The sequence below is a fragment of the Tepidibacter sp. genome (assembly GCF_025210165.1).
Lineage (GTDB): Bacteria > Bacillota > Clostridia > Peptostreptococcales > Peptostreptococcaceae > Tepidibacter_A.
Window position 1 is genome coordinate 57,672 of the sequence record NZ_JAOASI010000029.1, and the last position, 57,671, is coordinate 115,342.

Consider the following 57,671-nt stretch of genomic DNA (forward strand, 5'->3'; position numbering starts at 1 on the left):
CCTTTAACTCCCATAAAAGGAATCCCAAATTTTCCAAATATAAGTACATAATTCAGAAACGTATTACATGCTAATGCTATACTACTTACAATCATAGGCAGTAATACATTTTCTATAGACCTAGATGCAAAACTATAATTAAATGTGATAGCTGTGAATATGTAGCTCATAGATACTATTCTTAAATATTCCCCCCCATGCGCTATAACTGTTGCATTTGTATTAAACAATCCTATAATTTCATTAGGTATAACTAATGCTACAATTGTAAATATTACGGATACAATGCTTCCTGACAACAACCCTAAACCTAATACTCGTCTTATATTGTCACAATCTTTTTTACCCCAAAATTGAGAAATAAAAATGCTACACCCACTAAAGATCCCCATTATAATAAGATTAAAGAAGAAAAAATATTGATTTGCTATACCAACTGCAGCTATTTGTGTTTCACCTACCTTACCTATCATCATAGTATCTATCATATTCAATGATGATGCTATAAAATGTTGTATTGTTATTGGAATTGATATTTTTAATAGATTTTTATAAAATTCAGAATCTTCAAACAACACTACCAATAATTTATTATTCAGTAATTTCACTACATCTCCCCCCTTTCAAAAAACAAATCCATTGCCTAAATTTTACAGACAATTATACTTTATGACAGTTTAATTGTCAATTTATATTCTTATGTAATCACATAATGCTTCTCTTAACAAAAAGAAGATGCATAAGCATCTTCTTATTTGTACATTTCTTTTAATTTAGATTGTATATCTTTGTTTTCTAAATACTCATCAAACTGCATACTTCTATCCATTAATCCACTTGGAGTTATTTCTATTACTCTATTAGCTATAGTTTGTATAAACTGATGGTCATGAGATGTAAATAATATACTTCCAGTAAAATTAATCAATCCTTTATTTACAGACGTTATAGATTCAAGATCAAGATGGTTTGTAGGTTCATCTAAAACTAATACATTTGCATTAGATAACATAAGCTTAGATAGCATACATCTAACTTTTTCTCCTCCAGATAATACATTTGCATTTTTAAGTGCTTCTTCTCCAGAGAAAATCATTCTTCCTAAAAATCCCCTTATAAAACTTTCAGATTTTTCCTCTGAGTATTGTCTTAACCAGTCAACTAATGACAATTCAATACCATCAAAATAGTTATTATGGTTTTTAGGTAAATAGTCTTGAGATGTTGTAACTCCCCATTTGAAAGTTCCTTCATCAGGTTCTACAACACCCATTAATATATCAAATAATGTAGTCTTAGCTATTTCATCACCTAAGAATATTACTTTATCATCTTTTTCTAATCTGAAACTTACATTATCAAGAACCTTAACACCATCTATAGTTTTAGATATTCCTTCTACTGTTAATAATTCTTTTCCAACTTCTCTTTCAGGTGTAAATCCAACAAAAGGATACCTTCTTCTAGATGGTTGAATATCTTCTAAAGTTAGCTTATCTAATTGTTTTTTTCTAGATGTAGCTTGTTTTGCTTTAGATGCATTTGAACTAAATCTTGCAATGAATTCTTTTAATTGCTTAATCTTTTCCTCTGTTTTTTTATTTTGATCCTTAGACATTTGTAATGCTAATTGACTAGATTCATACCAAAAATCGTAATTTCCAACATACATTTGTATTTTCCCAAAATCAACATCTGCCATATGAGTACATACCTTATTTAAAAAATGTCTATCATGTGATACTACTATTACAGCAGTATCTTCTAAATCCATAATAAAGTTTTCTAACCAGTTTATTGACTTAAAATCTAAATGGTTAGTAGGCTCATCCATAAGTAGTATGTCAGGTTTTCCAAATAAAGCCTGCGCTAATAATACTTTGACTTTTTCAGCACCTGATAATTCTTTCATTTGTTTATAGTGTAAGTCTTTAGGTAATCCAAGACCCATTAAAATCATCTCAGCTTCTGTTTCTGCTTCCCATCCATTTAATTCAGCAAATTCTCCTTCAAGTTCAGCTGCTTTTATCCCGTCTTCATCTGTAAAATCAGTTTTTGCATATAACTCTTCTTTTTCTTTAATTATCTGATGTAATCTTTTATGACCCATTATAACTGTATTTATTACAACTTCTTCGTCATATTGGAAATGATCCTGTTTTAATACAGATAATCGTTCTCCAGGAGTTACAGATATATCCCCTTCATTAGCTTCTACTTCTCCAGATAACACCTTTAAAAATGTAGATTTACCAGCTCCATTAGCACCTATTACTCCATAGCAATTTCCTTTATTAAATTTTATATTAACATCTTTAAATAACTGTTTGTCTCCGTATCTTAATCCTATTCCAGTAGCTTGTAACATTGTTTTCCTCCATTTCATATTTCATCGTCTTTTTGAATGTACGTTATACATTCTACATTTTTAACAGTGTATTTTCAATAGTTTTTGAGTATTTATTTATGTAAAATCAATTTTTTTATATATTAAGTCTAGATATTACATCTTTATTCCACTTTCCATCTACGTTTTTGTTAAATTCTGCATTTTTAGTCGTATAATTTTCTATATAATAAAAAGGTATAATTTCTCACTTGAGGAATTATACCTTTTTATTATATATTAATATCCACTATTTGAATCTTTATTCCCTGTAACTATACTAATAGATGCACTTGCTCCAATTCTTGATGCTCCAGCATTTATTACAGCTTCTGCATCTTCTGTACTTCTTACTCCACCAGAAGCCTTAACTCCTATATCTTCTCCAACAGTTTCTCTCATAAGTTTTATATCTTGCGGTGTTGATCCACCTGTTCCAAACCCAGTAGAAGTTTTAACATAATCAGTTCCTGCTTTTTTTGCAAGTTCACAAGCTATTTTCTTTTCTTCATCAGTTAAATAACAAGTCTCTATTATAACTTTCACTAAAGCTTTTTTATCAGCTGCATCTACAACTGCTTTTATATCATTTTGAACATAATCATATTTTTTATCTTTAAGAGCTCCTATATTTATAACCATATCAACTTCATCAGCACCTTTTTTAATTGCATCTATAGTTTCAAATACCTTGACTTCTGAAGTATTTGCTCCTAAAGGAAATCCTATAACTGTACACACTTTAACATCTGATTCCTTTAATTGCTCTTTTGAAAATTCTATATAAGATGGGTTTATACATACTGAGAAAAATCCATATTTTTTTGCTTCTTCACAAACTTTTTTTACATCTTCCTCTGTTGTTTGAGCTTTTAATACAGTATGGTCTATGTACTTTGCTAATTCCATTTTAACCTCTCCTTTTTAATTTATATTTAAACCTATTAAAAATTCGTCTACTCGCTCCTTGGTGACTCATGTCGCCAACAAGTCTAACGACTCTGTTGCTTAAAAATAGTTGCAAGTATCTCTTTCTTAACAAGTTGTCTACAAAACGAAAACTTTATCCGAAGGCTAAGAGTTCTAAGACTCCATATTATTCAGGTTGAAGATGAGAACTCTACAGCTTCTGAATAAGTTTCACTTGATAATACCTTAGTATATAAAAATATACTATTAGTAGGTTGTATTTAGATCATTATCTTATAAATTTTTCTGAGCCTTTTAACATAAGTTGTGGAATTATTATTCTTCTTTTTATTTCATCTTTTGGAGACACATTATTCAATTTATCCATAAGCATTTTCATTCCTGCTTTTCCCATTTCAATAGTAGGTCCATTTACAGAGCTTATATTCATCCCTAGAATATTTACCAAATCAAGCTTATCAAATCCTATTATAGCCATATCTTTTGGAATATTTATATTTTGTTCATATATTGCTTTTATAGTTCCCAAAATCATCATATTACTAGTTACAAATATAGCACTTGGTCTATCTTTCATGCTTAATATTTTCTTAGTAATTTTATATGCACTTTCATAATCAAAATCTCCATAAAACACATATTTATCTTCAATAAGTATATTATTTTCATTTAAAGCTTTTACATAACCTTTAAATCTGTCTTTAGTTATTGTATAGTTTTGCTTACCATTAATTATTGCTATTTTTCTATGACCAGCATTTATTAATGTGCTTGTAGCATCATAAGCCCCTTTTACATGATCTATAAATATACCACTGAATTCTGAGTATTTAACATATCCATCAAGTAATATAACAGGTATTCCTATTTGCTCTAATGTGTTTAAGTATTCGCTACTAAAATGATCTTCTGCATATGTTGGAGTTATTATTATTCCTTCTATCCTCTGTTCTTTGAATATTTTAAGAGCTTTAAGTTCTTTATCTCTTTTATCATCAGTATTACATAGTATTATATTAAAATTGTTTTCATCTGCTACTTGACTTATACCCTTTATTATTTCTCCAAAAAAAGGGTTGTTTATTTCTGGAACTACAACTCCTATTGTATTTGTTTTACTTGTAGATAAGCTTCTAGCTATTGCACTAGGTGTATAGTTTAATTCATTAATTACATCCATTACTTTTTTTCTCGTTTCTTCTTTTACATATCCAGAATCATTCAATACTCTTGATACGGTAGTACGAGATACATTTGCTCTTTTTGCAATATCCTTTATAGTTATAGCCATTTTAGCTCGCCCCCAAAAAACTCAAAAATTATTACAAGATAAATATATTACCGATTATGTTACCGATTCCATCTAAATTATACATTTTTTTTGTCAATACTTCAATATAAATATATTAAAATATTCTTAATCTTATTTGTATTTAATGAATTGAATAACTTAATTGGTATGAAATCTATAGATTTCATACCAATTAAGTGGTATATTATCCTAATATAACCTCAACATTATACTCTTTATTTTCATCTATAAGTTTTATTTTATTTGACTTATTCTTATTTCCGTTAATAATCATATATTTTACATTCCTATTTACTTTATTAGGATTTTTAATCAATATATTATATTTAGATTTACCATACTTATATTCAATTAAATACTCTTTCCAATCCTTAGGTATACATGGATTTATCTCTATTTCATCTCCATATTTTTTAAGTCCCAAAATATCCTCAATACCAACTTTGTACATCCATCCTGCTGTTCCTGTATACCAAGTCCATCCACCTCTACCTATATGAGAATTAGTAGAATATACATCAGCTGCCATAACGTATGGTTCTACCTTGTATTTTAAGCACTCTTTACTCGTTCTAGTATGATTTATAGGGTTTATACTATTATAAAGATTCCATGCCTTGTCTCCTTTTCCCATCATAGCATATGCCTTTATAACCCACGTTGCTGCATGAGTATATTGACCACCATTTTCTCTAACTCCAGGCACATATCCTTTTATATATCCAGGATTTATGTTACCTTCATCAAACGGAGGTGTAAACAAAAGAATCATTCCTTCATCTTCTTTTACTAAATACTTATTTAAAGATTCCATAGCTTCCTCTCTTCTAGCCTCATCTCCACCATTTGATATAACAGCCCAAGATTGAGCTAGTGAATCTATGATGCATTCTGAGTTTTCTATAGATCCTAGAGGAGTTCCATCATCAAAATAAGCTCTCTTATACCACTTACCGTCCCATGCATTTTCTTCTATTGAGCTTAGTATTTTTTTAGCATAATCATTGTATCTTTTTTGAATATCTAAATCATCCATTTGCTCACATATCTTTGAAAAATCAGTTAAAATAGTGTATAAAAACCATCCAAGCCATACACTTTCACCTTTACCTTTATTTCCAACAGTACTCATGCCGTCATTCCAGTCTCCAGAACCCATAAGAGGTATACCATGTTCTCCAAATTTTAATGATTTTTCAATACTTCTTATACAGTGATTATATACGGACGCTTTTTCCTCAGATACTCTAGGTACACCATATCTTTCATCCTCTTCTACTAATTCTTCCTCTTCTAAAAAGTGAACTTCCTCTTTTAATATCGAATAATCTTTAGTACTTTTTATATACTCAATAGTTGCATAAGGTAACCAAAGTAAATCATCAGAGAATTTAGTTCTTATACCCTTATCATCCTCAGGTCCAGGATGCCACCAATGCTGTACATCTCCTTCTACAAACTGATGTGCACAATGAAGCAATATTTGTTCTCTAGTCTGATTTGGAATTAAATTTAGTGCATTCATAGAATCCTGAAGTTGATCTCTAAATCCATAAGCACCTCCTGATTGATAAAAGGCTGATCTTGCCCATATTCTACAACATATATTTTGATAAGAAAGCCAATTATTTAACATCAAATCCATAGACAAATCTGGAGTCTTAACTTGAATTTTTCCTAATACATCATCCCACATTTTAATCGAATCATATAGTGCATTTTTAGCTTCATTTATATTTTTATATTTTTCTACTATATACTGTATATTCTCAATATTACTACCTTGTCCCAATAAAAATACGACTTCTTTTTCCTCATCAATATCAAGTTCTATACAGGTTTGTATACATGCGCATGGATCAAATCCAGCTCCCACATTATTGGAAAGAGTTTCTCTTTTTAAGCTTGCTGGACTTTTTAATTCTCCATTAGATCCTAGAAACTCTAATCTATCACCTGTATAAGAATTAATCTTTTCAGAACATGCCATATAACTTATTTTAGATGAATAATCTGGGTTATAAGGATTTTTAATAATCATTATATCATCATTCATATCTGTTATTATATATTTTTGCATAGTCTGATCACTAACCCCCATTACAGGTCTTATATAATTTGTAAGAGTTAATTTTCTTTTGTTATTTGTTTTATTCTTAAGCTTAATTTTACTAATCTTGATAGATTCATCAGTTGGAACAAACATAACAAGTTCTTGTTTTATTCCGTTACTATCATGAACAAATTTTGAATACCCATGCCCATGATGTACTGTATAATCTTCCTTTTCTCTTATCGGAAGAGGTGTTGTAGTCCATATGCGTCCACTATAATCATCTCTTATATATATAGCCTCTGAACTTGGATCTATTACTGGATCATTTGACCATAGAGTCAACTTATTTTCTCTACTATTTTCACACCATGTATATCCTGATCCATTCTCTGATACTTGAAATCCAAATTTTTTATTAGATATTACATTTATCCAAGGTAGAGGAGTTGTAATACCTTCTTTTATACTTATAACATACTCATTTTTATCTTTAGCAAACCCTCCATATCCATTAAAATAATCAAGGTCTAACTCTTCACCTAAACTCTCATACTCTGTATTATCATGGTTAAATATTTTTTGCTTTATCTCATAGTCACCATCATCATAATTTAATTGAGATTTAATTGATTCGCATCCAGATCTTAAAACTATTCTTGCAGCAGAATAAAAAAGAGTTTGATCTTCTTTAGGTATAGTGTTTGCATTTCTTATAAATATACCGCCCGGCTTATCTATTAAATCATATCCATACTTTGCTCTAACAGTTTCAATTATAAGATTCTGAAGTGGTTGTAAGTAATTACTCTCATCCTCGTTCAAAATTAAAATATCAACAACTAATCCTTTCGTTCTAAAATACTCATGGGCATTTAAAACTTGTTTTACTATATCAATTTCTTCTTTATTTTTTATACTAACAAGAATCATAGGTATATCACCCGATATTCCATAAGCCCAAAGAGAATTTTGAGCCTTCTTATTATTCTTTATTATATCTTGATACCTTCTCTTGCTAGGACTTAAATATAGTATATGAGGTATCATATCTTGATAAGTTGATACTTCTTCTTCTTCAAAATCTAAATACGAGCTTTCGACTTGACTTCTAATGTTTGCTAATTCAAATATTCTATCCATACAAAATATATCATGATATTTTTTAGCCAATTCCAATATATCATCCATATTATCAGCAACAGAAGTAGTAAAAAATACATCAATGCTACAACCAGCATCTATATTAACCTTCTTTCTCAAACTCATTATCGGATCTAATACAGCTCCACAGGTATTAGTTAATGGTTGATTTAAAGCCTTTGGATATTTAATATTATTAGCTCTACCTATAAAATTATCTCTATTTGTTTCATACTCTAAATTTCCTATACAATCAGCATTGGTAGAAACAGTATGAGCCATCCACACCTTTTTTTCACTCTCACTTCTAGGTCTTCTTGAGCATATTATACTCTCATATTCTAAAATAGGCTTCGTTCTTATAAATAAATTGGTGAATGCTGGATGAGCAATATCAGCAGCTTGATTTATAAGAACAGTTTCTAAATAACTAGTTAGCTCAATCACTGTAGATGCATTAGAATTATTAGTAATAGTAACTTTTCTTACTTCCGCATTATCTTCTGTAGATACTACAATTTTTGTATTAGTTATTATGTCATTATCTTTTCTTATAAATTCGGCCTTATCTTGATAAAACTTTACATTATAATAGTCTGGTTTATTATCTATAGGTTTATAAGTAGTTGAAAAAATATTATTATCATTTAAATTCTTTACAAATATATATAATCCATAGTTGCCTGTTGCTAAATCTTCTCTCCATCTGCTAACCTGTAATTTATTCTTTTTAATATATCCTTCTCCGCAATCAGTAAGCATGCTCAAATATTTACCATTTGATAGGATATGACATCTAGGAATTCCAGATTTAACTTCATCATATTCTCTAATCACCTGGGGCTTAATATTTTCATTTTTTTCTAAAGGTTTTATATCTTCTTTATATTCTTTGGTTATGATACTTCTTACTGGTATCTTTTCTTGAAGCAGTGTTTCTGCTCCTTTTACAGCTGGGTCTGCATGAAATCTATTTTGCATTATATTGAAATTCAAATAATTATTAATAGTTACAAAGCTCATTCCCTGATGATGTGCCATGAAACTTTCTACTATAGAGCTTTCTTTATTTAGGGAAACTCTATCATTTGTAAAATCTATAGCTTCATATAATCCATACTTTCCTTCCATTCCCATATCAATAAGTTTTTTAATATTTTTGATACACTCATTTTCATCAAATAGTAACCCTAATATAGTAGAGTATGGAGATATAACCATATCTTTAGAAAGTCCTCTTTTAAGACCTAAATCTGGTACTCCAAAAGCCTTGTATTGATAATTCAAATCAATATCAAATTTATAATAACCAGACTCTGAAGTACCCCACGGTACTTCTCTCTTAGTACCATATTTTTTTTGAGCTCTAATTACAGTATTATACGTTTCATCTAAAAGTGAATTACTATAATTTTTCATTACAAGAGGAGGCATAAAATATTCAAACATAGTAGCAGTCCAAGAAACCAATCCTCTGTATCCATCAACTACAGATAATGATCTTCCTAATTTGAACCAATGTTTTTGAGGTACCTGTTTTTTAGCAACAGCAATATAGCTTGTAAGTCTTGCTTCTGATGCTAAAAGATCATAATATGAATTTGTAAGCTTATTGGTATCTATATCATATCCAATTGAGAACAAGTCTTTTTCAAAATCGTATAACTTTGTAAAGTCTGTGTCTTCCACAATGTCATCTATAATTTTAATTAAATCCGTTATCTGATTTTCAAGTTTATCTATATTATTTATTAAAGTAGATATAACCTCTTTTGTTTTTGCTAACTCTTCAACTTTTAAAGGGTGACTATCCTCATTTTTAGGTTTTATCTCATCTATTTTCTTTAAGATATTGTTGTAGATTTGTCTAAGATTTAGCATATCTGTATTTATATTTACTTCATTCACTAATTCATATAAATTGTCAATACTGCTTAAATATTCCTTATGATAATCATTCAATAAAAAAGAATTAATATCATATATAATACTTTTAATAAAATCGGATATATTCAAATCTTTATTATTAAAAAATTGTTCATTTAGAATTAAATCCACAAATATTTTTTCAAAATCATTAATACACAAATCTTCTTTTTCAATAAGAGTTTCTATATCTGTGTATTCGCAATTACAAAGTATCATACTATCTCTGATTCCCTCTAAAATCGATTTATCTACTATAGGTTTATTGATATATTCTATTAAACCTTGCTTTAAAGTCATCAAATATCCTACAAAATTACCACTATCTACAGTAGATATATATCTAGGAAGTAGAACTTTCAGATTTTTATTATTATACCAGTTAAATAAATGTCCTTCATACTTTTCTAACTTTTTTACAGTTTGTAATGTATTATTTATTTTACTTAACATAGTCGTAGTAGATATATATCCTAAATCTCTTGCAGACATTATTGATATCAATAAAAATCCTATATTAGTAGGTGATGTTCTTTCAGCTATTCCGTTATACGGATTTTGCTGAAAATTATCAGCTGGAAGATAGTTTTGATCTTTTCCTCCAAAGTCTTCATAATATTGCCAAGTTTTTCTAGCTATTTTCCTAATTAGCAATACATCTTCTCTACTAACATTAATTTTTCTATTTCTTTCAATCTGCTGACTTATTTTAAAAGCAACAATAGGTGCTATAGTCCACAACAAACATATCAAAAGAGCATATATAACATTACTAGGGTTTAACACGTATACAAGGACAAATGTGATGACAGATACATAAATAGATACTTGCATTCTCTTTACATAGCTGTTCATATCATGTTTAATTTTCTTTTCCGCATCAGCAGCAGTTGTCCATTCTAATAGATTTTTTTTAGATATAAAAACCCTATATAAAGTTCTACTTATAGCATCAATCATTAAATATGATTGATATGGTAGAAAAATAAATAAAATTAAAGCTTGATATAATAGTTCCCTACATCCATATATCAAATCTGAATTTGTCTTTGTAGTTATATTTTTATAATATTTACATACTATACAGTTTATAAATTCTAAAATTATAGGAAGTATGAAGGCAAAAATTGAAAATCCTACCCAAATCCACCAATATCCCGGCAGAATAGTAAGTCCTAATACAATTAAAATTAATGTAGATATAGGATCTAAACTTCTTCTTAAATTATCTTTTATCTTCCATTTAGATAAATTCGATATTGGACTTTTTGAAAACAACCATCTTATAAGCTGCCAATCTCCTCTTATCCATCTATGAAGCCTCATGCTGAAAGAGCTGTAGTTAGATGGATAAGAATCTATAAGCTCTATATCCGTTGCAAGTCCAGTTCTTATATAGCATCCCTCTAATAAATCATGACTTAAAATCTGATTTTCAGGAATAGCCTTTTTAAGAACCTCATCAAATACATTTAAATCGTATATACCCTTTCCTGTAAAAATTCCTTCAAAGAATAAATCTTGATAAACATCAGAAATAGCAGTTGTATAACTATCTATTCCACCTTGACCTGCAAATATTTTTGTGAACATACTCTTTCCTGTACTATCAATATCAAGTCCTATTCTAGGTTGTATAATACCATAGCCTTCTACAACTATGTCTCTTTCTTTACTTAAAACAGCTTTGTTTAAAGGGTGAGTTATAGTTCCTATTAATTTTTTAGCACTATCCATAACAAGATTTGTATCCGCATCAATAGTGATTATATATCTAATCTTGTTTTGTATATGAGAAATATCTGATGATATCATTGAATAAGAAGTATTGCTAGAGCCTTTTAACAATTCATTTAGTTCAACTAGGGCCCCTCTTTTTCTTTCCCATCCCATCCACTTATTTTCCTTTTTTGAATATTGTCTATGTCTGTGAAAATAAAAGAATATATCTCCTTTTTTATACTTTTCATTTAACTTTTTTATTTTTTCAAAAGCTTTTTCTATTATAATATTATCTATATCTGTATACTCGTGACTTGAATCTTTAAAATCTCCAGCTATGCAAAAATATATATTATCTTCTTTATTTGAATTATAATATACCTCTAGCTTATCTATAAGTTCATCAACAGATTTTTCACTTGTAACTAATGTAGGTATTACAACCATAGTTGAAGCATCTTTATCTATACCATTATTATATTCTAGCTTTGGCAAAAAACTAGGTTCTACATTGTGTGTTACCACCCAGTTGACTAAATTTATACCGATAGTACTTGATGGTATATAAGAAAAAATAAATACCAATAAACTAATATATATATTATTTGTGATTTTATAACAATACGTTGTCATCAATAAAGTTAATGCCAATGTTATTATTACTATAGGTGAAAAATACATTGTATATGGATATTTACTACTTTTATTTGGAATATCGTTGTATCCAAAACATGATAACAACTCTGTTATTCCATTTCCAATTATGTAATATCCAACATGATTTAATTTATTATCTTTACCGTCTTTTCTAGTTGCTAATTCAACAGCTTTTTTTGCCAATTCAAACTCAGATATATTATATTTTTTAGATAATTTTTCAATTCTACTTCTATAATAATCTCTACTATCAAAATCCATTTTCACATATATGTTACTTGGATCATCTCTTAATATTTTTTCAACTATAGATAGTGATTCAAATACATCTACCCAGTTTAATTTAGATATTTGATTTAAGCTCATTATAGAGTTACCCATAGCCATTTGTCTATAAGCCTGTTCTCTATGTTGAAGTTCTATTATCTCATCCAAAGTTATATTATATTCAGACAAATTTTTTTCTATAAAACTTTTTATATTTCCTAAATCACAGTCTTCATTTCTCATTTTTTTCATCAGGTATTCAATATAGAAGAAATCAATTTTATTTTGTTTATCCATTTCTTTTCTAATAAATTCCATCATTTCTTCATTATTCATATTAAAATCTTTTATATTTTCATATTTCACTTGATCTTCATAAAGAAGTTCACATATATTCCTTATTTTTTCAACGATACAACATCTAATAATAATAGATAAAGACCATATTTCTGAAATCGAAAGAATACTGTGCTTTTGATATGATTTTATAAATCCTATTATGACATCTTCATCTATTTTTGCGTCTGTGTGAGATACAAGTTCAAACAATATATCATAAACCCTTGGAAACCCTTCAAAAATTCCATTTGCTAATATATTCAGTTCTAAAAATTTATCTTTATCTACCTCTTGTCTTATAAATTTTACTTCTTCTTCTAATTTATAGAAATTTTCTAATATCCATTTTAAAGCTCCAGATGAATTTACTCTGTCTTCATCTATTTCATTTAAATGATTATATAATTTAGATATAACCTTGTAATTATTATTCAATCTAGATAATAAAGTTCTACAACTTGTATATTTTTCACTCACTATATGTTTTTTAGCTATATTCATAGAGTGATTTTGAAGTTCTTCATTGCTCAATAAAATATTATCCATACTTATATTTTCATATCCATCTATCTTTTTATTGTACTCACTCATATCTTAAATTCCTCCTATAAAGATTGGATAAAGTGAAACTTAATTCAGGCTGAATTTTTAATTGTTTATTCAACTATAGATAAAAATAAAAGGCATTATAGCCTCTTATTTTTTAATAACTTCTCTATTTTTGAACTTAAATCTATTGAAAGTTCTTCAGCATACTCCTGACAAATACCTTCGGTGTATAAGTTAAATAAAGCTTTTTCTCTATCTGGTAAAACCAAGCACCAACCTTTGTCAGTATTAATTCTTACTCCTTCAAATAGTTCTATATCGCTATCATTACTTTGCATTATTATATTTTTAATAATTCTTCCCTTATCATCCCAATCACATTGAATTTGTTTTTTTATAAAATGAAATTCAGGAATTTCATCTACCATGTCGCTGAGTTTTATTTTATTTTGAGCCAGATAATCTATAATTTTACAAACCGCACTAATACCATCAAAATTGAATAAATATTGATCAAAATTTTCTTCATCTTTTAAAATTTCATTCATGAAGCAAGATTGAGAGTGCTTTGTTTTAGTCATTTTTACATTGTACTCTTGTGCTAATTTTTGTATTATCATAGATGCTGTATGAGGCATAACTATTTTTTTAAGTCTCTTTGATTTTAATAAAATAAGAGTTGTTAAAATATTATATTTTTCATTATTTATAACTCTTCCTTTTTCATCTATCAGCAATACACTTTCTCCATTTTGACTTAGAACAACTCCAAAATCTAAATTATTTTCAGTTATATACTTAGACATTTCGCTTAAATATATATTAAAATCTTCATAATCTTTGATGGAATAATCGTAAGATACTTCGCAACCTATTTTTTCAAAAACCTTATAAGCTAAATCCATAACATCACTACATATAGAGCTTATCAAAATTTTAGGTTTAATATTTTTTATATCATGAAGATTATTTATATTTTTCATATTTGAATCTATATAAAAATAATTAAAATTATCTACTCTTATAATATCTTTAACATCCTTTGTCTTGCATCTTTCAAAATCATCTCTGTTAAATAAATTTTCTATTTTTATTTCTGTTGCTCTATCTATATTTGCTCCATTTTCATTCATAAATTCAATATGAACTTCATCACTTTTTAAGTGATCTATACTAACATGTATACCACCTTTTGCTTTATAATGTCTTATTCCAAATCTGTTTATTGCAAGATTAGTATTTTTTATATCTATAACTCCTACTCCAGTTGAGAGTATTCCACATATCAATGAATTTTTAATTATTTGTGAAGCATTAAAACAATCGCAACTAATAACAATAGATGCATCCTTATGAATTGTAGATGCATATGCAGACCCAAGCCTTGATGCAAATTCAGGGTTTATTTGTGTATTTATATGACCATATACATCTTTATGACCAAAAATATTTTTTTCTATTTTAGTACCCCATACTACATTCTGACTTATTATTGTATCTTCTTTAATTATTTTATCTGGCCATATCTTTACATTAGGGTTTACTTTTACTCCGCAAGATAACAAACTACCTTTACCTATTGCTGATTTTTCAAATGTATTTATTCTACTTTTTAACTCTACATTATTGCACAAAACTGACCCTCTACAATGAGTACTACTTCCTATTTTAGAATTTTTCCAAAGTATACTCTTTTTTAAGCTACTGTTATTGCCTATATTACAATTAGGACCAATGATCGAATATGAGTTTATGTGTACATTATCTTTTATGCTAGAGTTTTTTGCTATATAAACAGGAGAATCTAATTTAGTATTTTTCCCAATTTCAACTCCATCTTCTATCCATACTCCCTTTTCTATTTCTCTAGCATTAATATCTACGCTAACTTTTTTATCTAATATATTAAAATGTGTTTCCATATAGGAATTCAAATCTCCTATATCATTCCAATAATCTTCTGTAATATATCCATACATAGGAATTTCATCTTCTAATAACTTAGGAAACAAGTCTTTACTAAAATCAAAATTAGTATTTTTATCAAAATAGTTTAAAACTTCAGGTTCCAATATATAAATACCAGTATTTACAGTATCACTAAATACCTCTGACCAACTTGGTTTTTCTAAAAATCTTCTAATTCTTCCAGAATCATCAGTTATAACAACTCCATATTCTAGTGGAACATCTTCTCTTCTTAAAACAATAGTAGCCTTTGATTTTTTTTGTTTATGGTATTCAATAGCTTCTCTTATATCAAGATCAGTTAATGCATCTCCACTTATAACTATAAATGTGTCATCTAAAAATTCTTGTGCATTTTTTACACTTCCTCCTGTGCCAAGAGGAATATCTTCTATAAAATATTCAAGATTTACATCCCATCTTTCTCCAGTTTCAAAATAATCTATTATAATAGATGGCATATAAGCCATAGTTACAGCTATATCTGTTATTCCATGTTTTTTTAATAAATCAATAGAATATTCCATAACTGGTTTGTTAAGTATTGGTACCATAGGTTTTGGTATATCACACGTAAGAGGTCTTAATCTAGTTCCTTTACCTCCAGCCATAATAACTGCTTTAATATTAATCACTCCTTATAAATAACAACTATTTATCTATATGTTTTCCAAATAATCAATTTAAATGCATTTAGTTTACAATCCTATTTATAAATAGTTTTAATTTTATTTTCATAGATATTGTTTTTATTGAGTTATCGCTAACAATATCTACACTTGCTATATTTATTCCATCTTGATTATAATAATTTATTTTCCCAACTTTATCTCCTACATTTATAGGATAATTTAAGTTATCTAAAGAGATAATTCTCTTAATTTTTTCTTTATCTTTTTTTACAACCCATAAGTCTTCTTTTGTTTTTAAGTTAACTTCTAATTCACTTTGTCCATATAAATATGTTTTTCCTATAAAAGTATCTTTTTTTACTAATATACTTTTCTTAAAATTATTTTTCCCATATTGTAAAAGTTCTTTTGATGCACTAGTTCTCTTTTTAGAGCTTTGACCTCCTAGCACAACACTTATAACTCTAAAATCCTTATTATTTGCATCAGTACTTTTTATATTCATAGTTGAAACCAAGCAATATCCAGCTCTTCCTGTAAATCCGGTCTTTAATCCATCAACTCCTGGCATTATTCTAAGTAAAGCATTAGTGTTATTCCCTATGAATCCCCTTTTATAATTTGTATGTGTCTGTATGCTTGTTATAGCCAAAACTTCATCTTTATAAGTATCTATCAAATATTTAGCTAATAATCCTAGGTCTCTAGCAGTAGACATATTTTCTTTAGGAGTTTCCATATCTCCATTTATTCCATAAACAGGTAGCCCATGCGGATTTATATATGAAGTGCTATTCATGCCTATTTCTTTTGCTTTTTTATTCATCATTTCAACAAATGTTTTTGTGTCTCCACCTACATGCTCTGATATTGCAACAGCAGCATCATTTCCAGATACAACCATTATTCCTTTCATTAAGTTTATTAATTCAACCTTTTCTCCAATTTTTAATCTATACGTTGACCCTCTTGTTCTAGCTGCCTTAGAACTTATCTCCACAACGTCATTTTTTGATACTTTATTATTTTTTATGCTGTCTAGAGTTACCAATAAAGTCATCATCTTAGTCAAGCTTGCGCATGGCATTTGCTGGTCTGCGTTTTTTTCATATAAAACATTTCCACTTTCTTGATCGATAAGTATAGCAGCCTTTGTATATCTATCAATATCATAATTTTGAGCATTTGATATATTTGTAAATAATACAAATATAATCATTAGTGTTGTAATTTTAGATTTCAATTTACCCCTCCTCAAACATTTACTTATTTTAATACTATTTAATATTTGCTATTTTTTATAATTTATAATTTATATAAATTAAATTTAAATACATTTTTATCTAAAAGTTGGAAATTCTAATACTCCACCTTCTTAAGCTTGAATATAAGAACTTATCAGTTTCTGGATTAGATGAATTACGTTTCATTTTATCTTGACATCTTTCTTACAACAGTAGATGTCCATGTAGCTATAACAGTTACCCCTAGGAACATTTCAATTGAAGCCAATATTTTACCTTTATAATTGATCGGTATAATATCTCCATAACCAACCGTCGTAAATGTAACTATACTAAAATACCAAGCCTGAAAGTAATCATTAATAAAATCTTTAAAATCCAAGTTTAATATATCTAAAAAGCTATACTCAATAGTCCTATGATAATTCATAGTACAATCAATATATGCGTTAAATCTAATTCCAACTAGCATATATAAATATGCAAATATGCTTATTAGAATAAACGAAAAAAACAAAACATTTTGTGGCTTTTCTCCATACCCAACTATATATTTAGATACTAAATCCATTATCTTAGAAAATATATATTTATGATATTTTTTTCCCTTTGATCCATCCTCTATAGGAGGACTTATCATTTTCCCATTGTAAAGTCTTTCTTTGTAGTAATATTTCCCACTTTCTTCATAATCACCTATTATATTCGATTGATTTTTAGCAATTCTGTATGCATTTCTAGCATCTATATACCTATTTTTATCATATCCTACATTTTCAAGTATAAATTTAGTATTAACAGAAAATCTAATTCCATCAAATTTAACTCCATTTGATATATTTTTAAATACAAACTCCTGCCCCAAAAATTTAGACATACAAAAAATAGATCTACTTTTAGTATTTACAAATTCACTTTTATCAAACGTACAATTTCTTATAAATACACAATTTTCAAAAGATGTACTTTGATTAAACTTTGTGTTTACAAAAAAAACATCTGAATAGAATTTATAATCATCAAAATACACATTTTTGTTAAACACTGCATAAGAAAAATCAAAACAAGCTTTTTTATTCAAATCACTTATTTTTATATTTGAAATATTCACATTTTGGTTGAATATAATACCTCTAAAATCATATATTTTTTCTTCTTTATTCCATAAATAATCACCAGCTTCTATATTTCCATCAAATATATTAGCTATAATTTTTTTTTCCTTTTCTGACTTGAACTTTCTATGAAATAAGCAGTATTGTGAAACATCATCTGTATATCTATAACATTTACAATCTCCAAATTCCCACTTGCATTTCATAAAATATAGACCTCCATAAAAAAATTCGTCTACTCGCTAACGCGGTGACTCATATCCTACATGATATATTATTGACACTTATGCAATTTTTATCCTTAAATAAAATACAATATATAACAAAATACATATCTGAATGGAATTTAAGATAACAACAAACATATATTTTTCATAAGTTATTGTTAAGGAGGGATATTCTATGTCTGATTTTGATAAATCAAAATTAAATGTAAATTTTATGAAAGGAGTTAATAAAATTAGTCCTATAATTCCAAGAAAATACACTCTAACTCATTCAGATGAAACTGGTGACCTTTTTTTAGATATAGGAAAAAATTATAACTGCAAAGCTATTACATCCTTTCGTGACGAAGTTTTATGCGAATGGATAAAATTTAACAATATGTATTTTTTACAATGCTATGCTTATATAAGTGGTGGTGAGTTTAATTTGAAAGAATCTGCAATAAGATACTCTATATTTAAAAAAGAGCTTCCTCTAGCTCTTACTGCTATAATCTATGGAGATAAAACTTTTTTTAAAGCACATCCATATCTGAGTAACTCTCCTATATTTATAAATTTTCATTCTATATATCCAGCTTTTAATAAAGTTGAATACTTAGGAAAAGTTAAAGACTATTTTATTTAAATAATAAAAGCCCTAATTTTAAATTGAAATTAGGACTTTTATTATTTTTTATTAAGTTATATAATTTTATGCGAAAGCTATATACATCCTCTAAAGTTTGGAAATACAAACTTAACAGTTCCTGGATTAGTCAACTAAAAATTCAGTTTGAATAAAAACTCAACCTGAATTAAATTTCACTTTATTGTAAATAAGCGAAAGGGGTTCATAATATGAAAAAAATACTCATATTAATATTGATAGTTCTATGCTCATATATATACTATCAAGTAACAGATATTAAAGTTAATAAAATAAATTTATATTCAGATAAACTCCCCAAGACTTCAAACATTCGAATACTTCAAATATCTGATATTCACAATAGAAATTTAAACAATACTAATTTATTACATTATATTAGGGAATCTAATATAGATATGATAGTTCTAACTGGAGATATTATAGATGCTAAAACTAAAAATTTTGAATGTATATATTCATTTTTAGATTCACTAATAGATATAAATCCAAATGTATATTTTGTAAGTGGTAATCATGAATGGAGAAACTCAAATAAAGATGAATTCATAAATACTCTAATAGAAAAAAAGTTAATAGATTTAAATAATTCAAATAAAGTATTTAAGAAGGATAGTGCAAAAATAAATCTTTGTGGAGTTGATGACCCTTATACAAATCACGAAAATACATACTCAGCTTTTAATAATATAAGTTCTGAATATTTTACTCTTTTACTATCTCACTCTCCTAATATTATTATAAAGTATAAAAATATCGACTCAGATCTTATTTTATGTGGTCATACACATGGAGGGCAAATCAGATTTCCTTTAATAGGAAGTCTTATAGCTCCTGGTCAAGGATTTTTGCCTAAATATGACAAAGGATTATATGAGTTAAATAATAATTTGAAGCTTTATATAGATAGTGGTGTAGGAACAAGCACTATACCTATACGATTTCTAAATAAAAGCCAAATAAGTTTAATTGTTTTAAAAAGTAAAAAGTAGATATTAACTTAAGTTAACAGTATAAAATTGCTAAAACTATATAAGGTAGGCGATACAATTTATGATTATAGATGGACATGGACATGCTTGTGGTATATATTACAATGGCGATAGCATTATAAATTATTTAGACTTGCATGGAATAGACATGGTTGTATTATGTGCAGGTGAACCCAAAAGTAACAAAAACTATGCTTATCCAATGTTGTCAAATATATTTAAAAGTACAAACTTAGGGTACTTTTTCAATAAGATTATCTGCTTTATAACAAGAATAAGTAAAGTATCTAATCACATTGATGAACAAAACAAAGTTGTATATAATCTTTCAAGAGAACATCCTAAAAGAATTATAAACACTTATTGGGTAAATCCTTTAGATGAAAATTGTATTGAAAAACTCAATAAATATTACCTATTATATAAATTTAAAATGATTAAAATGCATCAATGTTGGAATAGATTTGATATTTGCAATCAGAAAAGTAGTGAAATTATCAAATGGGCAACAAATAAAAATATTCCCATTTTTATACACTTAATATCAGAAAAGCAAGTATTACAGTTTATTAAGATAACAAATAATTTTCGAAACACTATATTTATCGTTGCACATATGATCGGTTTTGAAAAAATAAATAAAAACACTGAAAATCCTAATATATATTATGATTTGTCTGCACCACAATTATATCCAATTAAAATAGTTAAGAAAGCTTTTAAGGCAGTAGGCAGTGAAAAGCTGATTTTAGGTTCAGATACGCCTTATGGAATTGATAATATTCAGAAGATACAAAACAGATTAAAGCAATTATATCTAACTCAAAAAGATTTAGATAATATAATAGGGAACAACCTTGCTAAACTATTAAAGTTATAAATTTTATGAAATATATGCTTTTCTTAAGAAACATACTAAAAAACAAATGACATCAAAATATTAGCAAATGATTTAAATGTTTTTGTATAAAACTTGAATTACAGCGTTTGAATATCCGTTAAGAAAGTTCGTTGTTTGACCTTAAGGGAGTTCAGAACTTTTAGGAGATTCAATAAGATGTAATTCTTAGTTTTATTAAAAACATTTACAACATTAGCGGTATTTTAATGTCACTTGTTTTGGGATTAAAAGCTACAATTTTTTCAAATTGGATATTTAATCAATTGGTATTTTATAGTGAATAAATAATACAATTAAATTCAATAGTTAATTAACTTATAAATTAAAATTCTGCATTCTTAGGTGTTCTTGGGAAAGGTATAACGTCTCTTATATTCCCCATACCAGTTAAGTACATTATAGCTCTTTCAAATCCAAGTCCATATCCTGCATGCTTTGTTCCACCGTATTTTCTAAGCTCTAAATACCACCAGTAATCTTCTTCATTAAGATTCATCTCTTTCATTCTAGATTCTAGTATATCAAGTCTTTCCTCTCTCTGACTTCCTCCTATTATCTCTCCTACTCCAGGAACTAATAAGTCAGCTGCTGCAACAGTATTATTATCCTCATTAAGTCTCATATAAAAAGATTTAATATCTTTTGGATAATCTGTAACGAATAAAGGCTTCTTATATACTTCATCAGTTAAATATCTTTCATGTTCTGTTTGAAGATCGCATCCCCATTCTACTGGATAATCAAATTCTTTATCTGAATTTTTAAGAATTTCTACTGCTTCTGTATATGTTATTCTAGCAAAATCAGAATTAGCTACATTGTTTAATCTATCAAGTAAACCCTTGTCTATAAATTTATTGAAAAATTCCATTTCTTCTGGAGCATTTTCCATAACATAGCTAATTAAGTATTTCATCATATCTTCTGCTAAATTCATATAATCATTAAGATCCGCAAATGCAATCTCCGGTTCAATCATCCAAAACTCTGATGCATGTCTAGACGTATTAGAATTCTCTGCTCTAAACGTAGGACCAAAAGTATAGATATTTCTAAATGCTAAAGCATAAGCTTCTCCTTCTAATTGTCCACTTACAGTTAAATTGGTCTCTTTTCCAAAGAAATCTTTAGAATAATCAACACTTCCATCTTCATTAACAACAGGATTTTTCATATCTAGAGTAGTTATTCTAAACATCTCTCCCGCACCTTCACAGTCACTACCTGTTATTATAGGAGTATGAGTGTATACAAATCCTTTTTCTTGGAAAAATTTATGTATAGCATAAGCAGCGATTGAACGTACTCTAAAGACTGCTGAAAATGTATTGCTACGAGGTCTTAAATGAGCTATAGTTCTTAAATATTCAAGAGTATGTCTTTTCTTTTGTAGAGGATAATCACTTGCTGATTCTCCTTCAACAGTTATTTTTGTAGCCTTTATTTCAAAAGGTTGCTTTGATCCAGGTGTTAATACCAATTTACCCTCAACCTCTACAGATGTGCTAATAGATAATTTACTTAGTTCTTTAAAATTTTCTAAGTTTTCTTCAAATACAACTTGGATATTTTTAAAGAAGCTTCCATCATTTACTTCTATAAATCCAAATGCCTTTGAAGCTCTTAGTGTTCTTATCCATCCTGATATTTTTACAGGTTGGTCAGAATACTTTTGTGTTTCTCTGTAAAGTTCTTTTACTAACGTGTTTTTCATATATTACTACCTCCTTTATATTTTTCTTAAGCATAAAAAAAAGTCTTTCATCCCTATAAAGGGACGAAAAACTTTCTATTCGCGGTACCACCCTAATTGCCATAATATGGCCACTTTATATAAATACAAAGACTAGCTTTATATTTTTCATTTAATAACGGTATGAATCCGTCTAATCCTACTACCTATTTGATTTCGGTTAGAAACTCCAAGTTGTTTTTCTCTATGACTCTTAATGTTGGTCTCTCACCATAACCAACTCGCTTTAATTAAAATAATCCATAGATACTCTTCTCTTCATCGTTTTTAGATATTTTGTTTTAATTAGTATTTATATTATATTATCTTTATTTTTTAATGTCAAACATATTTTAACATCAAATATTAACTTTATTTATTTTTGATTTTCATCATCTACCCATTCTTTAGCTTCTTTAGTTGCTCTCTCGCTTGGTATAGATACATTGGTTTCATTAAATACACTTTCGCTATCTGCCCATGCCGCAGTTTCATGATTTTCAGTTAAATTCGTAAATTTATTTCTTTTATCTTTATTTTTCATATCACCCACTCCTTTAATTATATTATTTACTTAATTTTTAAATTTATTATAATTATCTAGTTATAATTAATTCTCATAGTTTATTTTTACTTGTTTTCATGGTAAAATATTTTAGATTAGTTTTTTTATAACGAATAAGAAATTACAATCGTCTTAAAATTGTGGATAAATATAATTTTCGTTATGAGTTTCAAAAAAATCCACATTAAAAATCTTAAAAAGAAAGATTTTTTATTTTAATTAATTTGTTTTTAGATGGTAATTATATAGTAGTAATTTAAGATTATATAATCACTATTAATCATATAACTCAAGAAAATATATTTGTAGGAGGATTTATTATGAAAAAAGAGTTCAAGCAAGAAATAAAAAAGAAAGTAGACTTAAAAAGTATGAGTCAAACCGAAAAAGACGTCTCTACTATGTTCGGTAAGATGATATTAAAAAAATCAATTATACCTATTATTTTAATATTATTATCATTTTTTGGAACAAACTCATTTATTCCTAATATTTGGGTAAGATTTGGAATCACATTAGCTGTTACAGCTGGATCTTTTTATTATTTGAAATTATACAGAGATAAACTTCAACAGTTAAAATACTACGAAGGAAAAGTTATATACTTTCAAAAAAAAGAAAATCAATATGAACTTTTACTTAAAAATGGAAAATTACCTATTAAATTAAATGTTAAAAAAGGTTTAGATGAAAATAATGTTAGAAAAAACCAAATATTACGTTTATATTACAATGAACCTGAAAAAATTGCTATTATAGTTAAATAATTTTTCAAAACAGAATCTTTGATTAGATTCTGTTTTTTTAATTTATGTATCTTTTAGAAGAGTTTACTTATAAATTTTATTATTTTTATTATTTTTTTTTAGATGTAACAATATAATGATATTAATTCAATTTTCTGAATTTTTGTTTTTTACTAAGGGGGCGTATTATATGTTACAAAAATCTTTAAATAAAGAAAAATTTGATGAACTAGAAGATTTTATAAACTCACTCGAGAACAAAAAAGGTGCTTTAATAGAAGTTCTTCATAAAGCTCAACATGTTTTTGGTTATCTACCAAAAGATGTTCAATTATTTATAAGTAAAAAATTGAATGTACCTTCTTCAAAAGTATTCGGCGTTGTAAGTTTCTATTCTTATTTTACTACAAAGCCAAGAGGCAAATATGTTATAAATATTTGCCTTGGAACAGTATGTTTTGTAAAAGGTGCTGATAAAATAATGGAGAAATTCGAACAAAGGCTTAATATTAAATGTGGCGAAACAACTCCAGATGGTAAATTTACATTAGAAGGTTTAAGATGTGTTGGTGCCTGTGGATTAGCACCTGTAGTAGTTATAAATGAAAAGGTTTATGGTAAGGTTACACTTGACGATGTTAAAAAAATACTTTCCAACTACAATGATGAAGTTGAAGATAAAGAATTAGCACCATCTTCAATATAATTTATATAAGGGGGGGAAAATAGTTATGAGTAAAATAAAATCATTTAAAGAATTAGTTAGTCTTAACGAAACTCTAAAACCACTTATAGATATGAGAAATAATACTCACTTTGAAAATATAAATAAAGATTTAAAAGAAATTTTAGTTTGTGGAGGAACAGGATGTCATTCTGCTCAAAGTAATGAAATAATAGAAAACCTTAAATCTAGTATTAAAAGTAATAATCTATCAAATAAAGTAAAAGTTTCATTGACTGGATGTTTTGGATTTTGTGCCAAGGGACCTATAGTTAAAATTTTCCCAGATAATGTTTTCTATGTGAATGTTTCACCTAAAGATGCTGAAGAAATAATAAGTGAACATATAGTAAAAGGTAATATTATAGATAGACTTTTATTTGAAGAACCCTCAATTAATCAAAAAGTTAAAAAACATGATGATATGTCATTTTATAAAAAGCAAATGCGAATAGCCCTTAGAAACTGCGGTCTTATAAATCCAGAAGATATAAATGAATACATAGCCGAAAATGGTTATATAGCTCTTGGAAAATCAATAACCTCTATGTCTAGAGAAGATGTTATAAGTATAGTAAAAAAATCAGGTCTTCGAGGAAGAGGAGGAGCAGGTTTTCCTACAGGTTTAAAATGGGAATCTACTTTAAATGCTTCATCTCATGAAAAATACGTTATTTGTAATGCTGATGAAGGTGATCCAGGGGCGTTTATGGATAGATCTGTTCTAGAAGGAGATCCTCACTCCGTTTTAGAAGCTATGATAATTAACGGATATGCTATAGGAGCAAACAATGGCTATATCTATATTCGTGCAGAATATCCTCTAGCTATTCATAGACTCAAAATAGCTATAGATCAAGCTAGAAAATTTGGATTTTTAGGAAAAGATATATTGGGAACAGGATTTAATTTTGATATCGAGCTTAAGTATGGTGCCGGAGCATTTGTATGCGGAGAAGCAACTGCTCTTATACACTCAATCGAGGGAAATCGCGGAGAACCTAGAATGAAAACAATAAGCTCATCTAAAAAAGGATTATGGAGTAAACCTACTTGTGTAAATAATGTTGAAACTTATGCTAATATACCTGCAATAATACTAAATGGAGCTAAATGGTACTCTAGCATAGGTACTGAAAAATCTAAAGGTACAAAGGTGTTTGCACTTGGAGGAAAAATCAATAATGTAGGACTTGTTGAGGTTCCAATGGGTACAACTTTAAGAGAAATAATATTTGAAATAGGCGGAGGAATACCTAACGGAAAAAAATTCAAGGCTGTTCAAACAGGAGGCCCTTCAGGCGGATGTATACCATCTAAGTTTTTAGATACACCTATTGACTTTGATTCTTTAAATGCAATAGGATCTATGATGGGTTCAGGAGGTATGCTTGTTTTAGATGAGACAGATTGCATGGTTAATATAGCCAAGTTCTTTCTTGAGTTTACAGTTGATGAGTCTTGTGGTAAGTGTACTCCTTGCCGTATAGGAAATAAGCGATTGCATGAAATATTAACTAGAATTACAGAGGCTAAAGGCTCTGAGCAAGATTTATATGACTTAAAAGAACTCGCCGAGACAATTAAAGATACATCTTTATGTGGTCTTGGAAAGACATCACCAAATCCAGTTCTAAGTACAATGAAATATTTTATGAATGAATATGAAGATCATGTTATACATAAAAAATGTAGCGCAGGTTCATGCCAAGCCCTACTCGATTATTTTATAACAGACAAATGCATAGGATGTACAAAATGTTCTAAAATTTGTCCTGCGGGTGCTATAAACGGAAAAGTAAAAGAAACTCATGTAATAGATAATGAAAAGTGTCTTAAATGTGGTGCTTGTTTAGATGCATGTAAGTTTAATGCCATAATAAAAAAATAGTTGGTGAGGTGATAATATGAATTTAGTGAATTTAACTATAAATAATAAAAACATATCGGTTCCTAATGGAACTACTATTTTAGAAGCTGCAAAAGGATTAAATATAAAAATACCTACTTTATGCCATTTAGACCTTCATAATATAAAAATGGTTAATAGATCTGCTTCATGCCGTGTATGTGTGGTTGAAATTGAAGGAAAAAAGAATTTATTTCCTGCATGTTCTACTCTTGTCAAAGAGGGTATGGTAATTAGAACAGATACACTAAGAGCTATAAAAGCTCGTCGTAATGTGGTTGAGCTACTTTTATCTAATCATCCTCAAGACTGTCTTCTTTGTGATAAAAATACTAATTGTGAACTTCAATCATTAGCTGCTGACCTTGGAATTTCAGAAATTAAATATAAGGGGCAAACATCAAATCATGGAATAGATAAATCTAGTTACTCTATAGTGAAAAACCTAGATAAATGCATTTTATGTAGACGTTGTGAAACTATGTGTAGTGAAGTTCAAACAGTAAATGTATTATCTGGAGTCGATAGAGGTTTTGATACAATTGTATCTCCTTCTTTTTATAATCCTATGCACGAGAGTTCATGTACCTTCTGTGGTCAATGTCTAGCAGTATGTCCTACAGCTGCATTAGCAGAAGTAAATAACATACCAAAGGTATGGAATGCTTTATCAGATGAAAACAAAACAGTAATAGTCCAAGTAGCACCTGCAGTTAGAGTTGCTTTAGGAGAAGAATTCGGAATGGAGCCTGGCAAACTTGTTACTGGTAAAATAGTTACTGCCCTCAAAAACCTAGGTTTTGATAAAGTATTCGACACTGACTTTGCTGCTGATTTAACTATAATAGAAGAAGCTTCTGAACTGGTTCATAGAATAGAGTCAAACGAAAATCTCCCTATTCTTACTAGCTGTTGTCCTGCGTGGGTTAAATTCATTGAGCATCAATTCCCTGACTTATTAGATATACCTTCAACATGTAAATCTCCACACGAAATGTTTGGAGCAATAGCTAAAACTTATTTAGCTAAAAATATGAATGTAACACCTGAAAATATGGTAGTAGTATCTATAATGCCATGTGTTGCAAAAAAATATGAAGCTGCTCGTCCAGAACTATCTAATGAAAAAAGCAAAGATGTAGATATAGTGATAACTACAAGAGAATTTGCTAAAATGATAAAAGAAGCTGGAATTGACTTTAAATCTTTAGAGGATAACAATTTTGATAATCCTTTAGGTGAGTCAACTGGAGCTTCAGTGATATTTGGTACAACAGGAGGTGTTTTAGAGGCAGCCCTTCGTACAACTTACGAATGGATTACAAATGATACTTTAGATAATGTAGAGTTTAATCAACTAAGAGGTATGGATGGAATAAAAGAAGCTACTATAAAAATAAATGATATGAATATAAATGTAGCTGTTGCAAGCGGACTTGGTAATGCTAGAAAAATACTTGAAGATATTCAATCTGGCAAATCTAACTATCATGCTATAGAAATAATGGCCTGTCCAGGTGGATGCATAGGAGGAGGCGGTCAGCCTTATCATCATGGAAATCTAGATATAATATCAGAAAGAGCAAAAGGACTATACAAAGAAGATAGATCAAAGAAAACACGTAAATCTCATGAAAATGTATATGTTCAAAATTTATATAAAGACTTCTTAGGCAAACCATATGGGGAAAAAGCACATAAACTACTTCATACCCATTACCATAAAAGAGCTATAGAGTAAAGAAAAATCGCTGATTTTTAATCGGCGATTTTTCTATTTATTAAATATATTTAGTAATATTCCTGCTGCAACTGCAGACCCTATAACACCTGCTACGTTTGGTCCCATAGCATGCATTAAAAGAAAGTTAGAAGGATTTTCTTTTGCTCCCAACTTTTGTACAACTCTTGCTGACATTGGAACAGCCGATACTCCAGCAGCTCCGATCATAGGATTTATTTTTTTACCACTTAGTCTATACATTAGTTTACCCATTAAAACACCAGATGCAGTTCCAATAGAAAATGCCGTAAGTCCCAACAATATAATCCCAATTGTTTGAACAGATAATACTATATCTGCTTCTGCCTTTGCACCAACTGTAAGTCCTAAAATTATTGTTATTATGTACATCATAGAATTCTGAGCCGTTTCTACAAGTTTTGGAACCATACCAGATTCTTTAATTAAATTTCCAAACATGAGCATACCTATTAAAGGAGCTGATGATGGAAGTAATAGAATTGTAAATGTCGCCACAACTATAGGAAATAATATTTTCTCTGTTTGTGATACAGGTCTTAATTGTTCCATTTTCACTTGTCTTTCCTCTTTTGTTGTTAAAAGCCTTATAATAGGTGGCTGTATTATAGGAACAAGAGCCATATAGGAATAAGCAGCAAGAGCTACAGGCCCTAATAAATCTTTAGCTAATTTACTTGTAACATATATAGCAGTTGGGCCATCAGCTCCTCCTATTATACCTATAGCAGCAGCCTGTGCACCACTAAAATTAAGTAATATCGCTCCTATAAAAGCGAAGAAAATACCAAACTGTGCTGCAGCTCCTAAAAGTACACTCTTAGGATTTGCTATAAGAGGTCCAAAATCAGTACTAGCTCCAACACATAAAAATATCAAAGGAGGGTATATTCCAAGCTTTGTTCCCATATATAAATAATGTAAAAGTCCATCCTCACCCATCAAATCAGCCTTTGGTAGATTAACCATTAGCATACCAAACGATATTGGTATTAAAAGATAAGGTTCATATCCCTTTTTTATAGCTAAGTATAAGAATATAAAAGAAACAATAATCATAATTAATTGCTTATATGATATAGAGCTAAATCCAGTTGATAGCCAAAGTTCATTTAGCATATTTAACATTTATTCACCACCTTTAAATCTAATTAAATATTTATCTTATACTCACCAACGATTCTCCCGCTGATACATTTTGTCCCTGAGATATACTTATTGATGAAATCTTACCATTTGAAGGTGATACAATTTCATTTTCCATTTTCATAGCTTCAAGAATGCATACTACTTGACCTTTTTTAACTATTTCACCTTCTTTAACTTGTATAGAAACAATTTTTCCTGGCATAGGGGCCTTTATGCCATCATTAGCTATACTAGATTCTTCTTGTTTTGGTTTAGAATCTTGAATTTCATTTATAGAGTTTTCAATATTTTGATCATCTTCTATCTCTTCTACTTCCACTTCGTATACTTTATCATTCAATTTTATCTTGTATTTTTTCATAAAATACCCTCCTATAAATATTTATATTAAGCTATCCTTTTAATGCTCTTAATCCTAAACTTAGAGTCTTTATTTTTACTGGCAAGAATAGATGCCATCAATGCTGCTACTAAATCATTTTCATCCTTTAGATTTTTAATATCAACCAAGTTATCATTTTTAATACTAGTCATAGCTATTTGAGAATCAATCATTTTCTCCTCTTTATAAAATATAACTTTAAATAAATTTAGTATTAAAGAAATAATGTATAAACTTAAAAACACTATTGACATACTTATAAGTGTCACTTTTAAAGCTTCCATAATATCCATATCTTATACCTCCTATACATATACTTCTATATAACAAACCTCATCTTTTAAATCACTCACTCTTCTTTTCTTCAAAAAATCTCTTGCAACCTGAGGAAAAAGTGCATACGAGAGTATATCTTCTTCATTATTTGCTAAATCCTTTATTTCATGTTTCATATCTTCAAATCCATCTTTTAATAAATCTGCTGGTCTTATAGTTGTCATTTTTTCATTTCCTATTATTTTACTTTTTATATCATCATTTATAGGTGCTGGAGATCTTCCATAAAATCCTTTTACATAATCTTTTATTTCCTTTGGTACAAGTTTATATCTTTCTTTAGTTAAAACATTAAATACCGCTTGAGTTCCAACCATTTGGCTAAGTGGTGTTACAAGAGGTGGATACCCTAAGTCTTCTCTTACCTTTGGAACTTCTTTTAAAACATCCTCATATTTATCCTGTGCATTTTGCATTTGAAGTTGAGATAAAAGATTTGAAAGCATTCCACCTGGAACCTTATATGTCAAAGTTTTGGGTTCTGCTTCTAATACTTTAGTATTTAATATTTTTTTATCTAAATATTTTTGCTTTATAGGTTTAAAATATTCAGCTACTTCTTCTAAAGCCTTCATATTTGGTTTAGGATCTTTAATACTATCTTTAAAAGTTATTGCTATAGATTCTGTAGGTGGTTGGGATGTTCCCATTGAAAATGGAGATATAGCGGTATCTATAATATCAACTCCTGCTTCTACAGCTTTCATATACGTCATAGAAGCTACTCCAGTTGTACAGTGTGTATGAAGATTTATTTCTAAATTAGTATTTTCTTTTATATTTTTTATAAGTTCATAGGCATTATACGGAGTAAGTATTCCAGCCATATCTTTGATGCATATAGAATCAGCACCTAAGCTTTCCATTTCTTTTATTTTTTTTATATAATAATCTGTTGTATGAACTTTACTTGTTGTATAAGCTATAGCACACTGACAATGTGCATTTTCATCCTTTATGCTCTTTATAGAAGTTTCAAGGTTTCTTACGTCGTTTAAAGCATCAAATACTCTTATTATATCTATTCCATTTTCTATAGATTTTTTTATAAATTTTTCTACTATATCATCTGGATAGTGTCTATATCCTAGTATATTCTGTCCTCTAAGTAGCATTTGTAATTTAGTTTTTTTTACTTTTGCTCTTATTTTTCTTAACCTCTGCCAAGGATCTTCATCTAAAAATCTAAGACAGGAATCAAAGGTTGCTCCTCCCCAAACTTCCATAGCATTATATCCAACTCTATCCATTTTCTCTAAAACAGGAATTATTTCATCTATTTTAAGCCTTGTCGCTATAAGTGATTGTTGAGCATCTCTTAATACAGTCTCATTAATTTTTAATCTGCTCATTAGTTTTTCACCTCATTTCATTAATTTACCTTAATTTTATCAATATGATTTATTTGTGTACAGTTATTGTAAAAGGTATTTAAAGCTATATAATTTATTTTTTTATTTGTTTGAGTCTGTTCTTTTTTTTTTATAAAGTTATAGATTTTTAATAACATTATTTAATTATTTTTTCCATTATTAATCATACTATAATTAATTTTTTCAAAAATAAATGCACGAAAAATCTATAGCTTTTTCGTGCATTTATTTTATAATATTATTTTTATTGAATATAGCTTTACTTTATTTAGATTCTAAATAGTTTGAAAAAATTTTCAAAAGTTTATTTGCAGTAATTTCCCAATTATACTTTTCTAATGCAAATTCCCTTCCTTTTTTACCCATATTAATTGCTGTATTTTCATTATCTAAAAGATATTTAATATTTTGTTCAAAAGCCTTAGGGTCATCATATTCTTTAATACTAAATCCATTAACACCCTCTTCTATAACTTCAGCATTTCCACCTCGTGCAGTAGTTATAATAGGAAGCCCAGCAGACATTGCTTCATAGTGAACTCTAGCTAGCGGTTCTCTCCATTGAGAAGTACATACAAATATATCTCCCATATTATAGTATTTATTTATTTCATCTGGAGTTAAAAAACCTGTAAATATAACTGGATTTTTTAATTCTTTAGCCATGTGTTGTAATAACAATGTATAGTTGCTAGGTGTATTAAGACCATACCATTTACTGCCTACACACATCAGTACAGTGTTAGGATGAGAATTCATAACTTCTTTCATAGCTTCAAACAAAACATGGGGTCCTTTATTTTTAGATAATCTGCCTACATAAAGAATAACCTTTGAATTTTCAATCCCATATTCTTTTCTCATATTTATTCTATCTTTTACAACATCTTCGCTCCAAAATGGTTTTATTTTATTTGAATCTACAGCTGAATATACTACATTTAATTTACTTTTGGCTGTTGGATATATACTTTTTACTTCATCTGCTACAAATTCACTTACGGTAGTAATAAACTTAACTCTATCTATACATTCTAAAGCCATCTTAGGTTCAATTTTTTTAGGGAGTAGCATTTCATTATGAAGACTAAGACTTAAAGGTGTATTAGGTAGAACTTCATTCAATATAGATATCCAACGCGGTCTATTAAATACATGGATTAAATCAAATTCATCAGTAATTTCATTTTTAACATTATTTATATATTCATCAGCATTATCTCTTTGTACTCTAATGTAAGTTACATTGTCCTTTTTCTCTTTAGATTGCAGTTTATCATTTGCTACACTAAAAACTGTTATTTCATGATATTTAGATAAAATAGGCAGTATACCCTGTATATATATTTGAATTGCTCCTCCTAAAACAGGAGGAACAGGTAGCATTTCTGTACAAATAAATGCAATCTTCATAAAAACCCTCCTTCTTAATAAAGTAACACTAAATTTTTAATGTAATTATCTATTAAAATTTTCTTTATACATTATATTTAGTTAATTTACAAATGTGATTTTTAATTATATCCTTAAACATAAAAAAGTCTTCCTTTTAAAGATTTTCAATGTAGACTTTTTTGAAACTCATAACAAAAATTATACTTATCCACAATTTAAAGATGATTATAATTTCCTATTCGTTATAAAAAATAGCATAAATGCTTATATAATAAACATCTATGCTATATTAATACTCATCTATTTAACTCTTAGTAATTTTTTTTCATTTTCCTTATTAGCTGCATAATATAATTTAGCCCATACAAAGAATATTGCACCCATCAAAGACCATCCTATTATAATTCCCCACTCATAAGGCCAATTAAGAGCAGCTGGAGCACCTGGTAGATATAATGTTAACATACCAAAGCTTAATAAAACAGCTATACTTCCTACTAATTTACCACACTTAATCTTGTATGGTCTTTTCATATTTGGCTCTTTGTATCTTAAAACTAAAAATGATATTGTTACGATTAAGTAAGCCATAACTATTGTAATTCCACCTGCATTGACAAGCCAACTAAGCATTTGTCTTCCAAAAAAAGGTGCTATACTAGAGAACATACCTACTAATAAAATAGCATTAGTTGGTGTTTTGTACTTTGGATGTATACGAGCTAAAAACTTAGGAAGCATTTTTGAATCTGCCATAGCATAAATAGCTCTACTTCCCCCTACATAAAATGAATTCCAACTAGTTAATATACCTCCAATACCAGCTACAACCATAAGCTTTCCAGCTAAAGCACTATTATAGTATACAGCCTTCATAGAATCTGCTGTAACCATACTAGATAAATTCAATTCAGTTTGATTAAGTGATAAAGATACAGCATAAATAATCATTACATACCAAAATATGGCCATAACTACTGATAATATAAGTATCCTTCCAATTTTCTTAAACGGCAAGTTAATTTCTGCAGCAGACTGAGGTATAACATCAAAACCTACAAACATAAAAGGTGTCATTATAAGAACAGACAATACACCCTTTGGTCCATTAAGGAATAAAGGCTTTGTGTTAACAACATCACCATTAACTAAAGCTCCTAAAAAAAACAAAATTCCTATAGCAACTACTATAAATGTTAAAACCCCTTGTAAAAAAGCTGCTGGCTTTACACCAATATAATTTATAGCAGTTATAATAACTGAACTTACAACACCTACTAATACCCATGTAAAATTCACATCATACCCCATTATAGTATACATGTATCCCTTAACATAATTAGGAAACAAATATTCTACTACGGTAGGAAGTGCAACTGCCTCAAATGCGACAACAGATATGTATCCTAATATAATAGACCACGTACATATAAATGACATATTCTCTCCTAATGCTCTATGGCTAAATACATGCTCACCTCCACACTCAGGCATTGCTGATGTTAATTCTGCATAAGTTAATCCTACAAACAATACCATAATACCACCAAGTATAAATGCAATAGCTGCACCTAACGATCCAGCTTTTTTTATCCATTCTCCTGCAAGTACAATCCATCCCCATCCTATCATAGCTCCAAAAGCTAATGCTAAGACATCTTTTTTAGATAGTACTCTATTAAAATCCTTGGACTTACTACCCACTTTAAATTCCCCCTTTAAATACTCAGTTCCCATGAAGCAACTTCCATTATATATTTAAGTTGTTTCATCGCCCAAAAAAAATCTCTTTTTTATTTATATGCTTTTTTTTGAGATTTGTTCCAAATAATTATATAACCAAATCTTTTCATTACAATTATATCATATTTTTACATTTTTTGAAATATCTTTTTGCTATTTACGTTTTAAATTAGATTGGACATAATTTATTTTTTTTGTTATTATGTGAAAGAATACTATTTCAAAGGAGAGTATAATTATGGAAAAAAAAGATGTTCTAGCCGTAGTTGGCACAAAAGAAATCACAGTAGCTGATGTTGATTCTGCAATTCAAAGCTTAGGTCCTCAAAGAGCTATGCAATTTCAATCAGAAGAAGGAAGAAAAAAACTTTTAGAAGACTTAATTAATCAAGAATTATTTTATTTAAATGCTGTAGAAAATAATGCTGACGAAGAAGAAGAATTTAAAAATGAAATGAAGAAAATAAAAGAAAACTTCTTAAAGCAATATGCTATAGGAAAATTATTAAGCGAAGTAAGAGTTGAAGAAAAAGAAGCTAAAGAATTCTATGAAAATAACAAAGAGCAATTCAAATCTCCTGAAGGAGTTCAAGCTAGCCATATACTTGTAGATGATGAAGCTAAAGCTAAAGAAATATTAGCTGAAATAAACGATGGTTTATCTTTTGAAGATGCAGCTAAAAAATACTCTAAGTGCCCTTCAAAGGAAAGAGGTGGAGATTTAGGATTATTCTCAAAAGGACAAATGGTTCCTGAATTTGAAAATGCAGCTTTTAGTATGGAAAAAGGTGAAGTTAGTGAGCCTGTTAAAACTCAATTTGGATATCATATAATTAAATTAACTGATAAAAAGGATGCTGACACAAAATCTTTTGATGAAGTTAAAGACAATATATATGCTCAATTAATACACAAACAACAACAAGTTACATACTTTGAAAAAGTAGAAGAACTAAAAGCTAAGTATAGCGTAACTATAAACGAATAGGATTAAAAAACTCTTCTTTAATCTAAGAAGAGTTTTTTCTATTTATACAAGCGTCTAATAATATTTAGATTTAAAAAAATCACAGACATTTTCTAACGATTGTATAAGCATTTTCTGATCACTTTGATTCAAAGTAGAAACCATATTTTCTATAATCTCATAATGAAATTTTTCATGTGTTTTGTAAACAAGTTTTCCTTTTTCTGTTAAATCAACAATTACTATACGTCTATCTTCTTCTGTCTTGACCCTTCTTACATACCCTTTTTTCACAAGTCTATTAATAGATATAGTCAATGTCCCAACTGTAATTTTTAAAGCCATAGCAATTTCGCTCATTTTTCTAGGTTCATTTACTCCAATGGCTTGAATAGTTCTAATTTCATTTACTGACAAATCATTGAATTGGCTCTGAGCAAATATTTTTTTTTCTATATCTGTTAAATCATAAAAAATACTTGTTATTAATTTATTTAATGTTTTAACATTTTCATTCATATTTGTCACCACTCTATGTTTATATAGTATTAAGTTTTTCAGTAGCTTCTTCTATAAGTTCCTTTATAAGATCGTGTACAGGAACTATTTTATCTAGTTTGTATGCATTACTTCCGCTAAATATGAGTCCATTTTCTATATCTCCATTGACAGCACTAACTAATGCCTCTGTTATACAGTATGGAATATTTTTGGGACTACAACCAGATATACAATTATAACATTTTCCAACTGGAATATTTCCCATTTTAGTTCTTTTAACAAATTCATTATTAATAGCTCTTCCAGGCATACCTACAGGACTTTTTATAAGTTCAATATCATCTTTTTTAGAGTTTATATAAGCTTTTTTGAAATCTATATGTGCTTCACATTCATCAGTAGCTACAAATCTAGTTCCCATTTGAACTCCATCTATACCAGCTTTAATATATTTAGCTATATCAAGGCCATCAAATATACCTCCTGCTACAACAACCGGTATATCTTTTTGGTATTTGTCTTTAAAAGGATTTAAACTTTCTTTAACTTCATTTATTATTTTAACTAAATCAATGTTCTCAATTGATGCCAATTCACTTATAGAAAATCCTAAATGCCCTCCAGCCTTAGGTCCTTCTACTATGACCATGTCGGGAACATAATTGTATTTTCTATCCCAAAGCTTTGATATTAATGTAGCGGCTTTTGCTGATGATACTATTGGAGCAATTTTAGTCTTTGATCCTTTTATAAGTTCTGGTAATGACTTTGGAAGACCAGCTCCTGATATTATTAAGTTTACCTTTTCTTCTACTGCAGTCTTGACCATTTCCTTATAATTTTCCATAGCAACCAAAAAATTAACTCCTATTATTCCATCAGGACTTAAATCTTTTGCTCTTTTTATTTCTCTTCTTAGAGCTCTTATATTAGCTAATTTATTATTAATTCTAAAATCATCTTCCTTATATCCTATTTGTACTCCTGATATAACTCCAATTCCTCCTTCATTAGCAACAGCTGCTGCCAATTTGGCACCTGATACCCCAACACCCATTCCTCCTTGAATGATTGGAACTTTAGCTATTAAATCTCCTATATTTAAAGATGGTAATTTCATAAATTCATCTTCCTTTCATTTTTATTTTGATAATCAAACTTTTTGATAATCAAAGTATATATAAAAATATATAAAAAGTCAACATAGATTATATTTTAAGAAATAGAAAATTGTATTCCTCTTTAATTTAAATTGTGGATAAATATAAAATTTTCAATAGAAAGACTTTTTTATTTCTACATATAATATTATAATTTCTATATAACATTATAATTTCCTATTTATTATAAAAAAATTCGTCTACTCGCTAACGCGGTGACTCACAAAAAATAACCCTTAATAGAATATATATTCTATCAAGCGTTATTTTAAGAATCATTATTATATTAATGCACTATAATACTTTACTTAAGAAATCCTTAGTTCTTTCATTTTGAGGATTTTCAAATATATCTTTAGGAGTTCCTTGTTCTATTATTTTTCCTCCATCCATAAATATAACTCTATCCCCTACTTCTTTTGCAAATCCCATCTCATGAGTTACTACAACCATAGTCATACCCTTTAAAGCAAGGCTTTTCATAACCTCTAAAACTTCTCCAACCATTTCAGGATCAAGTGCAGATGTTGGCTCATCAAATAACATAACGTCAGGAGACATAGCAAGAGCTCTTGCTATTGCTATTCTTTGTTTTTGTCCTCCTGATAGTTGTTTCGGATAATTGTTTGACTTATCTTCAAGTCCTACAGTTTTTAATAACTGAATAGCTATTTTTTCACTTTCTTTATCACTCATACACTTAAGCTTTTTAGGCGCAAGTGTAATATTATCTAATACACTCATATGTGGGAATAAATTAAATTGTTGAAAAACCATTCCCATCTTTTCTCTTTGTTTGTCTATATTATTAGTATTGCAAGTTATAGATTTTCCTTCAAATATTATATCTCCACTTGTGGGATACTCTAGTAGATTAAGACATCTTAAAAATGTACTTTTTCCAGATCCACTAGGACCTATAACAACCACTACCTCACCTTGATTTATATTTTCATCAATGTCTCTTAAAACATGATTATTTCCAAATTTTTTATTTAATTTTTTAATCTTAATCACTTACAGTCATCCCCCTTTCAATTTTGTTCATGAATTTAGAAAGTGTAAATGTTAATACAAAATATATAAAAGCTGCAGCTAGTAGTGGCTCAAATGGTTGGAATGTATTTCCTCTAATAATATTAGTATTATACATAACATCTGCAATACCAACCATCATAACTATAGATGATTCTTTTATTAAAACTATGAATTCATTGCCTAGTGCAGGTAATATATTTTTAAGACCCTGAGGTATTATAATGTATCTCATAGCCATATTTTGACTCATTCCTAAAGATCTTGCCGCTTCCATTTGTCCTTTATCAACAGCTTGTATACCTGCTCTTATTATTTCAGCAACATATGCCGAGCTATTGATTGATAGAGCTATTATTCCAGCTACAAAAGGTGGAATATCTATACCTAAACTAGGAAGTCCATAATATACTATAAATAATTGAACCAATATAGGTGTTCCTCTTAAAAACTCGATATATATACTGGCTATTATATTTAATACCTTATTTTTAGATAATTTCATAAGCGATACGAAAAGACCTAATACTACACCTATAAATACTGAACATACTGAAAGCAAAACTGTATTTTTAGTTCCTGTTAAAAAGAACATATAATATTCACTTAAGAAAGAAAAATCCACTATACTCAACTCCTACTCAATCATATCTGTCGCTTTGACTACAAATTCTTCTATTTTATTTTCTTTAACTAATTTATCTAGTGTCTTATTTATTTGATCTACAATTTCTTGATTTCCTTTTTTAATAGCTATAGCAGATCCGCCAGTTTCATCTTTAACAGTTATACCAGAAAGAGAAAGATCTGTATTTTTTTCTATATACGCTTTTGCAACAGGAAGTTCAACTATTAAAGCATCTACCTTATCACTTTTTAATTCAAGCATAAGATCTGGTACTTTTGAAAGAGATTTAATTTTAGCATCTTTTATTTGATCTTTAGCTATACCTTCTTGAATAGATCCCATTTGAACCCCTACAGTTTTTTCTTTTAAATCCTCCATAGACTTTATATTATCTTTATTTTCTACTTTAACAACTACAGCTTGAGTTGCATTATAATATATTTTACTAAAATCTACCTTTTCTTTTCTCTCATCAGTAGGAGTCATACCCGCTACTACAAAATCAACAGTTCCTGTATTTAAAGCTGCAAGTAGTCCACCAAAATCCATATCCTTAATTTCAAGTTCAACTCCCATGTCCTTAGCTATTTCTTTAGCAATTTCAATATCAAATCCAACTATTTGATCTTTTCCATCTATTTCTTTATGAAATTCATAAGGTGGATAATCTGCGCTAGTTCCAAGAACTATTTTTCCTGATTCTTTTATTTTTTCATATTGAGAAACCTTACTTTTACCACATCCTGTAAATACCATTCCTAAACATAAAACCATGAATACAACAATAATTTTATTAACACTTTTTTTAAACATTTTAAATTTCCCCTCTCATATTTTATCAAATTTACTTTAGTAATTTAAATCATTAAAGTGAAACCATCAACCATTTCCTCTTAAACACCTCCTACATAAAATTCGTCTACTCGCTAACGCGGTGACTCATATCGCCAACGATCCTTACAGGCTCCGTTGCTCAAAAATAGTCTCAAGTGTAGCTTTTTCAATCAGTTATCCACAAAACAAAAATGATATAGTTTCCTATAGAATAAAAAAACTCATCTCTTAAAAATAAGAGACGAGGTATATGCCCGTGTTACCACTCTTGTTGATATAATAAAAATTATATCCACTCATTAACCTTTAACGATAGGTGCCGTACTTTCCTACTACTATTTCAGAAAATCTCCTCCGCGGCTCTTTTTGATATAACTATGCTACTAGACTCACACCAACTCTAGCTCGCTTTAACAATCATCATACCTACTCTCCACTTCTCTGGATTTAAATATTTTTTTATATTAAAAAACTCGTCTCTTAAAAATAAGAGACGAGTTATATACCCGTGTTACCACTCTTGTTGATACAATAAAAATTGTATCCACTCATTGACCTTTAACGATAGGTACCGTATTTTCCTACTAATATTTCAGAAAATCTCCTCTGTGGCTCTTTTTAGTATAACTATGCTACTAGACTCACACCAACTCTAGCTCGCTTTAACAATCATCATACCTACTCTCCACTTCCCTGGATTTAAATATTTTGTTTCTGTTTTTCAACTTAATATGTATTATACACACATAGTTTTAAAGTGTCAATACATTTTTATTTTTTTCTATAAACAGCGATTTATAACAATAATCTATAATCTCACTTCTTTTTATTATACCTATAAAAATATTTTGATCATCAACAACAGGTACAAAATTTTGATTTATACTCAGAAAAATTAAATCTTCTATATTTGAATCAATATAAACAGGCTTATTATCCATTTTTCTAGATATGCCTTCTAATAAAATTTTACTGGTATTTTTAAAATTTAAATCAGGTGTATTTTTTAACTTCCAAAGTAAATCACCTTCAGTAATTGTTCCTATATACATTCCTTCATCATCGATTATAGGAATAGCTGTATATCTGTGATACTCCATTTTTTCTAAAGCTTGACGCATTGTTGCTTGTGGTGTTAAATAAGCTACCTCTACTTTAGGCGTAAGAAAAAAAGCTATATTCATATGTTTTCTCCCCTATTTATAAATTTTAATCTATCTAATTAGTATGTTACTTGAGATTAAAAAAGATGTCAAGTTTAACGTAATGTGTATAAATTGCCATAATAAAATATAAGGATATCATGTTATACTTAATAAATACAGTATTTATTAAGTGAAACTTACAACTAGAAAACTTTTGGGGGGATTTATTTTGAATATTATTATAAGATTTATAGGTATATTAATGAGTTCTTTTGGAATTATTTTAAGCTTAATATCTTCATATCAATTTTCACATATATATAACTTCAAAAAACTATTTTTTGCAGCATTTATAGGAATTTTAAATGTATTTGCACTAATATTGTTTATAAATAATAAAGGTTATACAAAAAACGATATTAATTAAAAAAATTCGTCTACTCACTAACGAGGTGACTCATAACGCAAACAAGTCTAACGACTCTGTTGCTTAAAAATAGTCTCAAATGTAACTTTTTTAATAAATCATCCATAGAACAAAAATTTATAATACCTTAATATATAAAAAAGTCGCTTTATAAAAAAGCGACTCTTAATATAATCAATCTATATAAAGATCGTATACAAGTTAAATATTATAATTTAATAACGTTAGAAGCTTGAGGTCCTCTAGCTCCATCAACTACTTCAAACTCAACTTGTTGTCCTTCTTCTAATGTCTTATATCCATCTCCTTCTATAGCTGAAAAATGTACGAATACATCTTCTCCACCTTCAATAGATAAGAATCCATAACCTTTTTCTGCATTAAACCACTTAACAGTTCCCTTGTTCATTTATAACATCCTCCTAAAACGAATTTGTAACAAATGTAGCATTTGTTTACTTTATAATTAAAAATACTACATTTTCAGCTTAATGTCAATACATAAAACAAAACTTATCAATAATGTACCCTAACAAGCCAAAATTTAATTTTTTTATTACTCCAACCAAGATCCCAAGGTACTCTATATCTATCAGTGTTATGACAATTAACAAGAGAATATCCATTAGAATCAGATCCTGTTACAACTGAAATATGAGTTACCTTTCCTTTTTTCTCATAAGCTACAAAATCACCTGGTTCAAGCTTATATGAAGCCTTGTAAACCTTATCATAATCTCCATATGCTATTAAAGATGCTCTTCCACTATATATCATATAATTTTTAAATCCATGTGCATTTACCCAAGCCTTAGTAGCTCCCTTTGAATCATAATTCCACGCTTTTGTCTTTTTAAAACTTCCTCCTTCATATAATATTTGTGATGCGAAGTTAGCACAATCTCCTCCTAGAGGATTATAGTTTCTATACTTTCTATTATACTTAAAACCGTACTCTTCATCTGATGCTGCTCCACAAAACATATCTGCATATTCTAAAGCTTTTTTTCTTCTTTCATTCATATTAGAACTATCCCTTTTTCCCTGCTCTAAAATATGTTTTTTAATATCATTAAATTTTATACCTTCTAAGTTAAGAGAATCTGCAAAAGGATCTGTATACCACTCTTTAGTTATACACCAACCTTCTTCATTTTTCATAGTATTTAATGAGTGATATGTTCCTATTCTAAACATGTTTATTTCATTTTTAGCATTATCATATTCGTATTTATACTCAGTTGATGCAGTAAAATTTATCGAATACCCTCCTTCTTTACTCTTTATTCTATTTATCTTTATTTTAGTCTTTATATCTTTAAATTTAATGCCTTGTTTATTTGACCATATATGTAAATACTTCATTTTTTTCATTTCATGTTCATATGCCCATACTCCATATTTAGTACTTTTATCGTATAGATTATTTAATTTTTTTTCATCTGCATCTAAAAGTGCTATATTTCTTGTTTCAAATATTTCCTCTAATATTTGCATGCATTCTTGATCATTAAAAGCAGTTATAACCTTAGATTTAATCTCAAATGAATATAAAGATATAGCAAAAGCCAGTATACATATAATTCCAATAACAGATTTTCTTTTATTTATTATAATAAACACATTTATACCCCCTATAACATCCTAAAATCTATTCAAAGAATTATATGTATTAAATTTCAAAAATAGAAGTGTAAAAAAATAAACGAGATATCCTCGTTTATTTTTTACAATGAATCAAGTATTTTTTCAATTTTCCTCACTACTTTATTAATTTTTTCATCAATACCCTCATTCCTTATTTTAGCACCACACTTTGGACAATAAATACAGCATTTAGGTAATACAGCCTTGCATCCTGGTTCAGGACAAAATATATGCCCTACATCCTTTGGTGTTACTTTTCTTTTACACCTAGGACATCTACTTCCAGGTATATCAGAAATTTCTTTATGACACTTAGGACATTTAATCATTTTTATCTCCCCTTGTATAATTTCCTATTGCTTATAAAAGAGCTATTTACTTAAAACTCTTTATATATACTATTCTTTTTTCATGATTATTGATAAAATATAGATATAAATGATTTTAAAATTCAGTTTGAGTAAAACTTTATCCGCAGCAATATTAAGTAGGAGTGATTTTTTTGAATTATATAATTTTTGATCTTGAATTAAATAGTAAACCTTTCAAAAGTAAGATACCAAACGAAATAATAGAAATAGGAGCAGTTAAAGTAAATGAGCAGTTAGAAATAACAGATAAATTTCAAGCTTTTATAAAACCTAAACACTTTCCTAAATTGTTCTCTCGAATAAAGAAAAAAACTAATATACAACAAGTGGATATAAATAGTGCTAAATCATTTAAATTAATAATGAAAATCTTTAAAGAATGGTTAGGTGAAGATTATTTATTATGTTCTTGGGGATATGATGATTATTATCATCTAAAAACAAATTGTAAACTTCATAATATAAGATCAAATTGGATTAATGAATTTTTAGATATACAAAAACAGTTTTCTATAATTCATAAATTAGAAAAAGGTAAGACAGCTAGTCTTTCAAATGCATTAATTTTGTACAATATAGAAGTAGAGGAAGGAAGTATGCACAGAGCTGATATTGATGCTAAATATACTTGTAAAATATTTATTAATCTATTTAAAAAACTTGATTTTTCTAATATTATCAAAAAATAAAAGCTCTTATAAAGAGCTTTTATTTTCAAATATTTTTTTTGCCTCCATCATACGTTGAATTGCAGTTATAAATATCAATAAAGAAAATATATTAGTTATTAAACCTGTATTATTTGGAATTAATATCATAAATGTAAAAAATATAAATCCTTCTGTTCTTTCAGCTACTCCAGCTTGATAATAAAATGACTTTATACCATTTTTTTCGCTCAAAGCACCCACTGTTAAAAATATAGTCATTGAAAAAATTATGCAACAAGTAAGTATCAAATAGTTAAATATTAACTGATTAAATTTAAGTGCTAAGCTTATTATAATAAATATTTCTACAATTCTATCAAAAGTAATGTCAAGTAAAGTTCCCCAAGGAGTTGAATTATTACTTTTTCTTGCCATAGCACCATCCACAGCATCTAAAAAACCAGATAGCCAAAGTAATAAGCATGCAACTATATTATAATCAAAATACACTAATACAGATGCTATTACTCCTGTTATAAATGCTAATATCGTAACTTGATTAGGTGTCATATTTAAAGTCAAAAAACCTTTAGAAGTTTTATCTATTATAGGGTCAACATATTTTCTTGCATGAGTATCTAACACTTTACGTCCTCCTCATCTGCTACCACCATAAGTCCTTTTTCATTATATTGTACGAAAACTTTTTCGCCAATTGTAAACTCTAACTCAGAGTTATATACTTGTATTGCTTCAAGCTCCATAAAACCAATACATATTTTAAAAATTATAAAGCCTTGTCTAAATGAATATTCTTTTATTGTACCTTCAAAGATATTCCTATATTCATTACAATTATCAATTTTTAATACTTTTAAACATTCAGGTTTTAAAATAAGATTTCCATTTATATTATCTTTATTGAATTTATTTGAATTTATCTTCAAATTATTTGATATAAATATATTATTTTTGATGTTTCCATATAAAACATTATTAATTCCCATAAATTTAGCAACATACGTATTGATAGGATTTTCATATATTTGCATAGGGGTTCCTTTTTGCAATATTTTTCCTTCTTTCATAATAATCATATTGTTAAATAAATTGAATGCTTCTTCTATATCATGAGTTACAAATACTATAGTCATATTATATTCTTTATGAAGTTTTAATATAAGATTTCTCATTTCTTCTCTTAATCTAGGATCAAGAGCACTAAACGGCTCGTCCATAAGTAATATATCAGGCTTTAATACTAAAGCTCTAGCCAAAGAAACTCTTTGTTTTTGTCCTCCGCTTAATTCATTTGGGTATCTTTTTTCAAACCCTTTAAGGCCTACAGATTGAAGTACATCTTCTATCAATTTAGAAATTTCTTGTTTTGAAAATTTTTTAATCTTAAGACCAAAACTTATATTTTCATAAACACTCATATGAGGAAATAATAAGTTTTCCTGGAATATCATACCTATATTTCTTTTTTGAGGCAAAATAGCATTAATTATTTTTTCATCCATAGATATAGTTCCACAATCTATATTAATAAGACCTGCTATTATCTTTAAAAGAGTTGTCTTTCCACATCCAGATCCTCCAACTATTCCAAAGAAATCTTTATCCTTAATTTTAAGTTCGTCTATACTTAAATCAAAATTAGATATTTTTTCATACTTATTATAAGTTTTATTTATATTTTTCAAGTGTAATTTTGTCATAAGCAACTCTTCCTCTCATGTCTGTATCACAATGAATCGTAATATCTTCTTAGGTAATATTCCATAATTCCAAATGTAGATAAGCATATAAATGCAAATATTATAGCATATACACATCCAATAGTTTTTTCTCCAGAACTAATATACGGAACCATATTAGTTGAAAGAGTCTGTATCTGTCCTCCTCCTATTAAAATAGTAGTTATATACTGGCTAAAAGATATCAATATCGTTAAACTCGACCCAGCTATAATACCAGGAAGCAGAAAAAATATTTTTACATTTATAAAAGTATCTAATTTGCTAGATCCAAGCATTTGGCACTGTTGCTCCCACTCAAATCCAAAATTTTCAAAACTAATTCTAATAGCCCTTATCATATACGGTAGTGTAGGTATTATATGTACTAAAACCACTCCCAATATACTTTCTGTTAAATTTATTCTTATAAAAGTTTTATGTATTCCCATAGTAGATATTATTGGAGGTATAACAATAGGAATAAGAAGAAAAAACTCGATTGTCTTCTTATATTTAAAATCATACCTAGCTATCGCATCTGCTGCTGGAATTGCAACTATTAAATTTATAATAGATACAATTAAAGCTATTTTTAAACTCACAAATATAACATCTAATGAATTTCTATTTAGTAAAACGTCTTTCCATCCTTTAACACTTAATTCTTTAGGGATTATACTTGGCCAAGTCCATCCACTAGAAAAACTCATAATGAAAACAAATCCAACCTGAACTAACAAAAATAATATCAGTAAAAATAATATTAGTAGTCCTATCTTATCCCCATATTTAGACTTTGTCACTTTATATTCCTCCATTTTTGCATACTTAAGCGATTGAAAATATATCCCATTCCTGTTATAACTAATACTGCAACTACATTTATAGCAAAAGCTTTAGGTCTTTGGGTTAAATCCGAATTCATATATATTTGATATGAATAAACAGAAATCATTTTTGGATATGTAACTCCCAATAAAAAAGGAATTTCAAATTCAGCAAAAGTATATGAAAATATTATAAAACATGATATTTTAAGAGGATTAATCAACATCTTCAATATAACTTTTTTAAAAAGTTCATTTCTATTTCCACCTAGCATATAAGTTAATTCTAGCCAATTTGATTCAACTTTTAAAATAACAGGATATAACATTAAAACTATAAATGGAGTGGTTTTTAGAACATAAGTTAATATTATTCCTATACCAAATTCATCATTTACTATTATAGGAAATTCATCAATACTGTTTATTATACCTAGTTTTAAAAAAATAGAACTTATCCATCCACTTCTATTAAATATAAGTAACATAATATATGAATACACTAGGTACGAAAATAGCATAGGTATTTGAATTAAAAGTTTTAATCTAGATGCAAACTTATAAAATACACCAGTCTTTATTATATATAATAAATATACTATAAAAGTTCCCGCCAGTGCAGATATTATTGTAGATATTACAGCTATTTTGATTGTAATAAAAAACGACATCCAAAATTCTGTCGATTTAAATATTTCTTTATAATAGCTAAGAGTAGCATCACCTATATTATATATAGATGATGCTCCTAGACTCTGTATAATACCTTGTATTAATCCACATATGAATAATATAATAGTAAGCATTATAGCTGGAAATACTAGCAAATACGGTCTAATTTTTTGAGACATTTTCCGTCCAGCCTTTTTCTATTTTATCTATGTATTCAGCCTTCATTTCTGGAATTTTATATTTTCTAATTTCATTTAAAAATTCTAATTTATTTTCTTTATAAATTTTATCTATTTTCAATTTATCTTCATCAGAAAGTTTATCATATGATATACTAAGTCCATCTCCCCAATTAGTAGGGTTTAATTTTTGTATCTGAGCTTTAGGTGATAACAAAAAGTCTATAACTGCCATAGCTCCAGCTTTATTCGATGCATTAAACGGTACGCTCAAATAATGAGTATTAGATAAAGTTCCATCATTTAACACAAACACATCTGTTGATTCTTTAAATTCTCCGCTTTGAACTTTGTTAAATGCGTGAAGCGGATTATAAGACATAGTCATTAATATTTCCGAATTTGAATATAGCATATCAAGTTTAGCACTACTTTCAGGATATGTCTCTCCCTTTCTCCATAAATAAGGTTTTATTTCATTCATATAGTCCCACATACCACTTAAATCTTTGTCTTCTACATAATCTTTTTTAAATAAATCCATATAAGTTTGACGTATAAATGCACTTCCTGTAAAATCTGGTATTGATGGGTATGTAAATTTTCCAGGATTTTGCTTTATCCAATTAGTAAGTTCTTTTATATCCTTAGGTGGATTCTTTACAACCTCAGAATCATATATAAATACAAATTGAGATTTTCCAAAAGGAACTTCCATTCCCATAGTATCTTCTCCAAAATCATACTTAATATCATCTGCTTCTTTATCAACATATTGATTATAATTTGGAAGCTTGTCCACAAAAGGTCCCCAAAGTAAATTATTCTCATTTGCTAATTTAAAATTTTCTCCATTCATCCATATTATATCTATGCTTCCATTTGATTTGTCTACTTCTTTTTCTGTAATTAGCTTATTTATCATATCTTTTGGATCGTTTATAGGAACTCTATTTAAATTAATATTCAATTCTTCTTTTACCAACGGCTTAATCCAATTATCCATATATTCATTTACTGATTTATCTCCAGCCCACATATATATATTAACTGTTTGATCACTAGCCTCTTTAGCAATATCTTCCCATTTCATTTCAAGTAAATTTAATGATTCCTCTTTCTCTTGATTTGAGCATCCAGATAATACCCCCAAACTAACTAGTATTAAAAGTACTATAGCTATTATTCTTTTCATAAACCATTCTCCTTTGTTATTTTTTTAATTGTTCAATACATGTTTTGCATTTATACCTATTAATCCACTTTTTTAGGGAATTAATATTTTGTTGATTAAAATCTAAATTTATATTATCATTAAATATCAAATCTAGTATGTGGACACTTTTCTTACCTGCTGTTTTCATGGATCTAACGCAAGACTCACAATAAGTCAATATATAATCAGATTCAGCTTCATAAGCTCTCTTTCTCATATGATTTAATGCTTTTTCTTTATTTTTTATACTTAATTTTCCTCCACAACACAAAGTTCTTTCTCTTGTATTATTAAATTCTTCTATATTTATACCCATTTTTTTCAATACATCTCTGACACTTTCATGAATAATATTTTCTTTTCTTATAGGACAAGGATCATGAAGAGCAAATACTATATTTAAATCCTTATATCTTTTATCAGCACTCTCTGGTATTCCAATATCATTTATCGATTCCCAAACAGATTTCACCTTAATATCTGGACTATTTTCTTTTATAGTCTTATAGCAGGTTTGACATGCTGTTATTACCTCTTTTACCTTCATCTTCTCTATTTCTTCTTGTAATTGCGAATAATATGATTTGAAGTTTTCTTTATCTCCTGATATTTTAGAAGGAGCAGCACAACATTTCAAAATAATACCCGTACCAACTAGATTATCACTTAAGTATTTATATGTTTTCATCACTATTTCAGGACTATAATCAGTTAGACTGCACCCTGGAATAAAAGCCCTTATATTGTCTTCGTTATAATCACTTGATGCAGTAAAAAATTTTGAAAAACTCGCTAATTGATGTAATTTAACTCCTATATTCCTATTTTTCATAATCAATTCACCCTTTAAGTTTAAAAATAATATAACTTCTTCAAATATACATAAGACTCTTCTAATTAGAAGAGTCTTATGTATATCAAATTAAAGTATATCATATATAATTATTATTTATCCATACAAATTTTATATAATTCACGTGTTAGTTATTAATTTTTCCTATATTCACAGATTTTTCATAATCAATCACTGCTAAATTATAGTTTGATACTGCCCTTGAAAGAGCTACTTGTGCTTTATATAATTGATTTAAAGCATTGTCAACTTCAAGAAGCGTTCCCATTTTCGCATCATATAACGACTCCTTAATTTTTACCCCTTCTTTTGCTTTTTCTACTGTTGTTTTAGCAAGTTCTATCTGTTTTTTTTGATTTTCTACATTATCATATTTTCCTCTAATATCAAATTCAACAGACTTTTTAATATCTTGTACAACACTTTTGATTTTTGCTAAATTTCTTTCTTTAGTTTTGTATTTATATGTATTAGAAGGATACTTTATCGAATTTGTTTCAAAATCAAGTTTAACAAGTTCGTGATTGTGATTCATTTTAATAATATCAAATCTACTTTCATAAGCTTTATTTAAATCCTTATCCAAATCTTTATTAAAGCTTTGTTCTTCAAAATTTGATATAAGTTCAAGTTTTGTACTAAGTGGATAATTCAAAATCATATTCAATGATCTATATGTTTTTTCTAAATCAATTTTAGCTTTTTCAAAATTTGCTTTTGCCTCATTTAAAGATATATCTGCCATTACTAAGTCCGATTTTGAAGCAACACCAAGACCATATTTGTTATTTACATTATCTCTATTTCTTTGTACATTTTCTAAATTATCTTTTGAAGCATTTTTATAATCTCTAAGCTGAAGTACCCCATAGTAAGCTCTAGTTACATTATATTTTATATCCTCTTTTAGATAATTTTTTTTAATTTTTTCTTCTTCAAGTCCATATTCTGCTTGTTTAGACAGCATATTAGCATCCAATTGAAATCCTTGTACTGTTCCAAGTGAAAAACCATAATCTTTTACATCTTCATATTTCTTTTCTTTGTGTTTTGCTTTATCTAGTTCTATTTCTTTTATTTGAATATCTAAATCGATAACTTTAACTTGTGTAGAATTTTTTATAGCTTCCTCTATAGCTTGATTAAGCGAAATCTTTCTTGCACTTTCTAAAGGTTCATTATCTGCATAAGAAAGTGTTGATGTGAGTAGTATTATAAATGTCAAAAGAATATTGGCTACTAACTTCTTCATTATAAATTCCCTTCTTTCATTTTTTCATTTTTGAATTTTAATATATTTTCTTCTATTAAAGTATAAATAACAGGAATTACTACCATTGTAAGGAAAGTAGATACAACAAGTCCTGACATAAGAGATACAGACATAGGTGCAAATAAACTACTTCCAGAAAATGCAAGTGGAATAAGTCCTATAATAGTTGTAATAGCTCCAAGCATAATTGGGCTAAATCTTTTATTTACTGCATCTTTACAAGCATCCTCTATTGTATAACCTTTTTTTCTCGCATCATTAATAAATTCTATTAAAAGTATAGCATTCTTAACAACAAGACCAATAAGACTTACTATCCCTAAAAATGCTGTCATAGATAAAGGTTGTCTAAATATAAATAATCCCCAAACTGAACCTATTAAAGATAATGGTATGGTAGCCAATATTACAAAAGGTTGGATAAATGAGTTAAACTGTATTAGAAGTATTATATATATAACAAATACAGCAATTCCTGCTAGTTTACTAACACTTCCAAAGTTATCTATTATCGCTTCTCTTTGTCCATCAAATTCTAACTTTACACCCTCTAAATCAATTTTAGGAATTATATTATATTCAATATAATTTTCTATTTTTGATGGATTGTATCCTAAGTCAACATCACTTAAAATCTTTACAGATTCTTTTTTATTGTACGTTTTGATAATATCTGTTTTTGAGTTCATATTTATTGTTCCAAATTGCTTGAGTGGAATTTTATTTTTAGTTATTGAAGATTTGATTTTTAAATTTTCAAGTTCTTCTTTAGTTTGTATATCACTTTGAACTATTATTTTATATTCTTGCCCACTTCTTCTGTACGTTGATGATTCTGCTCCTTTTAATGCTATATTAATCTGTCTTTGAATATCGTATTTAGATATTCCTAAGTTTGTTGCTACATCTGTGTCAATATTTACATTTAATTCGTAACTTTTATCCTTTGAATCATCTCTTATATTTATTGCTCCTGGAATTTTTGTAATTTCTCTTTGAATTTCTTTTGATACTTCAATTAATCTATCACTATCATCTCCTGTAATTCTAAGAATAACAGGTGCATCAGAAGGCATTGCACTTTCTAATAATTTTGCTGTTATCTTACCACCAGCAACTTTAGTATCAAATATGTTTTGTAAATAACTTGCAAACTCTTCATTACTTCTAAATCTTTCTCCCTTTTTCAAATCCACCTTGACCATAATTTGAGCATTCTCATCAGATGGAACTGGTGGGGCTAAAGAAATGTAAAATTTAGGAAGTCCATTACCTATAGAAGTAGTATATCTTACAACTTCTGGTTCTTTTGATAGTAGTTCTTCTACTTCCTTTGATAATTTTTCTGTTGCATCTATATTAGCAGCAACTTCTGATTCTACATCTATATATATTATATCTTTATCTGCATATGGAAAGAACTGAGAATCTAATAACTTCATTATATTAACAGTACAAATTAATAATGCAAACATTACTATAACAGTTATAGCTTTATTCTTTAATCCTATACTTAAACATTTTTCAAATAAATTTCTTAATCTACTTTTTTTCTCTTTTCCAGCATTCTTACTTTTTTTGAAAAATATCGCAGTCATTGAAGGCGTTATAAACATTGAAACTATATATGCTGCTACAAGCGAGATAATTACAACTTGTGGTATTGCTTGTAAAAATTCCCCCGCAGGACCTGGTATTCCAAGTAAAGGACTAAATGCTACAACTGTTGTTAGAGTTGATGCAAATATTGGAATAGCAGATGCACTAGCTCCTTCATATGATGCACTTAATCTTTCTTGCCCATTATCTACTCTAACCTGTACAGCATCACTTATTACTATTGCATTATCAACAAGCATACCCAATGCTATTATTAAGGCAGCAGTTGACATTTGGTGTATTTTTATTCCGTTAATATACATTACCCCAAAGGTTATAAATATAGAAATTGGAATTGCAGCTGAAACTATCATTGCATTTCTCATTCCCATACCGATAAATACTATAATTACAACACAAATTATACCTTCTAATAAGTTAGTCATAAAGCTATTTATTGATTGACTTACATCTTCTGGCTGATATAAAACTTCATCTACTATAAGATTTTCTGGTAAGTTAGCTTTTACCTTATCTAATGTTTTTCTAACATCTTTACCTACGATAACTATGTTTTTTCCTTGTTGAAAATATCCTGTCAGTAATACTGCATTTTTACCATTTTCTTTAAATTTTTCTACCCCATCTTCATATTCCATATGTACATCAGCAACATCAGAAAGTCTTGCTACTGTTCCATTTTCTTTTGATACTCCAATAATCGTATTTTTAATATCATCTAAGGAATTAAATATTCCTGGAGTATTAACATTTATTTTTACCTCTCCATAGTTTTCAAGCTTTCCTGAAGGAATTGCTATATTTTGTACTTTTAAAATCTTATATATATCTTCTAAAGATAATCCCATTTGATTAATTTTTTCTAGATTCACGTCAACACTTACTTGTTTTTCTAGTTCGCCATTTATATCAAATCTTGATATACCTTTAATCTCAGAAAGTTCGCTTTTGAATTGTTCAGCAAAAGAAGCTAATTCTTCATAGGTGTAATTTTCTCCTGATAAAGCTATAATTATCCCTGCTGTTTCAGTTAAATTTGTTTTTATTTTACTTTTAAAGCATCCATTTGGAAGTTCATTTTGAATATCATCAATTTTTTGTCTAACTTCAGTCATAGTTTTATCTGTATCTACGTAATTTTCAAACCAAACTAAAACAATAGATACACTATTTTTAGAATCTGACTTTATATAATCAATTCCTTCTATTTCACTTAATTCATCTTCTATCTTAGTAGTTACTAAATCTTTAACATCTTTAGGTGAAGCTCCAGGATATGGTGTAATAATCATAGCTATTGGTGCAGATACATCCGGACTTTCTTGTCTAGGAAGAAGATAATATGCTAAAGAACCAAATACTAATATCACACATGTAAGAAATAATACTACCCTTCTTTTTTCTATTGCTATTTTTATTAGTTTATTCATCAATATCCTCCTTTCAAAAACTTATTTTTTTATGCTAACCTTATATCCGTTCTTTATATTCTTCATTCCTTCTATTACTAATAAATCTCCTTTATTAATTCCTTTTACCTTTACATTGCTTCCTGATACATTTTGTAATTCTATGGTTCTTTTCATAGCTCTTGAATCTTTTATAATATATACATAATCTACTCCATTAGCCATAACCGAGCTAATAGGTACCCAAATCCCATTTTCACTACCTATCTCAAATTTAATCTTAGCTATACTTCCTAACCTTAAATTATCACCTACGACTTCAACTTCTGCATTATATGTTCTTGTATCTGAATCTGGTGCTTCAGATATATTTGTTATTTTACCTTTCACTGAAGAATTCTGTACATCAATAAGAGCACTAGTTCCTATTTTTACTTTATCTAAATCATTTTGAGATATTCCTACATTTACTATTTGAATTGTACTTCTTACAACTACAACTGGATATCCTTGTGGTGCTAGTTCTCCTTCTTTATATAGTGTATCTACTATAATCCCATTTTGATTAGCATATATTGTAGAATCATTAAGCATACTTGTCTTATAATCATAATCTGTTTTTGCCTTTTCAAATGTTGAAATAGCTTGATTATGAGTTCTTTGTAAAGTATCAACATTTAACTTTGCCTTATCATAATCGTCCATTGATATAATTTCTTTATTATAAAGTTTTTCTACTTTTTCAAAGTAATCTTGTGCATATTTTAAAGAATCCTTAGCCTTTTGAATATCTAAATTTGCTGTTTCCATTGTAGCTCTTGCAGCATTAGCAGCATAGTTTAAATCTTTAATGTCAAGTTGTGCAAGCTTATCACCTTTTTTAACCTTTTGCCCTTTCTCAACATATACTTTCCCAATTTTTCCAGGAGACTTGAAGCTATATTTTACAATTTCTTTAGAATCTACCGTTCCTATATAATCTAATGTAACTGGATTTTCTTTTTGTTCAACCTTTTTAACTTTAACTGTTCTTACTTTTTCTGAAACCACTTCCTTTTCTTCTTTTGAACACCCTATTAATGAATATATCATTAAAATTAACATAAGAATAATTCCTAATCTTTTTCTCACAATATCCTCTCCTTCATATATTTATATACATTGCTAACATCAGTGACCATCGGTCATTAATGGTTTAAAATACAAACTACCGACCATCGATTGTTAACCAACGCTAAATGACCATCAGTCATATTTAATTAAAAAAATTATGTAATTAACTTTTTTAATATATTTTTCAAAACCATCTCTGCTTCATCTATTGCATAAGGATTTTTCAAAACTATTGCATTGTAACAAGTATTTACAACCATATCTGCAATAATATATGCAAAAGTATCTGTACAAAAAATATCTATATTAGAATTGTTTTTTGTAGATTTTTTTGCCATTTCTTTTATAAATTCTATAATCTGTTTTTTGTATCTAAATTCTTTTTCATATGATAAATTACTTTTCATCATTTTTAAAAAAGTAATGTCATTTTGAAATTCTTCTATAGAATATCTAATCTCAGTTAATTCTTCTGATTGTACTTGTTCCAAAGCTTTCTTTTTTTTAATATTTTTTATAATATTTTCTGCTACCTCTGTGAATATATCATCAATTAATTCATTTTTACTTTTATAGTATATATATAACGTTCCTTTTGCTATATCTGCTTTTTTTACAATATCATTTACAGAAGTTTTTTCTAAACCTTTTTCATAAAAAAGCTCTTTCGCTACTTTTTTTATATACTCTCTGCTTATATTTTTTTTATTATGTTCCATTAATCACCCTCCCCATGACCACTGGTCATTAAATATTTTAACATACACTTTTTATAAAATCAATACTGTATATTAAAAAAGGTCTTAATATCTGAGATATTAAGACCTTTTAAATTACTAAGCCATAGATACTTGTGATTTTTCTTTCAATACTGCTTGAGCAGCTGCAAGTCTAGCAATTGGTACTCTATAAGGAGAACAAGATACATAATTAAGTCCTATATCATGGCAAAACTCTACAGAAGCAGGCTCTCCTCCATGTTCTCCACATATACCAAGTTTTATATCTTTTCTTGTTTCTCTTCCAAGTTTTGATGCCATTTTAACTAGTTTTCCAACACCATTTTTATCTAATACTTGGAATGGATCTTTTTCAAATAGTTCTTTAGATTCATACTCTACTAGGAATTTATTTGCATCATCTCTAGAGAATCCATATGTCATTTGAGTTAAATCATTAGTTCCAAAACTAAAGAACTCAGCTTCTTTTGCTATTTCATCAGCAGTAAGTGCTGCTCTTGGAACTTCTATCATAGTTCCAACCATATACTTCATATCTATTTTTGATTCTTTTAAAACATCTTCTACTACATTTACAACAAACTCTTTTATATATTTAAGTTCATTTATATCTCCAATAAGAGGTATCATAATCTCTGGTGATACATCAAAGCCTTTATTTTTAGCATCAATTGCACCCTCCATTATAGCTCTTGCCTGCATCATATATATTTCAGGATAGGTTACAGCAAGACGGCATCCTCTGTGTCCAAGCATAGGGTTAAACTCTTCTAAATCTTCAATTCTCTTTTCTATATCTTCATAGGATATATTCATATCATCAGCTAAGTTTTTTATATCTTCTTCTTTCTTAGGTAAAAATTCATGAAGAGGAGGATCTAAAAGTCTTATAGTTGCCTCTCTTCCTTCCATAGCTTCAAATATTTGTGCAAAGTCTTCTCTTTGCATAGGAAGTAATTTTTCTAAAGCCTCTTGTCTTTCATCTATAGTCTTAGATAAAATCATTTTTCTAACAACAGGGATTCTATCTTCTTCAAAGAACATATGCTCTGTTCTACAAAGACCTATACCCTCAGCTCCAAATTTAACAGCAGTTTTAGCATCCTTTGGAGTATCAGCATTAGTTCTTACCTTAAGAACTCTTATCTCGTCTACCCAATCCATAAACTCTTCAAATTTTCCTACAAGCTCAACTTCATGTTTAGGTATATTTCCTATGTAAACACTACCAGTTGATCCATCAAGAGATATATATTCTCCTTCTTTTATAACAATATCTTTAACTCTAAGTTCTTTTTTATCTTCATGAACTTTTATATCTGAACACCCTGCTACACAACACTTACCCATGCCTCTTGCAACAACAGCTGCATGTGATGTCATTCCGCCTCTTGCAGTAAGTATCCCCTCACTTGATACCATTCCTTCTATATCTTCTGGTGATGTTTCAAGTCTTACAAGTATAGCTTTTTCTCCATTTTCATTAGCAGTAACAACATCATTTGCATTAAAGTATACTTTTCCAGATGCTGCACCAGGAGAAGCTGGAAGTCCTTTTGATATAAGAGTTGCTGTCTTTAGTGCTTTTTCCTCAAAGTTAGGATGTAACAGTTGATCTAGTTGTTTAGGATCTACTCTCATTATAGCTTCTTCTTTATTTATTAATTTTTCATTTACCATATCAACAGCTATGTTTATAGCGGCCTTTGCTGTACGCTTTCCATTTCTAGTTTGTAGAATATATAAATTCTCATTTTCTATAGTAAACTCTATATCCTGCATATCCTTATAGTGATTTTCAAGTATTTCAGTTATATTTTCAAATTTATTATAT

At 28.3% G+C, this 57,671-nt stretch carries 46 protein-coding genes and 3 other annotated features (2 of these 49 cut by a window edge); of the genes, 10 read left to right on the forward strand and 36 right to left on the reverse strand.

All coding sequences use genetic code 11. From position 1 onward, the window contains the following. From N4A48_RS04495 to N4A48_RS04530, 8 genes are all read right to left on the reverse strand, one after another. Nucleotides 1-608 carry the start of an MATE family efflux transporter gene (locus tag N4A48_RS04495; RefSeq protein ID WP_293664614.1) on the reverse strand. It extends 775 nt beyond the left edge of the window, so 608 of the gene's 1,383 nt are visible here — the first part of the coding sequence; the start codon lies at nucleotides 606-608; its stop codon lies off the left edge, out of view. 143 nt (nucleotides 609-751) lie between these two features. Beyond that, a complete protein-coding gene (locus N4A48_RS04500) occupies nucleotides 752-2,368 on the reverse strand; it encodes an ABC-F family ATP-binding cassette domain-containing protein (RefSeq protein ID WP_293664615.1) in 1,617 nt (538 codons plus the stop codon). 258 nt (nucleotides 2,369-2,626) lie between these two features. Further along, complete coding sequence (gene deoC / locus N4A48_RS04505) at nucleotides 2,627-3,295, reverse strand: deoxyribose-phosphate aldolase (protein WP_293664616.1); 669 nt, start codon at nucleotides 3,293-3,295, stop codon at nucleotides 2,627-2,629. A gap of 289 nt (nucleotides 3,296-3,584) precedes the next feature. After that, the gene (locus N4A48_RS04510) at nucleotides 3,585-4,607 is read right to left on the reverse strand and encodes a LacI family DNA-binding transcriptional regulator (RefSeq protein WP_293664618.1); all 1,023 of its coding nucleotides are present in this window, start codon (nucleotides 4,605-4,607) and stop codon (nucleotides 3,585-3,587) included. 205 nt (nucleotides 4,608-4,812) lie between these two features. Then, entirely contained in the window at nucleotides 4,813-13,326 is an 8,514-nt protein-coding gene (locus tag N4A48_RS04515) for a GH36-type glycosyl hydrolase domain-containing protein (protein ID WP_293664619.1), read from the reverse strand. A 95-nt stretch (nucleotides 13,327-13,421) separates the two neighbouring features. After that, nucleotides 13,422-15,863 carry a sugar phosphate nucleotidyltransferase gene (locus N4A48_RS04520; protein WP_293664620.1) on the reverse strand — a complete coding sequence of 814 codons (2,442 nt, stop codon included), beginning with the start codon at nucleotides 15,861-15,863 and terminating at the stop codon, nucleotides 13,422-13,424. A gap of 82 nt (nucleotides 15,864-15,945) precedes the next feature. Continuing rightward, nucleotides 15,946-17,127 (reverse strand): D-alanyl-D-alanine carboxypeptidase family protein, encoded by a 1,182-nt coding sequence (locus N4A48_RS04525; RefSeq protein ID WP_293664621.1) that lies wholly within the window; start codon nucleotides 17,125-17,127, stop codon nucleotides 15,946-15,948. 188 nt (nucleotides 17,128-17,315) lie between these two features. Further along, complete coding sequence (locus tag N4A48_RS04530; protein ID WP_293664622.1) at nucleotides 17,316-18,449, reverse strand: potassium channel family protein; 1,134 nt, start codon at nucleotides 18,447-18,449, stop codon at nucleotides 17,316-17,318. Between the two features lie 196 nt (nucleotides 18,450-18,645). Between N4A48_RS04530 and N4A48_RS04535 the strand changes: the two genes are divergently transcribed. The 3 genes from N4A48_RS04535 to N4A48_RS04545 all read left to right on the forward strand — a co-directional run bounded on the left by N4A48_RS04535 (nucleotide 18,646) and on the right by N4A48_RS04545 (nucleotide 20,991). Continuing rightward, a complete protein-coding gene (locus N4A48_RS04535; RefSeq protein WP_293664623.1) occupies nucleotides 18,646-19,098 on the forward strand; it encodes a staygreen family protein in 453 nt (150 codons plus the stop codon). A 212-nt stretch (nucleotides 19,099-19,310) separates the two neighbouring features. Then, on the forward strand, nucleotides 19,311-20,111 hold the full coding sequence (locus N4A48_RS04540) for a metallophosphoesterase (RefSeq protein WP_293664624.1): 801 nt from the start codon (nucleotides 19,311-19,313) through the stop codon (nucleotides 20,109-20,111). Nucleotides 20,112-20,172: 61 nt separating this feature from the next. Then, nucleotides 20,173-20,991 (forward strand): amidohydrolase family protein, encoded by an 819-nt coding sequence (locus N4A48_RS04545; protein WP_293664625.1) that lies wholly within the window; start codon nucleotides 20,173-20,175, stop codon nucleotides 20,989-20,991. A 343-nt stretch (nucleotides 20,992-21,334) separates the two neighbouring features. Here N4A48_RS04545 and asnS read toward each other — a convergent pair whose 3' ends face one another. Next, nucleotides 21,335-22,726 (reverse strand): asparagine--tRNA ligase, encoded by a 1,392-nt coding sequence (gene asnS, locus N4A48_RS04550; RefSeq protein ID WP_293664626.1) that lies wholly within the window; start codon nucleotides 22,724-22,726, stop codon nucleotides 21,335-21,337. A 56-nt stretch (nucleotides 22,727-22,782) separates the two neighbouring features. Further along, nucleotides 22,783-23,036 (reverse strand) — a binding site (T-box leader). A gap of 84 nt (nucleotides 23,037-23,120) precedes the next feature. Continuing rightward, entirely contained in the window at nucleotides 23,121-23,288 is a 168-nt protein-coding gene (locus tag N4A48_RS04555) for a CDIF630_02480 family spore surface protein (protein WP_293664628.1), read from the reverse strand. A gap of 341 nt (nucleotides 23,289-23,629) precedes the next feature. On the opposite strand from N4A48_RS04555, the gene N4A48_RS04560 reads away from it, so the two are divergent. The 4 genes from N4A48_RS04560 (at nucleotide 23,630) to N4A48_RS04575 (ending at nucleotide 28,429) form a co-directional block, all read left to right on the forward strand. Further along, entirely contained in the window at nucleotides 23,630-24,076 is a 447-nt protein-coding gene (locus tag N4A48_RS04560) for a hypothetical protein (protein ID WP_293664629.1), read from the forward strand. A gap of 169 nt (nucleotides 24,077-24,245) precedes the next feature. Further along, nucleotides 24,246-24,761 carry an NADH-quinone oxidoreductase subunit NuoE gene (nuoE, locus tag N4A48_RS04565; protein WP_293664630.1) on the forward strand — a complete coding sequence of 172 codons (516 nt, stop codon included), beginning with the start codon at nucleotides 24,246-24,248 and terminating at the stop codon, nucleotides 24,759-24,761. 25 nt (nucleotides 24,762-24,786) lie between these two features. After that, the gene (locus N4A48_RS04570) at nucleotides 24,787-26,670 is read left to right on the forward strand and encodes an NADH-quinone oxidoreductase subunit NuoF (protein WP_293664631.1); all 1,884 of its coding nucleotides are present in this window, start codon (nucleotides 24,787-24,789) and stop codon (nucleotides 26,668-26,670) included. Between the two features lie 16 nt (nucleotides 26,671-26,686). Beyond that, on the forward strand, nucleotides 26,687-28,429 hold the full coding sequence (locus N4A48_RS04575) for an NADH-dependent [FeFe] hydrogenase, group A6 (protein WP_293664632.1): 1,743 nt from the start codon (nucleotides 26,687-26,689) through the stop codon (nucleotides 28,427-28,429). 33 nt (nucleotides 28,430-28,462) lie between these two features. On the opposite strand, the gene N4A48_RS04580 is transcribed toward N4A48_RS04575, so the two are convergent. From N4A48_RS04580 to N4A48_RS04605, 6 genes are all read right to left on the reverse strand, one after another. After that, nucleotides 28,463-29,578: a sodium ion-translocating decarboxylase subunit beta gene (locus N4A48_RS04580; protein WP_293664633.1), complete on the reverse strand. Its 1,116-nt coding sequence runs from the start codon at nucleotides 29,576-29,578 to the stop codon at nucleotides 28,463-28,465. Between the two features lie 31 nt (nucleotides 29,579-29,609). Beyond that, a complete protein-coding gene (locus tag N4A48_RS04585; protein ID WP_293664634.1) occupies nucleotides 29,610-29,960 on the reverse strand; it encodes an acetyl-CoA carboxylase biotin carboxyl carrier protein subunit in 351 nt (116 codons plus the stop codon). Nucleotides 29,961-29,986: 26 nt separating this feature from the next. Further along, on the reverse strand, nucleotides 29,987-30,274 hold the full coding sequence (locus N4A48_RS04590) for an OadG family protein (RefSeq protein WP_293664635.1): 288 nt from the start codon (nucleotides 30,272-30,274) through the stop codon (nucleotides 29,987-29,989). Nucleotides 30,275-30,286: 12 nt separating this feature from the next. Beyond that, nucleotides 30,287-31,669 (reverse strand): oxaloacetate decarboxylase subunit alpha, encoded by a 1,383-nt coding sequence (locus tag N4A48_RS04595; protein ID WP_293664636.1) that lies wholly within the window; start codon nucleotides 31,667-31,669, stop codon nucleotides 30,287-30,289. A 285-nt stretch (nucleotides 31,670-31,954) separates the two neighbouring features. Further along, nucleotides 31,955-33,103, reverse strand: a complete 1,149-nt coding sequence (locus tag N4A48_RS04600; protein ID WP_293664638.1) for a glycosyltransferase family 4 protein — start codon at nucleotides 33,101-33,103, stop codon at nucleotides 31,955-31,957. A gap of 282 nt (nucleotides 33,104-33,385) precedes the next feature. Next, nucleotides 33,386-34,789 carry an APC family permease gene (locus N4A48_RS04605; protein ID WP_293664639.1) on the reverse strand — a complete coding sequence of 468 codons (1,404 nt, stop codon included), beginning with the start codon at nucleotides 34,787-34,789 and terminating at the stop codon, nucleotides 33,386-33,388. A 277-nt stretch (nucleotides 34,790-35,066) separates the two neighbouring features. Here N4A48_RS04605 and N4A48_RS04610 point away from each other — a divergent pair, with 277 nt between their 5' ends. Beyond that, entirely contained in the window at nucleotides 35,067-35,816 is a 750-nt protein-coding gene (locus N4A48_RS04610) for a peptidylprolyl isomerase (RefSeq protein WP_293664640.1), read from the forward strand. A gap of 54 nt (nucleotides 35,817-35,870) precedes the next feature. Here the strand turns inward: N4A48_RS04610 and N4A48_RS04615 are convergent, their stop codons facing one another. From N4A48_RS04615 to N4A48_RS04640, 6 genes are all read right to left on the reverse strand, one after another. Continuing rightward, nucleotides 35,871-36,314: a MarR family winged helix-turn-helix transcriptional regulator gene (locus tag N4A48_RS04615; protein ID WP_293664641.1), complete on the reverse strand. Its 444-nt coding sequence runs from the start codon at nucleotides 36,312-36,314 to the stop codon at nucleotides 35,871-35,873. Between the two features lie 19 nt (nucleotides 36,315-36,333). Continuing rightward, on the reverse strand, nucleotides 36,334-37,416 hold the full coding sequence (locus N4A48_RS04620) for an NAD(P)H-dependent flavin oxidoreductase (protein ID WP_293664642.1): 1,083 nt from the start codon (nucleotides 37,414-37,416) through the stop codon (nucleotides 36,334-36,336). A gap of 334 nt (nucleotides 37,417-37,750) precedes the next feature. Next, complete coding sequence (locus N4A48_RS04625; protein WP_293664643.1) at nucleotides 37,751-38,473, reverse strand: amino acid ABC transporter ATP-binding protein; 723 nt, start codon at nucleotides 38,471-38,473, stop codon at nucleotides 37,751-37,753. After that, nucleotides 38,466-39,116 (reverse strand): amino acid ABC transporter permease, encoded by a 651-nt coding sequence (locus N4A48_RS04630; protein WP_293664644.1) that lies wholly within the window; start codon nucleotides 39,114-39,116, stop codon nucleotides 38,466-38,468. The genes N4A48_RS04625 and N4A48_RS04630 overlap by 8 nt, the downstream gene beginning before the upstream one ends. A gap of 12 nt (nucleotides 39,117-39,128) precedes the next feature. Then, complete coding sequence (locus N4A48_RS04635) at nucleotides 39,129-39,932, reverse strand: ABC transporter substrate-binding protein (protein WP_293664645.1); 804 nt, start codon at nucleotides 39,930-39,932, stop codon at nucleotides 39,129-39,131. 255 nt (nucleotides 39,933-40,187) lie between these two features. After that, nucleotides 40,188-40,404, reverse strand: a binding site (T-box leader). 35 nt (nucleotides 40,405-40,439) lie between these two features. Next, nucleotides 40,440-40,656 (reverse strand) — a binding site (T-box leader). Between the two features lie 49 nt (nucleotides 40,657-40,705). Then, complete coding sequence (locus tag N4A48_RS04640) at nucleotides 40,706-41,137, reverse strand: CBS domain-containing protein (RefSeq protein WP_293664646.1); 432 nt, start codon at nucleotides 41,135-41,137, stop codon at nucleotides 40,706-40,708. 190 nt (nucleotides 41,138-41,327) lie between these two features. Here N4A48_RS04640 and N4A48_RS04645 point away from each other — a divergent pair, with 190 nt between their 5' ends. Then, complete coding sequence (locus tag N4A48_RS04645) at nucleotides 41,328-41,525, forward strand: hypothetical protein (RefSeq protein WP_293664647.1); 198 nt, start codon at nucleotides 41,328-41,330, stop codon at nucleotides 41,523-41,525. 208 nt (nucleotides 41,526-41,733) lie between these two features. On the opposite strand, the gene N4A48_RS04650 is transcribed toward N4A48_RS04645, so the two are convergent. From N4A48_RS04650 to N4A48_RS04660, 3 genes are all read right to left on the reverse strand, one after another. Further along, on the reverse strand, nucleotides 41,734-41,934 hold the full coding sequence (locus N4A48_RS04650; protein WP_293664648.1) for a cold-shock protein: 201 nt from the start codon (nucleotides 41,932-41,934) through the stop codon (nucleotides 41,734-41,736). Nucleotides 41,935-42,041: 107 nt separating this feature from the next. Continuing rightward, nucleotides 42,042-43,148, reverse strand: a complete 1,107-nt coding sequence (locus tag N4A48_RS04655) for an amidase domain-containing protein (protein ID WP_330665049.1) — start codon at nucleotides 43,146-43,148, stop codon at nucleotides 42,042-42,044. Between the two features lie 104 nt (nucleotides 43,149-43,252). Further along, on the reverse strand, nucleotides 43,253-43,501 hold the full coding sequence (locus tag N4A48_RS04660; RefSeq protein ID WP_293664649.1) for a hypothetical protein: 249 nt from the start codon (nucleotides 43,499-43,501) through the stop codon (nucleotides 43,253-43,255). A gap of 173 nt (nucleotides 43,502-43,674) precedes the next feature. Here N4A48_RS04660 and N4A48_RS04665 point away from each other — a divergent pair, with 173 nt between their 5' ends. After that, nucleotides 43,675-44,232 (forward strand): 3'-5' exonuclease, encoded by a 558-nt coding sequence (locus tag N4A48_RS04665; protein ID WP_293664650.1) that lies wholly within the window; start codon nucleotides 43,675-43,677, stop codon nucleotides 44,230-44,232. 6 nt (nucleotides 44,233-44,238) lie between these two features. Here N4A48_RS04665 and N4A48_RS04670 read toward each other — a convergent pair whose 3' ends face one another. The 11 genes from N4A48_RS04670 to ppdK all read right to left on the reverse strand — a co-directional run. Beyond that, nucleotides 44,239-44,838: a CDP-alcohol phosphatidyltransferase family protein gene (locus N4A48_RS04670; protein ID WP_293664651.1), complete on the reverse strand. Its 600-nt coding sequence runs from the start codon at nucleotides 44,836-44,838 to the stop codon at nucleotides 44,239-44,241. Beyond that, nucleotides 44,832-45,914, reverse strand: coding sequence for an ABC transporter ATP-binding protein (locus N4A48_RS04675; RefSeq protein ID WP_293664652.1), 1,083 nt, complete (start codon nucleotides 45,912-45,914; stop codon nucleotides 44,832-44,834). Before N4A48_RS04675 ends, N4A48_RS04670 begins: the two co-directional genes overlap by 7 nt. 26 nt (nucleotides 45,915-45,940) lie before the next feature. Beyond that, on the reverse strand, nucleotides 45,941-46,738 hold the full coding sequence (locus N4A48_RS04680) for an ABC transporter permease (protein WP_293664653.1): 798 nt from the start codon (nucleotides 46,736-46,738) through the stop codon (nucleotides 45,941-45,943). Then, nucleotides 46,735-47,613 carry an ABC transporter permease gene (locus N4A48_RS04685; RefSeq protein WP_293664654.1) on the reverse strand — a complete coding sequence of 293 codons (879 nt, stop codon included), beginning with the start codon at nucleotides 47,611-47,613 and terminating at the stop codon, nucleotides 46,735-46,737. The genes N4A48_RS04680 and N4A48_RS04685 overlap by 4 nt, the downstream gene beginning before the upstream one ends. Beyond that, a complete protein-coding gene (locus N4A48_RS04690; protein ID WP_293664655.1) occupies nucleotides 47,597-48,808 on the reverse strand; it encodes an ABC transporter substrate-binding protein in 1,212 nt (403 codons plus the stop codon). Before N4A48_RS04690 ends, N4A48_RS04685 begins: the two co-directional genes overlap by 17 nt. A gap of 16 nt (nucleotides 48,809-48,824) precedes the next feature. After that, nucleotides 48,825-49,661: a (Fe-S)-binding protein gene (locus N4A48_RS04695; protein ID WP_293664656.1), complete on the reverse strand. Its 837-nt coding sequence runs from the start codon at nucleotides 49,659-49,661 to the stop codon at nucleotides 48,825-48,827. Nucleotides 49,662-49,809: 148 nt separating this feature from the next. Then, entirely contained in the window at nucleotides 49,810-50,934 is a 1,125-nt protein-coding gene (locus N4A48_RS04700; protein WP_293664657.1) for a TolC family protein, read from the reverse strand. Beyond that, entirely contained in the window at nucleotides 50,934-54,005 is a 3,072-nt protein-coding gene (locus N4A48_RS04705) for an efflux RND transporter permease subunit (protein WP_293664658.1), read from the reverse strand. The genes N4A48_RS04700 and N4A48_RS04705 overlap by 1 nt, the downstream gene beginning before the upstream one ends. Nucleotides 54,006-54,026: 21 nt before the next feature. Continuing rightward, the gene (locus tag N4A48_RS04710; RefSeq protein WP_293664659.1) at nucleotides 54,027-55,115 is read right to left on the reverse strand and encodes an efflux RND transporter periplasmic adaptor subunit; all 1,089 of its coding nucleotides are present in this window, start codon (nucleotides 55,113-55,115) and stop codon (nucleotides 54,027-54,029) included. 137 nt (nucleotides 55,116-55,252) lie between these two features. Then, nucleotides 55,253-55,816 (reverse strand): TetR/AcrR family transcriptional regulator, encoded by a 564-nt coding sequence (locus N4A48_RS04715; RefSeq protein WP_293664660.1) that lies wholly within the window; start codon nucleotides 55,814-55,816, stop codon nucleotides 55,253-55,255. Between the two features lie 117 nt (nucleotides 55,817-55,933). Further along, nucleotides 55,934-57,671 carry the 3' portion of a pyruvate, phosphate dikinase gene (gene ppdK / locus N4A48_RS04720; protein ID WP_293664661.1) on the reverse strand. 899 nt of this gene lie beyond the right edge of the window, so the window shows 1,738 of its 2,637 coding nt (coding positions 900-2,637); its start codon lies off the right edge, out of view; it ends in the stop codon at nucleotides 55,934-55,936.

What these genes read in the sequence shown, in the direction of transcription:
- N4A48_RS04500 (WP_293664615.1), bottom strand. Translation starts at nt 2,368, where the DNA reads ATGTTACAAGCTACTGGAATAGGATTAAGATACGGAGACAAACAGTTA.
- deoC (WP_293664616.1), bottom strand. Translation starts at nt 3,295, where the DNA reads ATGGAATTAGCAAAGTACATAGACCATACTGTATTAAAAGCTCAAACA.
- N4A48_RS04510 (WP_293664618.1), bottom strand. Translation starts at nt 4,607, where the DNA reads ATGGCTATAACTATAAAGGATATTGCAAAAAGAGCAAATGTATCTCGT.
- N4A48_RS04515 (WP_293664619.1), bottom strand. Translation starts at nt 13,326, where the DNA reads ATGAGTGAGTACAATAAAAAGATAGATGGATATGAAAATATAAGTATG.
- N4A48_RS04520 (WP_293664620.1), bottom strand. Translation starts at nt 15,863, where the DNA reads ATGGCTGGAGGTAAAGGAACTAGATTAAGACCTCTTACGTGTGATATA.
- N4A48_RS04530 (WP_293664622.1), bottom strand. Translation starts at nt 18,449, where the DNA reads ATGAAATGCAAGTGGGAATTTGGAGATTGTAAATGTTATAGATATACA.
- N4A48_RS04535 (WP_293664623.1), top strand. Translation starts at nt 18,646, where the DNA reads ATGTCTGATTTTGATAAATCAAAATTAAATGTAAATTTTATGAAAGGA.
- N4A48_RS04540 (WP_293664624.1), top strand. Translation starts at nt 19,311, where the DNA reads ATGAAAAAAATACTCATATTAATATTGATAGTTCTATGCTCATATATA.
- N4A48_RS04545 (WP_293664625.1), top strand. Translation starts at nt 20,173, where the DNA reads ATGATTATAGATGGACATGGACATGCTTGTGGTATATATTACAATGGC.
- asnS (WP_293664626.1), bottom strand. Translation starts at nt 22,726, where the DNA reads ATGAAAAACACGTTAGTAAAAGAACTTTACAGAGAAACACAAAAGTAT.
- N4A48_RS04555 (WP_293664628.1), bottom strand. Translation starts at nt 23,288, where the DNA reads ATGAAAAATAAAGATAAAAGAAATAAATTTACGAATTTAACTGAAAAT.
- N4A48_RS04560 (WP_293664629.1), top strand. Translation starts at nt 23,630, where the DNA reads ATGAAAAAAGAGTTCAAGCAAGAAATAAAAAAGAAAGTAGACTTAAAA.
- nuoE (WP_293664630.1), top strand. Translation starts at nt 24,246, where the DNA reads ATGTTACAAAAATCTTTAAATAAAGAAAAATTTGATGAACTAGAAGAT.
- N4A48_RS04570 (WP_293664631.1), top strand. Translation starts at nt 24,787, where the DNA reads ATGAGTAAAATAAAATCATTTAAAGAATTAGTTAGTCTTAACGAAACT.
- N4A48_RS04575 (WP_293664632.1), top strand. Translation starts at nt 26,687, where the DNA reads ATGAATTTAGTGAATTTAACTATAAATAATAAAAACATATCGGTTCCT.
- N4A48_RS04580 (WP_293664633.1), bottom strand. Translation starts at nt 29,578, where the DNA reads ATGTTAAATATGCTAAATGAACTTTGGCTATCAACTGGATTTAGCTCT.
- N4A48_RS04585 (WP_293664634.1), bottom strand. Translation starts at nt 29,960, where the DNA reads ATGAAAAAATACAAGATAAAATTGAATGATAAAGTATACGAAGTGGAA.
- N4A48_RS04590 (WP_293664635.1), bottom strand. Translation starts at nt 30,274, where the DNA reads ATGGATATTATGGAAGCTTTAAAAGTGACACTTATAAGTATGTCAATA.
- N4A48_RS04595 (WP_293664636.1), bottom strand. Translation starts at nt 31,669, where the DNA reads ATGAGCAGATTAAAAATTAATGAGACTGTATTAAGAGATGCTCAACAA.
- N4A48_RS04600 (WP_293664638.1), bottom strand. Translation starts at nt 33,103, where the DNA reads ATGAAGATTGCATTTATTTGTACAGAAATGCTACCTGTTCCTCCTGTT.
- N4A48_RS04610 (WP_293664640.1), top strand. Translation starts at nt 35,067, where the DNA reads ATGGAAAAAAAAGATGTTCTAGCCGTAGTTGGCACAAAAGAAATCACA.
- N4A48_RS04615 (WP_293664641.1), bottom strand. Translation starts at nt 36,314, where the DNA reads ATGAATGAAAATGTTAAAACATTAAATAAATTAATAACAAGTATTTTT.
- N4A48_RS04620 (WP_293664642.1), bottom strand. Translation starts at nt 37,416, where the DNA reads ATGAAATTACCATCTTTAAATATAGGAGATTTAATAGCTAAAGTTCCA.
- N4A48_RS04635 (WP_293664645.1), bottom strand. Translation starts at nt 39,932, where the DNA reads ATGTTTAAAAAAAGTGTTAATAAAATTATTGTTGTATTCATGGTTTTA.
- N4A48_RS04640 (WP_293664646.1), bottom strand. Translation starts at nt 41,137, where the DNA reads ATGAATATAGCTTTTTTTCTTACGCCTAAAGTAGAGGTAGCTTATTTA.
- N4A48_RS04650 (WP_293664648.1), bottom strand. Translation starts at nt 41,934, where the DNA reads ATGAACAAGGGAACTGTTAAGTGGTTTAATGCAGAAAAAGGTTATGGA.
- N4A48_RS04660 (WP_293664649.1), bottom strand. Translation starts at nt 43,501, where the DNA reads ATGATTAAATGTCCTAAGTGTCATAAAGAAATTTCTGATATACCTGGA.
- N4A48_RS04675 (WP_293664652.1), bottom strand. Translation starts at nt 45,914, where the DNA reads ATGACAAAATTACACTTGAAAAATATAAATAAAACTTATAATAAGTAT.
- N4A48_RS04685 (WP_293664654.1), bottom strand. Translation starts at nt 47,613, where the DNA reads ATGTCTCAAAAAATTAGACCGTATTTGCTAGTATTTCCAGCTATAATG.
- N4A48_RS04690 (WP_293664655.1), bottom strand. Translation starts at nt 48,808, where the DNA reads ATGAAAAGAATAATAGCTATAGTACTTTTAATACTAGTTAGTTTGGGG.
- N4A48_RS04695 (WP_293664656.1), bottom strand. Translation starts at nt 49,661, where the DNA reads ATGAAAAATAGGAATATAGGAGTTAAATTACATCAATTAGCGAGTTTT.
- N4A48_RS04700 (WP_293664657.1), bottom strand. Translation starts at nt 50,934, where the DNA reads ATGAAGAAGTTAGTAGCCAATATTCTTTTGACATTTATAATACTACTC.
- N4A48_RS04705 (WP_293664658.1), bottom strand. Translation starts at nt 54,005, where the DNA reads ATGAATAAACTAATAAAAATAGCAATAGAAAAAAGAAGGGTAGTATTA.
- N4A48_RS04715 (WP_293664660.1), bottom strand. Translation starts at nt 55,816, where the DNA reads ATGGAACATAATAAAAAAAATATAAGCAGAGAGTATATAAAAAAAGTA.